This is a genomic window from Flavobacterium profundi (assembly GCF_006491645.1).
Taxonomy (GTDB): domain Bacteria; phylum Bacteroidota; class Bacteroidia; order Flavobacteriales; family Flavobacteriaceae; genus Flavobacterium; species Flavobacterium profundi.
This window is the reverse complement of sequence record NZ_VDCZ01000009.1, coordinates 1-57671: the sequence shown is the minus strand read 5'-3', so window position 1 is coordinate 57671 and position 57671 is coordinate 1. Positions and strand designations below refer to the sequence as shown.

Sequence of the window (57671 nt, the reverse complement as noted above, 5' to 3'; positions counted from 1 at the left end):
TTCATAGAAAACAACTCAATTACACATCTTACCACAAATCTCTCAGCTTCAGAAATTGAAAAACATTATGGTAACCGCTTAAGGTCTAGAATGAGAAATATGTTTAATCTGGTAAGTTTTGAAAGTCACAGTTTAGATAAAAGAAAGTAGTACTTTTATAGATTTAGTTACAAAAGAAGTGCAGATAACAACACTTTCTTTTGTAACTCAAATAAGTTTAGTAAAATTTTGACAATTTAGATTTATAACCATCAGGCTTTTTAGTGTATTTCCATTTGTCAAATATTATCTTATTTTTTTTGACTTTTAACATATAATTATTAAAGGTCCGAAAAGCAAATATATTCTGAGGGAAATCTATAGAAATAATATAATTTTCATCATTCTTAATAGTGAAGTTATCCGAATCAAAATTCTCGTTCTTAATAATCATACTTTTTTCTAGATTTTCTTTAAATGGATATAACTTGAAGTGATATTCTCCTCCAGAAATATCTAAGGTTGGCGTATCTAAATCAACTTCAATCGATTCATCACTATTTTTTTTTGCTAAAAATAAAGTATAATTTTCTTTAAATCCTTTAAAATCAATTGTAATATTTTTATTTAGATTCCGGTCACTAGTCTTTGTAATAGTAACATTAATAGGATTTGCATGAAATTCAGAGTTTAATTCAATAGAATCGTCAATTAGCTTCCAGTTTCCTTTACTCCATTCATTACAAAATATGATATTCACATCTGATCTATATATTGAATAATCATAATAAACAAATGTTCCGTCATCATTAAAGCAAAATTCTGAGTCATTGTTTACATAACAACCTAGTACAACTTCTTTTTGTGCTTTAGAAGAAGCACAAGAAAGAAATACAAAAAATATAAATACACTTATTTTCATCTTATTTTTTTTTACTATAAACCTTTCTCAAATTTTCATTAAACCATTCTGAATTTATACTCATAACGCCTCCCTTAACTGGAGCAGGTAAACTCCCTCCTAACGAATATGTTAATTTATATGCGATAATCTCACTACCCTCGTTATAAAAACCAATATTAGTTCCAGCAGCAAATGCTGTATGAGGAAATTTATTAAATACAACATCATACAAATGACTTAATTCGTGTATTAGTGTACCTACAGAACTATTAGTATTAACAGTTATATCTCTATTGGTGCTTCCCCACGTCAAATTTCCAGCTTCCTGAATATTTTCCCCCATATCTCTTCCAACATCAGACCCTATTTGAAAACTATAATTATGTTTTGATGGATCCATCAAAATGTTAATTTTGCTAATAGCAGTTTGCAAGTTGATTATCTGATTATTTTGTTCAGAAATTTTATCAGTTTTATTCGCTATTCTTGTTTTTCTACCTTCCTTAAACTTTTTATCCTGTTTATCTTTCAACTTATTAATTTTAGCATTTAATCGATCAATTCTATCATTTTTTTTGCTAATAACACCACCTATATACTCTTTTGCTTTATTAAGTTTTTCAGTATCCTTCTCATTAAACGGTGGTTTATTTTCAGTTCCTACTTCAGGATACATACCTGTCGGATCCGTTAAATTAATGGGATTCTGCATCGTATAATTGTATGGGTTCGAATTAGGCATTTTTTCGGTCAGTGGATCCACACTAAGCCAAATGCTCATTTTAGGATCATAGTAACGTGCTCCATAATAATACAACCCAGTTTCTATATCTTGCTCTTTACCATTAAATTTATAGGGGTTTACAAAGTTTTCAGTATAACTATGTTGTTCATACATGGTCTCTCCAAAAGGTAAATTTATAAAAAATTGATAAGGATTCCCACTACCATCTGTTAAAAAGGTACTACTACCTAAATGATCTGGATGAAAGAAGTAAATACCAACTGCTTGTGGTGCTCTTACTGTCTCTTTTTCATTTTCATTAATAACATCTTCTTCCTTTTTATATTCTTTAAATAACGCTTTCCCCCTTTTTGCTTTATCTAAAATGGTTTGCAAATCAGTAATCTGCTTTTGCTTAATAACTTCATAAGAAAATTGCGAATTATTACTATTATCTTTCAAGTTAGTTTTTTGTAATGAATTTGTGTCAAAAATAGTAACATCTTCTTCTCCTATCTTGCTTACAATACGTTGTACTCCAGCATAATAATGTTTACTATACTGTTGGTTTGCATCTATCACTATAAAAGCACTTGGGTAAGTGGTATAGGTACTGAATGTGATGGTACTACTGTTTACGAGTTGACCATTTTCATACACTTGTTCTAAATGGGAACTAGCTTTTAAAACTCGCTCACCTTTATCATCGTAAATATAATGCTGCATTTGATCATTTACGTCTATAACACGTAATCTATCGCTTTCATCCCAAAATAATTTTCTATTTCCTCCATCTGAATTGCTCTTATTAACCAAATTCCCATTTAAATCATACTCAAAGTTTTCTGAAAAGCCAGTATTTTGATCAATAATTTCTTTAACCTTGTGTGAGCCAACGTAGTAAGAATAGTCATTTGAATACGTATTGGTTGGATTGTTTAAGTTATTCTGAATATGTAATTGTGTTTTATTCACAATACCATGAGTATTATTATATTTCATTTTTAAATCATACGTGGATTGTTGAATAGTAGTACCAGAAGATGCTCCATCAAAACCACCTCTTGCATCTGTCAATCTATTTAAATTATCATAAGTATACGCATGAGAATAAGTACCCCCCAATAAATTATCAGGGTTATAAGGTGCCGAATTATCTAATCTAGTGATATTTCCTACTTTATCATAACGGTAATGATTATCAAACATAGCATCACCATTAGAAGTCTTAGCATTAAGATTATTTAATCGTCTTAAAGCTGGTGTATAATCATAAAATGTTTCTGTCTTATTACCATATAATAAATAAGTTCTTTGCTCAAAATAATCATAATCTATTCGCTCAATATAATTATAGTCATCTCCATTATATTGACCCGTCATTTGATTTAAATTACCTCCTAAATCATATTTATAAGCTACTTTTTCTCCGTCTGGATAAATAAGCAATTGAATCCTATTCCAAGAATCATATTCAAATTCTGTATTAAAAGTTCGTGTAGGCAAATTAGGGGCAACAATAGTTCTACTATTATAAACCATTTCACCCATAGTACCGTATTTAAATTCTTGAGTCCCCGTTGCATCTTGCTGATAAATTAATTTACCAGTTTGATTTCCAGAACCTGGCCCACCATATTTATAGGTTACATTACTAATGTTTTGATTACCATTAACATTTGGGTAAATAATTTCTTGTAATCTATTAAATTCATAAAGGTAATCAATACCTAGACCACCACTGGTAAGATTCGCTGTGGCTAAACGAATCATATTACTCGCTTTATCGTACTTAATAAATGTTTCTCCATTGTCAGGATGATTAACATAAATTTTTCTTCCTAAATAATCATATTTATAAGAAGTAGTTAATCCTTCATCATCAACATATAAAGTTAATTCATTAATCGCATTGTAATTAAATTTAGTCCATATATCTCCATTTGGTCCTACGTTTTTATTAGAAGTTACTCTTCCTCTAATATCTTTATAATTTTCAGTAATAATTTGAACACTACTATTTTGGTCTATAATAGATTTATTCATCAAAGCTAAATTACCAAAACCATCATTAGACAAAGTATAAATATAGAGACTTTCACTTCCTTCTGCATCAATCGTTTTAACAGTTCTATCTACTTCATCATACTCATATTCAGAAAAATAATTTGCCAATGGATCATTTATAGTATTTAACAAAAAATTTGTAGTGCAAGCTTTCTCTTCTTTTTTAGGATGGTATTGTTTAATTTCTCTACCAAATTCATCATAAGTTGTGATTCCCGAAACCGACATAAATTCTTTATAATTAGGACTAGAGTATGTTCCAACATTTATTTGTATATCTTTCTTAATTTGAATTGGTCGGGCTAAACCATCTATAAAAGTATACGTTTCAATAGCATTTGTAGGATGTTGCGGATCATAATGTTTAGTGACTGCTACTGGAATAAAATCAGAAGGAGTTACACAATTCTGATAACCTAATCCAGCTAAATTTCCATGATAAGGCATATACTCAAATTTAATAGTGTATGGCTGGGTATTGCTTGCCTCTTTTGGAGCGATTATTTTAGCCATTCTACCAAAAGAATCATAAGAATACTTCATTACATTTCCTGCTAAGTCTGTTGTACTTAAAATAACATCAAAATTAAAATCATAAGTAGCTTTTGAATTATAACCAAATGCATCCTTAATGCCTACCATATATTTATTTAAGGTTGTATCATAATTATATTCATAAAACATAGATTGTCCACTAGCATTTTGAGGGTAAATAATTTTTTTAAGATTACCGTAAGAATCATACAACATATTAGTTTCACTAAAATCCGAACCACTAATCCATGCTTTAATCTTAGTAATATCTCCCGTGTTAGCATTTAAAACCTCTGTTATTCGATGTCTTTTCAAAGTCGATCCCTCAAATACTTTGAATGCTTTTGGTACATTTAAAATATTATTGTTTAATACATGGTATTCTATTTCAGAATAATAATCGTCTTGTCCATTTTGTATATCTCCTAAATCATTATATTTAATAACCCTACCATATATATCATGACTAATCTGAACCTCGCTTTCAATAAAGTCTGTTGTAAACTCTTTGACAATAGTATTAGTTTTCTTCAACAATACAATCGCCTGTTTTCTACCTTCACTCCCTCCTACATCAAAATTTAAAGGCAGAGAGATTAAATTTCCTGCATTAGATAATATACTATTATTTCCATTACTTCTATCTAATTCATAAACTTCATAATCATTTAGTACTCTTGAATACAAATTTGCATCAGGAGAATTTGGATCAAAAGCACCCTTGTATATAGAAGTTTCAATTTCTAAACCATTTAAATAGTAACTTGTATTATTAAATCTCTTAAGCGTAGTTCTGTAATCATTACCTATAGTGCCGTTACTATTTATTTTTTTATCAATAATTTTTATTGTTTCAAAACCATAAAAGCTTCTCTCTCTCCTATCATATTTAGCATTATCATATTCAAAATATTTTATATAAGAATCAAACCCATCATTTATAGTACTTCCATTAACCGCCAAATCAACACCATCATTAATAGTAATGTTTTTCATTACCCATTTAGAATTAGGATTATTATAAGACTTTCCTTTAGGCTCATAATCAATCACAAAATCACCTCCAATAGGATTATAAACAGCTTTTAACATATTAGTTCTCCTAATCCTTGAATGATGAACTCTCACACTGTTTGAACTTATTTCTTCAACTAAATCAGGAAATCCATCACCATCAAAATCGACTATTGTTTTCTTTGTTCTATTGGTAGAATTACCTCCTGAAACTGTCACACTAACATCAGGTATCTTTAATGGAATAACAACAAAAACTAAGTACAAAGGCCAGATTAACGAATAGGTGGCTGTTGCATTTAAACCAGAGGTTGTAGTGGTCGCACTGTCATAAAATGAAAAATCATGAGATAAACTAGTTATATTAGAATCATATTTATTACCTAAACTAATATCGACCGCAATGTTACTTGAATTAGATACTAATTTATCAAGCATTCCATCTCCATTGATGTCAATCAATGTGGTTTCTGTATCAGAATCGGTTCTTCCTAATGATATGCCTGCTTCAATACTAGCATTAGCATAATTAAAACCTAGTCCACCTCCAAAAGTTTTACTCTTACTTTTAGATAATGTAAAACTACCCCAGCTATTATTGGTGTCATAAGTAGTATTTCCTAAGTTCAATTGAATATCTACAGTATTGTTTACTGAATTCTTGTTGATAATATCTGGTAGCCCATCACCATTAAAATCAGCCCACAACCGTGAAGTACTTGTGTCTCCTTGTCCAAAATTACCAGAAATACCTGTTGAATTATTACCACCACCAAATGAACTTGTGGCAGGTTTTCCAATCTTCATTTTTCCATTTGGTGTCGGTTTTGCACCTTCACTACCAGCATTTGGCTTACCCGATTTACCAAAGGTACCAGATGCACTAAAACCCCAATTATTACTGTTATCAATAGACATATCACCCCCATAAACACCTCTAGAAGAAGGAACTACCAACCCTCCTGTTTTTACAGTATATTGAATTTGATTATTAGTCAATATATCAGGATAACTGTCGCCATTTATATCGATGTAATCAGTAAGAGATTTTGAAACCCCTCCTAATGATGTAGTTCCAGACGCTCCAAATCCTCCAAATCCTCCTCCAGCAGAAACACTTTGACCATCTCCGTAGGTAAGTTTATCAATTCCAAAAGCTCCTGTAAAGAAAGTGCCAGAATAAATAGTATTATCTTCTTGAAAATCTATAGCTTGTGTCAGCTTAGCTGCTCTTGCTGTCCATCGACCTGCGTAATTCTCATTATGCAGCCCAATCCATTTATCGTCATAATTTGATTCACTTTCTCTGTAAGCATTTGCAAATAAGAACGGAATAGTATTCATTCCAGAATTATTTTGAATATTTACTAAAGTTGATTGAATTACTGATGCTGAATTCGGATCATTTATATTAATATTTTGCAAAAGTTGTAAATCTGAATTAATCTGATTATTACTGTTTAATAATGAATTTTGCAATGCAGTAGCTTGCGAATCGGTAATAGTTAAAGTTTCTTCTTTAATTAAATTCACTCCGAGTGAACTAATAACAGTCGCACCAGTTACTACTTCAGGATTATATAAAAATTGTCCCCATTGTCTATACATATTACCATACTGTCCAAAAGGTTTGTGCATAAGATTTACCATATCTTCCGTAAAATAAAAGGAAGACATGCCTCTAGTTAATTTAACTAGATTTGAAATATCAAGCAATCGCTTCAACAAAGAAACATCAGTCGGACTATTAATAACTCTATTACTATCGTCGGTATAAAAACCTACTTCTATGAATCCACTAGTAGTGCCTAAATTTATTGTACCTGGAGAAATACTAACATTTCCATTAACGACTGTAATAGTGCGTCTACCTACAAAAGTATTATTTTTCTTAACAACAAAATAAATAGTTCCGTTATCAGTTGATATAAAATTAGAATTTGTTATATTAGGACTTATTATCAAATTTGTGCTGCCGTCATTATAAGTACTGACGTTTATTCTATTATAACCATTTCCACACAAAAAATTCTTGTAAATACTATAGTCCACTATGGGATATTTAACTTCTGCAGTAGTAACATTGCCTTCGTTTCCTCCACTCCCAACTATTGGTTGTACTGTAGTGCAGGTCATTTTTGGAATCCATTGAGAACTAAGCCATTTTATATTAGAAGTAGCTCGTACTTTAAAAAAGAATTGTGTGATAGAATTACTAGAGGTTCCTGAAACTGCAATCGAACTTAATCCAATTGCTTGCACAGAAGTTGTTACATTAGGAAGACAAACTTTTGTAAATATTGATGTGTCTGTATAACTAGAACCATTTTGAACTCTTTTGATAATTTCATAAGTAACTTCATCTGTAGGATTTACTACATTAAATGCATTCCATTCAACTGTAGCGGTACCATTACCTGGAAAAATAACAGGAACTTTTTGAGATAGTATAAAGCTCTCACTATAACTGCTATTATAAGGCTTTATCCCATTCTGATCTGTAATAGAATTTAAGCTAGTATTGGTATATAACACCCTAGGATCCCAATAAACAGATGGATTTCCTGAAGAAATTGAATGCACTCTAAAATATATTCTGTCCCCTTTTTTAACTTCTAATGCGGTTGTTTGTGGATTACATGATGTACTAGCATCTGTTATAGAAACACTTACAGATGGTGTAATGGAGTTCAATTTAACGCCATATAACATACAAATTTCACTAGGTTCAAAACTACAATTAGTAGTATTAAAACGATTTACCACTGATAGATCTTTATCTTTTGGTAATTTTTCACCTATTGTTTCAAAAGGATAGGATGTGATTTTTTCTGAAGTAGAATTTAGAACTTTTAATTCATGAAAGGATAAAAAAGAATCTTTAATAATAATTTGGATCAAATCATTACTAATTTCGATTTTTGTATTCGGATAAATCGCAGTAAAATCTGTAACAAAGTCATCTATTGACAGTACAGAGTACAACTTCTTGTCCTTCAAAAACAAACCATCAACTTCAATATAGAAATCACTATTATTTAAATTATGTAATGGTATAGCAAGCTCATAATCATTTCTATATTCTACATCAGCAACTATATGATCTGTTTCAGGCGATTTATTAAGCCCTTGCCCAGGGCATATACTTGAAAATGACCAAGCAGTTCCTCCTAATGGTCCTGTGACAATTATTTGGGCTGTCGTAGGGTAAGCACTAGTTTTATTAAATGTTAATTGACCTACACCATTGGAAGGACTGGCAGTTTGAATTTCACTTAAGGGAACTCCCGCATTAAGCAATGCATTATTGTATGAAGAATCTCCTCTATATCCTGATGTGTATGTTTGACCATTCCAAACAATATCAAATTTATCTGGAACACTTTGGGCATTATAATTTATACCCGCAATTCCCGTAGCAGTTCCTAAATTAACTTCAAATACTTGATAACCTTGACCTCCACCAGAATTCACATTACTACCACAAGGAATAGTTGTGTCCTTTTCCATTTCAATAGTTGCAATGACTTCTTTAGTAGGGTCCTGATTAGTGATGGTATTATGAATAGTGATTGACCCATCAATTGGTGCTTCCCACATTTTAACAACATCATAATTAGGAGTAGTAACCTCAATATCAGTAGAAGGAATTGTAACAGAAACTGGCGCTGCCTGTATCAACATATTTTCTGTTTGTTTACTTTCTGGTTCAAAGTAGGGATATCCAGAACTATCTATTCGATTAAAGAATACGGTTCCATTTTTCACAATATCCATTAAGCCATCAGCATTAGCATCAGTGAAATAAACTTTTGTTTTAGACTTATTTTTAGAAGTGTCCCATCCTGCAAAACCTCCACCTCCAGAAAATCCAAAATTAACTTGTAGGTTCCAACTTGATGATTGACCGTAAGACTTATAAAAGTCCGTTATATAGTTATTTACACTAGTAATTGGTGCATAAACACCAAAATTATGGGTGATTATAGGCTCTCCGTTGGGAGCATAAGTCCGAACAACAAAATGCTGTTTCCAATATAAGTTCCCGTCAGTAGCCTTAAAAACAACATCATCTAAACCATCACCATTAATATCAATAAGTGCAGTTAAAGATTTGCTTTCATCCCAACTATGATTATAAGCACCTCCAATAGTAATATTCTTTGTTGTAGGATTCCAAGAAAAATCTACACCGAAGCCTAGATGTCCACCAATATTATAATTTTCAGAAACAGTCGAACCCAAAATGGCACCAGCACTATTAAACGAAGGAATAGCACCTGTTATTAAAAAATCAGAATTTGTAAAACTTGGACAATTTGGATCCCCGCTAACAGAGCTATTTGAATAGCTAATAGTATATTTTGAACTTAAATCAGTCAAATTGCTTAAAGCAATTTTATTAGTTTGAATATCCCCTGATCTGGCAGTACAACCTATTGGATCATTGTTAAATGGATAAGAAGCAGTATTCCCATTTATATCAACAAAACTCACATTATTATAAGCAATTGTGGGGTTAAAAATCACCATATTATGTAATTGACCAAAATAAAACCCACAATAAATCTCAGGAAAACTAGTAGTTAATGCAGTTGAAAAATCATTCCCACTATTGAAAGGTCCACCAGGAACAAGTTGATTATTTATATAGACATTCGTAGGAGTTGTAAATAATGTACTGGGTAATCCGTAAATTGAATAACATGAACTGATGGGAGCAACGAAATCATTGCAAATAGTATCTACAACTCCACTGGAAAAATATACTTCATTACCATCCTGCAGAATATCGTCATAATATTCAAAATCATGATGATAAAACTCATTTCCTGTCTTGTCAAATTCAGTAGCTCTAGTCAAAAGTGTTTTACCAAACCTACCTAATGAATAGGTAAAACCATATTCTCGAATTCTCGAAGTATTATAATTTACTCTAATTTTACTTAACAAATAGGGATCAATTCGCTTTATTCCCAAACGAGCATCAATATCCTGATTAGGTTTTAAACTAGATACATCTTTTAAAAACTTTACATTATACTTACCTTGTGTGGTGCCATATCCAGTATAATATATATTGTCAATACAAAAAAGTCTACCTCCATTTAAGTTTTGATTATTTCCAGTGAAAGTTGTTAAGATTTGATTGTCATAGGTGTAAATAATATTGTTACCTTGAACATCTATAGTTTTATAAATTCCCCAATGGACTATGTAGTTAAAGGTGTTTCTTATTACTGTATTTTCTACTACACCATTTTGATCTCCGCCATACCAGCTGATTGTTCCATCAGAATTTTGAACTTTCCACCTGTACTCAGAAGGATTGTTTCCTAAACGTTGTATTTTCGCAAAACTTCCTTGTTTCCTAAAAGTAAAGAAAGCTTCATTTTCAGCAATTCTATTTCTAGGAGTAGTATTAAAAATTGGATTTCCTGTACCATCTACCCCCTCATCATAGTGCCTATTAGGCATCCAATCCACTAGTTCACTTTGGATATTTAATAAAGGCGGATACATCAACTGTTCTCCAGACAAAGTATAGAGCTCAGTTTCAAAACTCGTGTTAATATTAGGCACTCCCCATCTTGTATCTATAGTAATTGAAGGTGTCGTTATAGACCAACCTTCACCTAACCATCCATTACCAGCTTCATTACTATATTGAATTTCTAATTGAGGTTGCATACCATTTCTACCCGCAGGTATTTTTATAGGATAACTTATATTTGCATCCCCTTTCTGAGAGACTTCCGGAGGAGAAATAATAGTCATTTCACTAGAAGGGTCTGCTGCTTTTATATCATTCATCATTGTGGGCGTGAATGCACTTGTTTGGGGACTTTCAGGTGTTTGAATTATACCATTTATATAATCTGTAAAATGTGTAGTGGCTGAAACAATTCGCTGCTGATTATAATCAATCGAATCTCTTTCTAATGCTATCCAACTTTTCTTTTTAGTGTCAAAATAAAAAGTTTTAATATCTTTAGCTGTAAACCCCAAAGGTATTAATGTAGAATCATATGGTATTTCTAAAGCAACTGGGTTTTTAAAAACTGTTCCATCAGGTAAAAAACGATAGCCTTTCCCTCCCATTGTAACATTGACCATTCCAGATTCTAATGGTGCTAAATCTATTTTTCTTAACACCTTACTTGTAATGTATTTATTTTCAAGTAACGCACTATCATTTATAGTTAATTTAGCATCGTTTATTTCTAAGAAATCCAGTTTATTACTCTCGAAGTATTTTGAAATTGATTTTTTATCGGTATTAATTGCATAACTTTCATCTGCTGATGAAGTAGTAATTTTTGAAACTTTTAATTCATCAATTATAGTATTATTTTCTTTAATCTGAAATACAATATTCTCATCTTGATTAGCTTTAATATATCCTTCAAAAAGATTTCCCTTCAACTCTAGTACTTGATTATTCGCAAAAATTTTTTTATTTGAAATTTCATTCAACTTTATAAACCCATTCAAATAAATTTTTTCTTCTTTAGTTAAAAATACATTTTGATTATTTAAAACAATTTTAGTATTCTTTTTAGTTGGTTCTTCAACAACTTTGATAACTAAGTTTCTAATTTTATACTGATAAGTAGCTCCTTCTGGAACATTGAAAAAAATGACATTTCCGTCTTCTTTTAACCATTTGAAATCTAATTCTTCTATTTTTTTTATCCATTCATTTTTGAATTTTACTAAATAACCTCCAGTTACATAATTGTCATTAATACTTTTTCCAATAACTGAGTTTTCATCTACTCCATTTACTTCATATTCAAGAATATATTTTTTATTAGCATCTAAATTTGCTTTAGATAAATTAACCTTAAATAAATTATCTTTCGGATTATCAAAACCTATTTGGTTATCAAAACCTATAGAACCTAAAACAATATCTGAATAAAATATAGTTGATTCAGTTTTAACCTTATCATATACAATATTTGATTTTTTAGACTCTATTTTTTGTTCGTTTTCAAGCTCTATATTATTAATCTTATCTTCTGCGTAAGAATCACTAACAATGGGACTTGTAAGAAGAGGAAGAAAAACATTTGGACTAGAAAACAACTCATTATATCTTTTGTAGATAGTTTGAGATGGTGCAATAAAACTTGATTGCAGCATTATAATAACAATAAAATAATGGATAGTTTTCCATATTTTATTGGAAACACCTAGGGTTTTAGTACGAGTATAATTCATGATAATTATAAAACAATTAGTTTGAAAACTTGTTTTTTCTCTTGATTAAGAACAGATATTAAATAAACTCCTGAAACAGGAAACGAATGAGTAAATTCATAATGTATAATTTCTTTAAACTGCTTTTGAAAAACAATTTTTCCACTATTATCATGAATAATTATCTCAATATTTTGACTCTTTGGATAAGTAAATACAAGACTAAACTTTTCACCAGCTTTGATAGGGTTAGGCTTTAAAACAATTTCTGAGTTAGCACTACTAGTATTTTTGTCAATTACTTTTACAGTATATTGTTTTGAGCAATCTTTATTAGTTACTTTAAAAATATAGTCCCCAGTTTGTTCAACAGTAATGTCTTTCTGATTTGAAATTACTTCATTATTAAATATCCATTCAAATTTATAATCAGATTTAGCATCTTTAATAATTACAGGAGTTATATTTTGATTGCCATTTTCAGAAAGTAAAATCTCTGTTGGCAATAAAATCTCAGTATTAGGAATCTCTTCTATAATGATTTCTTGAATGCTACTATTACCTATTTTATCAGAGACAACTATGTAAAAATTACCCGATCTGTTAAATGTTTTTGAAAATTTAGTATCATCCAAAGATTTCTTTTCAATTAAACGCTTTTGGCTATCTAAAATTTCAATACTATAAGCGGAAACACCTCCATTTAAAGTAAAATTATACACATATTCGTTTATATCACAATTCTTAACAACTTCATATTGGATAAAAATTTCAGGAAGTTTAACTATACTAAAATAATTTTCCTTTGATAAGTAAATATTTTTAAAAGTGACAAAAGTAGAATCTTCCTTTTTTAAAGGAATTAATTTAGCTTGGTGAATATTTATTAATCCTTCTTCAGTTTCAGAAAACACTAACCATAATTTTTTATTGCTTTTTTCACTAGATTCTATTTTTAATTCTTTTTTATTAATAGAAAAAGTATAGAAAAGTGAATCAAGTTGATAATCAAATTTTGAATACTGCAACTTCCAACTTCTTTCAAATGTTTCTAATTCACTCTCTGTAGAATTACTTTTAAAAAGAGTTGCTTTATCATTATCACCCCATAAGAGATAATTAGAGTGATTGTGTAAAATTTCTTTTTTAATTTTTAAAGTATCAAACGCTACATAAATGCCATCTTTTTCAGAATTTCCAGATTTTAACTGACGAAAATCAATAGTATAAGTATCAGTTATTCCTGTAACTCTTTTAGAAAAACCTTTATTTCTATTAGCATTCCAAATAGTATCTGTTTTAAAACTAATGTAGTCTTTCTCTTTATCTAAAGAAATTCCATATTTAATAGATAAGTAAGTTTCTATCTTTCTTATATTTATGTCACTCAAAACCTCTGGAAAATAAATCACTTCCAGCAATTGATTTTCCTCGATATTTTGATTTGTAAGTAAATCAATTATTAATTTATTTTTTGCTTTTATCGAGAGATTAGGATTATTAAAAGTATAGCTAATAATTTTTGCAGGGCTATCCTTAAATCTATGCTCCAAAATTAATTTTTTAAAAATTCCCTTATTAGAGATATCAATTTTGTTGGTTCCATAGTCTAACGTCAAAATTTTTGTTTCTAATTTTGGATTAGTGTTAAAAGCTATAAATAAAGTAGATTTTCCACTCAATTTGTTTTTTAAATCATCCAAATTCTCAATCTTTTTAACTGTTGGATTTTCATTAAAAAGAGCATTCTCTTTTTGATTTTTATCTGATTTAATCCAAATAGTAGATTTTTCAAATAATTTAGATTCTTGTGAAAAATTTTTCAATCCTACTATCAAAAATAGCATTAAGAATAGACACGAACTTCGAGTTAACAGCATATAAAGCAATCATTAAAAATTAAAAAACGAGCGAAATTAAGAATCAAAAAGAGTAGACATTAGACAGTGATTATTCCTCATAAAACACTAATTGTCATTAGTATAGATTTTTTTACATCTTTACTAAACCAAATTTAATTATTTAACCTATTCAAAAATCAAACAACTAAAAGTTTAACTTTTGATACATAAAAACTATAACAAGTGTTAAAAAAGCAAATTAAAACCGAATAAAAAATTGCACATTTTAGTCAAAAAAATCATTAGGAATATTTACAGGTAAACTTTACTTTTGAAAAGATTAGAAAAAGAGAAAATAACTCTCATATAATCTTCTTCAAAAAATTTACAATGAATAATTTCAAAGAAAAAGCAGACCTCATCTGGAAAGTAGCAGACTTATTAAGAGGTGACTACAAACAATCAGATTACGGAAAAGTAATATTGCCACTAACAGTACTAAGAAGATTAGATTGCGTTCTAGCTCCTACAAAAGATAAAGTACTCGACTATTTACCCAAAATAGAAAAACTAAAAGAAAGTGCTAAGGATGTAGCTTTAAATAAAATAGCGGGATTTAATTTCCATAATAAAAGTCAATTCAACTTCGATAAATTGGTAGCAGACTCTAATAATGTTGCTGTTAATTTAAGAAATTTCATAAACGGATTTTCTACAAGTGCTAGAGAAATAATTGAATACTTTAACTTCGATGACCAAATTGATAGAATGGACGATCCCAAAGCCGACATTCTATATCGAGTGGTAAAAAAATTCCAAGAAATAGATTTGTCAGATATGGAATCTATGGAAATGGGGTACGTTTTTGAAGAATTAATTAGAAAGTTTGCAGAACAATCTAATGAAACAGCTGGAGAACATTTTACACCTCGTGAGGTAATTAAACTAATGGTAAATCTTCTTTTCAATGAAGACCGTACAATACTTACACAAGAAGGGATTGTAAAAACATTATACGATCCTGCTTGTGGAACTGGTGGAATGCTTTCTATTGGAGAAACCTACATCAACGAACTAAATCCAAAAGCAGAATTAAAAGTTTTTGGTCAAGAAATCAATCCAGAATCCTATGCTATCTGTAAATCAGATATGCTAATCAAAGGACAAAACCCCTCTAATATAAAATTTGGAAATACATTTACTGTCGATGGTTTAGAAGATGAAAAATTCGACTATATGCTTTCCAACCCTCCTTTTGGTGTAGACTGGAAAAAAGCTCAAAAAATAATCACAGCCGAAGCAGAAAAAAAAGGGATGTCGGGTCGTTTTGGAGCAGGTTTACCACGTATCAATGATGGTTCACTATTGTTTTTACAACATATGATGTCTAAAATGAAACCTGATGGAACTCGCATTGCTGTAGTTTTTAATGGTTCTCCATTATTCACAGGTGCTGCTGAAAGCGGTGAAAGCAATATTCGTCGTTGGATAATTGAAAACGATTGGTTGGAAGCTGTTGTAGCATTACCGGATCAATTATTCTATAACACAGGTATTTCAACATACATTTGGATAGTGACAAATCACAAAAGTGAAGCTAGAAAAGGAAAAATCCAATTAATTAACGCTACAGGTGTTAAGGATGAAGAATTAGTTAAAGAAGGAAAATTAGATATAAATAGATTCTGGAATAAAAAAGACCGTAGTTTAGGGAATAAAAGAAAAGAAATTCCTGAAAATGGAACAACAAAAGGTATTGGATTCATTACGCAATTATACGGAAACTTTGAAGAAAACGAATTCAGTAAAATATATCCTAATGAGTTTTTTGGCTATGCAAGAATTACTATCGAACAGCCTGACTGGTTAGATGTAATGACAAAAGTAGCACATGATAAACAGGCATTTGTAGAGTTCTTAAACAATGCGTCAACAGAAGACCTCAACAAAGCAAAAGAAGATTTTATACAATTGTATAACATGCATCTCGAAGAAGGAAAATGGACACAAGAAGAAAACAAACTAACCATCGAAAACAATAAAGAAATCACAATAAAACCATCTTCTGCATTACGTGATTATGAGAATGTCGCTTTCTTAAAAAAAGACAGTACAGGTAAATTACAACCACAAAGAATTGAAGACTATTTTGAAGCTGAAGTTAAACCACATGTCTCAAACGCATGGATAGACCATAGCAAAACAAAAACAGGTTATGAAATTAACTTTACTAAGTATTTCTACGAATTCAAACCATTGAGACCATTGTCTGATATTAAAGCAGATATTTTAGCTTTGGAAGAAAAAACAGTGGAAGCAGAAAAAACAATATTAAACTAAAGGAAAGAACATGTTAAGTGCAAGCAAAGAAAAATTATTATCATTCTTAAATGGCTCTAGTCAATATATAATCCCTTTTTTTCAAAGAAGTTATGTTTGGAAAGTGGAAAACTGGTCAGAATTATGGGAAAATATTTTAGAAGAATATGAAGAATTAGTAATAAATAATAATCCTAAAAGCGAACATTTTATAGGAACAATTATTATAAAACAACTATTAACTTCTCAAGTTGGAGCCACTGAATACGAGCTTATTGATGGTCAACAGCGAATGACAACGATAAATCTTTTGCTAAAAGCATTTCATGATGCTACACCAGAAATAAGCGCTAAAACATGGATAAATAAGTTTTTAACTTTTGAAGATTCGTACGGTAACGAAAAAATTAGAATCCAACATAGCAAGGTAGATAGAGAACATTTTCAAACTATTATTCAAAATAAAGACAATAATCAAGAACTATGGGAAGAATATAAAAATTTACGAATAGATGAAGTAGAAAAGAGACTTGAAAATGAAAGTAGAATTGTAGGAGGATATATTTATTATCGTCATAAAATTGAAAACGAATGCAACATTGATGATGTAAGGAAGTATATAAATATTGTTATTGAAAAATTACCAGTTATTCACATGGCATTAAATGCTGATGATGATGTACAGCAAATTTTTGATACAATTAATTCACTAGGTGTAAAGCTTACAACAGCAGAATTACTTAAAAATTATTTATTTTCAGCAGTTGAACTCAGGGAATATTACGAGCCTTATTGGCAATCTGTTTTTGAAGCTGACGAAGATGCAATTGATTTCTGGAATAGAGAAAAAACATCGGGTAGAATTAGAAGAACTACTGTTGAATTATTTCTATATAGTTATTTAGTAATAAAAAAAGAAGCAAATGTAAAACTAGACACTTTGTTTAAAGAGTTTAAAAATCATTTAAAAGATTTATCTGTCGAAGATAAAATTGCTTTTGCGAAAGACATTAATGAATACGCAAAAGTATATGAAGAAATGCCTGATGGCGAAAACTTGGCAGAAATTAGCTTTGACCAACACGAAAAAAGATTCTTCCACTTAATACGAGAATTTGATGTAAATACTATATTCCCATTAATACTTTTAATTTATAAAGAAGTTTCAAACCTTGAAGAGAGAATCAAAATTTTGAGAGTTTTAGAATCTTACATTGCTAGAAGAACCATTTGTAAATTGACTACCAAAAACTACAACAATTTATTTATTTCCATATTAAGTGAGGTAAATGATATGGAAAACATAACAGCTAAAAACTTGTTAGAAAAACTAAACAGTTATGCTGAAGTAACTAATAAGTTTCCTGATGATGTCGAATTCAAAGAAGCATTTTTTGGTAAATACTTGATCAATAAATACAGCCGCGAAGTTTTATACTGTATTGCATTACATGATTTAAATCATGCCTATGTTGACAACCGAAAATTAAACTTTAGCGGTTTTAGTGTAGAACACATGATGCCTAAAAATTGGAACAAAAACTGGAAAACATTACCAGATGGAATAACCAAAGAAATACGCAGTGGTAAGTTACTTACATTAGGAAATCTAACGCTTATACAAGGAAAACTAAACAGCTCATTAAGAGATTCTAGTTGGAGTAATAAAAGAGCAAAATTAAAAGACTACTCTACTTTAAAACAAACTACAGACTATTTAGCAATTGAAAATTGGCAAGAATTAGAGATAGATAAAAGAGCTGAAAATCTTTATGCTGTGGCAGAATTAATCTGGAAAAAATGATGGAATTAAATTCTAATTTACTTTTTACTGATGCATTTGACGAAGAAAATTTCAACTCAACCAATGCTCGAGGTACTTATAATCCAATGCAATTCGTAATTAGATTACGAGAAGATATTCATGTGGCATTAAAAGAAGATGATTTATCACCAAATAAAATTCAGGCTTTTTCAACATTTCTGCATGAAAACATCCATTGGTGGCAACATGTAGGGTCAAATTTTGGTTTTATTTTAAGTTTAAGTTACCCAGCACTTTCTCACGCTGTACACGGAGATTTGAAAACACTTATAGAAAGAAATGAAAGGTATAAACCAATAATTAAGTATGACAATCATTATTTTAAGACCCATAAGAAATTAGATAACTATGAAGTAAATCGTATTTTAAATAATTATCACGATCTACTCTATGCAAAGTGGTTTGCTTATGACAATAAAAACATTCATAAAATAGTAAAAGATAGAAGGTTTTTCCTTTCAGTAGGACATTGTTATAGAATCTTATGGACAACATCCGTTCATACCCTTGCACATTGTTTAGATAAAGAGTATCAATTTTTACCCAATGTAACAAAATGGCTCGAAGAATTTAAGAAGTTAGAACAAAATAAAGTGGATGGTTTTTACATTGATTCAGCAATAGGGATAGCACCACTAGGCATAAAAGCCATCTACGAAGGTCAAGCAAGATTCAATCAATTACAATATTTAACTATAGCATCTGAAAACACATTAAAATACGACGACTTTAAAAAAAGTGGAATGCTTAATGGGATATATGTTGAAGCATTTGACTTGTTTTTGAAAATTACAAAAATAAATGTTCCAGCAGATTTTAATAATGCTACAATTGGATTGTTTTTATTAGTTTGTGATATTGCAATAAACCCTACTGAAGGTTTTCCGCATGACATATTTCATTTTGAAAGTTTTATCTATTCAAATGATCCAGGAATACGTTTTATTATGCTTTGCCAAGCAATAAGTAAAGATAAAACAGCATGGGAAAATTGTATTCAAGATTATTCCGCAGAAGAATACATAAAAAATAGTGAAAAATTATGTGACCTTATTTTTTGTCTGTCTCCTTATTTTGGCATAGAAGCGGTAAATAAATGGATTGAAACAGAATCCAGTATTAAAGAATTAATGGAAGAAGAAAAAAAAATGGATTTTAATTCAAATAATTTACCAATTCGTTTGTTTTTTTCTAAGTATTTAAAAATGCAACAAGACAAATTAAAATATCCAAATGTCTTTTGCTGGATTGGTAAGAGTATGACTAGCGAATGCTGTTCAGAAATAGAATTAGAAAAAGTAGTAGAACTTTTTGATAAGCATAGAGCACTTTACATAGACGATATAGATAAAGAAATTCATCCAATGCATTTTGACGAATTTCCATCAGAAAATATTGAAAAATCATTTAATGCATTTTATACATACAATACATCTTATGACATGATTCATAAATGGATTAAACAAGAGGGCGATTTTACATATGATTATGAATGGTTAACACCAAAATATACAAAAGAAGAAACAACAAAATGGATTCGAGAAAACTTTAAAGATATGTTTACTATCTATCCTGAAGATATTACTATCATATAAAATATAGAATGAAAAAATACGAAAAATACAAGCCAACTAATATAGAATGGATAGGTGATATTCCGGAACATTGGAAAATTTCAAAAGTCAAATATAATTTTTCTTTTAGAACAGGTTTTACTCCACCTTCTGGTAAAAGTGAATATTACAATGATGGTAATAATGTTTGGATAAATATTGGTGATTTAGATGGTAAATATATTTCAGATTCATCCAATAAAATTACAGATAAAGCTATTGAGGATTTAAACCCTACAATTGTTCCTAAAGGGTCTTTATTATATAGTTTTAAACTATCGGTTGGTAAAGTAGCATTTACAGAAATTGATTGTTATACAAATGAAGCAATTTTTTCTATTGACCCAGATAACGAAGATAATTTGGAGTTTTTTTATTATGCATTACCACAGCAAATTATTAAAAATGCAAATGAAAATATTTACGGTGCAAAAATTTTAAATCAAGAATTAATAAAAAATGCTGACTTAATTATTCCACCACCACACGAACAAACCTTAATAGCAAACTATCTTAATAAAAAAACACAAGAGATAGACCAACTCATCGAAGATAAAAAACAATTATATAAACTTATCAAAGAAGAAAAAACAGCATTAATTAATCAAGTAATTACTAAAGGAATAACATCAAGTCAAAATCTTAAAAATTCTAATATCGAATTTATTGGAGAAATACCTGAAAATTGGAACGTAAAAAAGATTAAACATATCGTTTCAAAAGTAGGTAGTGGTGTTACACCTTCTGGAGGAGCGAGTGTTTATGAGTTAACTGGAATTCCTCTATTACGTAGTCAAAATATCCATTTTGATGGATTAAGGTTAGATGATGTAGCATACATTAATGAAGACATACATAATTCTATGAAAAATAGTAAAGTGCATTCTGGGGATGTATTACTAAATATTACTGGTGCTTCGATAGGAAGATGTTTTTATGTTGATGAAACTTTAGGTGAAGCAAATGTAAACCAACACGTTAGTATTTTGCGTCCTAATAATAAAGTATTGACCAAATATTTGTATTATATTTTATATTCTAACATAGGTCAGGAGCAAATTAGAAAGGAACAAACAGGAAGTGGTCGTGAAGGTTTAAATTTTGAAGTTTTAAAAAACTTTCAAGTACCATTACCTGAAATTTCAGAGCAAGAGTCAATAATTAATTATATTGAATTGCATGCTAATCAAATGGAATTTAGGTTAATGAAAACAAAAAAATTAATCGATTTATTAACCGAATACCGTTCCGCTTTAATTAGTGATGTAGTAACAGGAAAAGTAAAGGTAATAGAATAAGTATGGGTGATTTATTAAACAGAGACCAGCTGACAGCATCATTTAGAGCAGTTCAATCATTTTTACAATTTGCTAAATTAAATCCTACAAAACATCATTTTAATTTAGAACTAGAGGTAAATGTGTTGCGACAAAATTTTAAAGGTTCATTTGAAATTGAATGCAGAGATATGGTAAATAATGAAAGTTTTATATTTTATTCGGATGTATTTAAAGCAAATAGATATTATCGCCCTGTTTGGAGTGCATACATTTACATGACATTTGATGAAAGCACTGGTGAACTAGAATTTGATTTAGAAGGAATACAATACACTTTAAAACATTAAATTATGACTCTTTGTACAGCATGGATACGACAAGCAAACAACACTGAAGAATTAATTTTCGCTACAGATAGTTGTTTAACTGGTGGAGAAAAGTGGAAACATGGTATCAAACTTTTTGAATTACCTCGAAAAGATTGTTTATTATGTTTTGCAGGTAGTACAATAAGAGCGTATCCACTTATATTAAACTTTATTTCGTCTATTCATCTAGATAAATATTTAGAATCTCCTTCAGCTTCAATCGAAGAGGTACTAGATTTTTTGGCAGAAATGTTTACCAAATTGGTTAAAACCATTATTTCAGAAATTCCAGGAGAAGACATTCATGAATTGCGTTCAGGTGCAAAATTCTTATTCGGTGGTTGGGATTGGCAAAAAGGACAAAACGGTGCTTTTAGAGTATGGAATCTTTTTTATTCCTCTGAAGTGGAAGGCTTTATTTTTGATGAAGTAACCAACGACGATAATAAAACAAAGTTCTATACCTTTCTTGGTGATGCTACTATAGATGTTGAAAAAGAAGCCAAAGACCGCTTTAGAAAACTACTCTATGAAGAAGACAAACAAGATGCCAAATTGGACATGGAACCTTTAAAAGTATTGCGAGACATATCGTTAGACAAAGAAATAAGAGAAGTAGATGGTAGTTTACAAATTGCCAAAATATACAAATCTAACAGAACTGAGTTTTTTGGCATTTACTGGGAATCCAGTAAAGGAAAGCCTTGTTTTCAAGGAAGAGAATATAATGAGGTCAATAAACCGTTAGTGAGGTATTTTAATCCAGATACTTTAGAGTTATTAGAATCTGATTTACCAGAAAGAATAGCTTTGATCAATGAAGATATTTATGGTTCAGATTATGAATTAGTTACAGATTGTTATCCAAATGGATATTTGTCAGAAACAATTTCTGAAAAACAAAAGCATTTGCTAAAATTGGTTTTCAAAGAAGTGGCTTACAAACAATTTATAAATAATCAAGTGGTAACTGAAGACAATGAGGATTTAGCATAATTTCCTATTGCACGATTTTTTGATTTATCGTCTTTTTAAACGATTTTTTGATTTATCGCTTTTTTTAACGATATTTGAATTATGATAGCAATTATTACAGCAGATATTATAAATTCTAGAAAACTTACAAATCAAGAAGTTTGGATAAATCCATTAAAGAACCTTTTGAGTCAATGGGGTCAAACTCCAAAAAATTGGGAAATATACAGAGGCGATTATTTTCAAGTGGAAATTGAAAAAGCAGAAGATGCTTTTTTAATGGCGCTACAAATTAAAGCATTAATAAAAAGTACAGATAGTTCAAAAGGAAAAAAAAGAATTGCAACGATAGATGTTAGAATGGCAATAGGTTTAGGAGAGAAAGAATACGAAGCTACACGTATTTCAGAGAGTAACGGTAGTGCTTTTATAAATTCAGGAGAAAAATTTGAAACGCTGAAAAAAGAAAAAACAACTTTAGCCATAAAATCAACTAATCCAAAGTTTGATGACGAAATGAATTTGTATTTTAAATTAGCAAATATTCAAATGGACTCCTGGTCTATTAATTCAGCTCAATTATGGAGTACTATTTTAGAAAATCCTGAAAAAAAACAGTTTGAAATAGGAGAAATTATAGGAATTGAACAAAATTCAGTAAGTGACAGGTATAAAAGAGCAAATGTAGAAGAAATACTAGAACTTGAAAAAATGTATAGAATCAAAGTAAAAGAACTAAGCAAATGATACTAATAGTAAAACTAATTTTAGCACATATTATAGGAGACTTTATACTACAGCCAGAAAAATGGGTAAAAGCAAAAGAAGACAAAAAACTAAAAGCATGGCAATTATATGTGCATATTCTAATACATGGTATAATTACAACACTCCTTCTAGCAAATACTAAATATACGAAGCTTATACTTTGTATAATGATAAGTCACCTAATAATAGACTTTATTAAATTACATTTTCAAAAGGAACAAACCAAAACCCTTTGGTTTATAGTAGACCAGATTGCACACATTGCAATTATAGCATTTTTGGGAATCTATTGGCTAAACAAAGAAACAGAAGTACTAGCTTGGATAATATCAGATACTTTCATACTTATTACAACAGCAGTTTTATTCTTAACTGTACCAATGTCCATTACTATAAATACACTAATAAAACCGTGGACAGAATCACTTACAAATGAAAAAAACTTAGAACTTAAAAACGCAGGAAAGTATATTGGAATCTTAGAGCGTATATTGATTTTCATATTCATAATAACAAAACACTGGGAAGCAGTAGGCTTTTTATTAGCTACAAAATCTGTATTCAGATTTGGAGATTTAAAAGAATCCTCAGAAAGAAAATTAACAGAATACATACTTATAGGCACACTATTAAGTTTTGGAGCCGCAATAATTGTAGCACTACTAGTTACATCTTTACTTTAGAACATGAGCATCACCACAGAAAATACATTCGAAACAGCTATAGTAGAATCTTTACTAGAACAAGGAGGCTATACTTTAGGCAATCCATCAGATTATAGTTCAGAATTAGGCTACTTTAGAAAAGACATTCTCCATTTCTTGATAAACTCTCAACCTAAAAAATGGGAAAAACTAACAGCAATTCATGAAAAAGAAGTTGAAAATAGAGTATTGCAACGCTTGTATAAAGAATTAGATTTAAGAGGTGCACTAGATGTCTTGCGTAATGGTTTTACAGATTATGGTGTACGCTTTCAAATGGCATATTTTAAACCAGCTTCAGGCTTAAACCCAGATGCTTTAGCATTGTATGAAAAAAATGAATTAAAAATTCATCGTCAAGTATATTTCAGCAAGCAAAATACAAATTCAGTTGATTTAGTAATAGCATTAAATGGTATTCCAGTGGCTACATTAGAACTCAAAAATCAATTTACAGGTCAAAATGTAACCAATGCTTTAAAACAATACAGCACCACTAGAGATAATAGAGAACTATTATTTGCATTTAAGAAAAGAACGCTCGTACATTTTGCGGTTGATCAAGATGAGGTATTCATGACCACTAAATTAGATGGTATAAAAACTTTTTGGCTACCGTTCAATAAAGGATGCAACAAAGGAAAAGGAAACCCAACAAATGAAGAAGGCAATTATAAAACAGCATACTTATGGGAAAATATTTTAACCCGAGACAGTTGGCTAGAAATAATTCAAAGTTTTGTGCATCTTCAAACTGAAGAAATAGAAATTGAAGGAAGAGTCTTCAAAAAAGAAAAACTAATATTTCCTAGATTTCATCAATTAGATGCGGTTAGGAAAATAGGTGCAGATGCAAGGCATAACGGAGCGGGTAAAAATTACTTAATCCAACATTCAGCCGGTTCAGGTAAAAGTAATTCAATAGCATGGTTAGCTTACAGATTATCTAGCTTACATAATACTTCAGATGAGCGAATATTTGATAGTGTTATTGTCGTTACAGACAGAAAAGTATTAGACCAGCAACTTCAAAATACAATCTATCAATTTGAACATAAAAACGGCGTAGTACAAAAAATAGATAAAGACAGCTCACAATTAGCAAGTGCCATAGGATATGGTACTAATATTATTATTACAACATTACAAAAATTCCCTTTTATAATAGATAAAGTAAAAGAATTACCCGATAGAAAATATGCAGTAATAATCGATGAAGCACACAGTTCACAAGGTGGTGAGGCAAGTAAAAAATTAAAAGAAGTCTTAGCACTAAAGTCATTAGAAGAATCCGAACAAGATGAGCAAGACGACTTTACAACAGAAGATTTAATCAGGGAAGAAATTGAAAAATCAGCAGAAGCTAGAGGAAAACAAACCAATATCTCTTTCTTTGCATTTACAGCCACTCCAAAATATAAGACACTCCAAGTTTTTGGTGATAAAGATGAAGAAGGCAAACCACAACCGTTCCATCTTTATGCCATGAGACAAGCAATTGAAGAAGGTTTTATTTTAGATGTGCTAAAAAACTATACTACCTACGAATTATACTTCAAGCTTACAAAAGCAATTGAAGATGACCCAAAACTAAATCGTAAAAAAGCAGCACAAGCCATCGGCAAATATGTATCACTACATCCCTATAACTTAGCACAAAAAACAGAAATCATTATAGAACATTTTCGTCAAATAGTATCAAAAAGGATTGGAGGAAAGGCAAAAGCAATGGTAGTTTGCGGTTCACGTTTACATGCTAAAAGATATTTTGAAGAATTTGATAATTATATAAAAGAAAAAGGGTATGAAAACGAAATTAAAGTTCTAGTTGCATTTTCCGGAAAAGTGACAGACAATAACTATCCAACTGGAGTATCAGAACCGGAACTTACTGGATACGGTGAAAAACAACTACCTGATGTCTTCGACCAAGACGAATACAAAATACTAATTGTGGCAGACAAATACCAAACAGGTTTTGACCAACCACTACTACACACCATGTATGTAGATAAAAAATTATCAGGAGTCAAAGCAGTACAAACACTATCCAGACTAAATAGAACTTGTCCGGGTAAAGAAGATACATTTGTATTAGATTTTGTAAATGACAGGCAAACAATATTAGATTCATTTCAACCCTACTACGAAGTTACAACAGTAACAGAAGAAACAGATATCAACCATTTATATGATTTAAAAAATAGATTAGATCAATTCAAAATATATTGGGAACAAGAAATTGAACTTTTTGCAAATGTCTATTTTAACCCTACAACAAAGTTAAATAACGCAAGAGAACAAAAGTACTTATATAGCTTTACAGATCCAGCAGTAGAAAGATTCAAAGAAATTAACGAAGAAGAAAAAAAAGACGAATTTAAAAAAGGCATTCGTTCTTGGACAAATTTATATGCATTTCTCTCGCAAATCATGCCATTTATAGACCAAGAGTTTGAAAAATTTTATGCCTATGCTAAATTATTGCAAATACGTTTACCAAAGAAAGACCTTAATGAAAATATAGAACTAGGAGATGAAATAGCTTTAGAATACTATAGACTTCAGAAGATAAAAGAAGGAGCAATAGATTTAGTAAAAGGAGAAACAGGAGAATTAAGTGGTATCACAGAAGCAGGTTTAAAAAGAGCCAAAGAAGAGGAAGCATTACTCTCTGAAATAATAACAATACTAAACGATAGATTTGGTACTGAATTTGAAGAAGCAGACAAATTATTTTTCGACCAAATAGAAGCCGAATTAATGCAAGATGAAACATTACAAGTACAAGCTAAAGTGAATAAAATGGATACCTTTAAATATGCATTTGAAGAATCATTTGTTTCAAAACTAATCGAAAGAATGGATCAAAATCAAGAAATATTTGAAAAAATATTAGAAGATAAATCATTTGGCGACTTAGTAAAAGAAATGATGATGAAAAAAGTGTATAGTAAAATGAATGAATAATCTTTTTGAACGAATCATTTAGGAATAACTAGTAAACCATTATCCTGCTGTCCATTATACAAGGTGTCATTACCATCAGGGTTATTGATGATTGGTATTGAATATTTGGTTATTACTATGACAGCTTTAGTTTAAATAAAAGATGAAATATTTGTTGCCACCCCTTCCCACCGCTCCTAAAAAAAGTACTGTCATGGTTTTTGTCCCACAACAAATCAAGCACTTTGCCTGTTGGCTAGAACGTTTAGTTTAAAAATGAAAATCTAATAAGCCATCAGTCAAAGAGCATGTCCACCGCACAAAACAAAAACACGTACGCTTCGCAACTCATGCCAGTACCTTTTTTTTCCCAAGCTGTTTAACATAATGCAGTCTTATAGTGCATAACAGCTACAGTATTGTATTCGGGTTTGTCAAGCACTATAAGATGACATTATGTTAAACATCCCCTCACCCTAGCACGAGGCAGTGGCTCCAGGACAACATTTTTTGTAGCTCCCATCGCATCACCCTGCTACAAAAAAAACCGTCCTTCACCACTACCCTAAACACGTTTCTTTTCTAGTAGAAACCCTCGCTACTTTTGTTTAATCATGAACTTAAGTGCTACCGGTCTTTAGCTACTTTGTGTTAAAATAGGTAAGTACTTACATTCTTTTTTGTAAATGCTTTCCAAAACCTATCAACCCTCTAGTCCCTAATCCCTAATTACTAATCCCTCAAAAGTTAGCATTCACAAAAATCAAAATACCCAGCAAAAGTGTGTTTTTCATTTGCCACAAACAAAGTAGTAAATTGCTTTCACGGTAGCTCATGCCATACAAATAAAAAAAATATCACTGCATATTGAACACTGAACACTGCAACAAGGCACCAGCTACCATAAAAGCAATCACAGCAAAAAATTAAGCAAATAAAAAAACACACCTTTGCCCGCGCTACTGCACCGTCGCACTACGTTAGTAATAATTGTTTTTTGAAGATGCTTCCCTTTTCCAGAAGAATATTTTATGCTACCTGAACACTGCTACTGCCATCTGTCTTAAAGGCATCATCAAAAATCAAATCCAATAAAGAGTATTAAATTGTAAAACAGGATAAATCATCCTTTTTGTTTTGCCTACGGTCATTTATCCTGTTTTACAATTTAATACCCTTTAAACAACTCCACCATTCTATACCAAATAATTACTCATAAAAAGGAAAAAGTTTAATAATTTTTAAATAAAGTCAGTTATCGTGCAAAATTTAGTTTTTTCTATAATACACCGTTATATTTTTGTCATATAAATTCAAATACCATTAATGGTATGAAAACTTTTTTTAATTTTAAATTTTATTTTATGAAAAACAATTCTCAAACACAGGCAGATCTAGACAATCACTCTAATCAGTTAAATCCGAATAACGATGAATATTGGCATTCTCGTGAATAGTTTTAATTTTTAGATTTAATAGCAATGTGGAACAAACATTGCTATTGTGTTTTTAAACAAAATATAACAGTGATAGATATAATTAAACTCGTAGAAAACAATAAAATTTTTGATTTAAATAATTTTGCTGTAATTACTTTTAATAACTTTTATAGTAGAAAATATGGTTCTCTTGAAGAGGCTGAAAAAGTTTTTAATCAATTACGTTTAGAATGTAAATCTGAAGAAGAATTTATTGAAAAGAAAGAAAGAAAAATTCAATCTGACATTCCAGTTGAACAGTTTGAAATGGCAATAAAATATCTCCAGAGTTTCCAATCGTTTTCATCAGTAGTAGATAGAGAAAATTTGGAAAATCAATTATTAAGTGATGTACAAAACAATCCTGCAGCTTGGAAATTGGTTTATGAGATCTTTGAAGACTATTCTTATTTAATGAATGAAAAATATGGTTTCAATAAAAAGCTAATTAAGGAGCAATTAATTTTAGAATTTAATAAAAAAATTACATTCACGATAAAAGAAACTAGAGAAGAATTAGGTTTTCAAAACCAAAGAACATTCAAAAAATGGTTAAACTATTTTTATGGAAGCAAATATGATAATAATAGAAAATTTAATTTACTTGAATATATAGATGTTATAAAAAAGTTTTTTTTAAAACCAGATGAACTTACACTTGATCTAAACAAGAACCTTGCAGAATATAAAAACCGTTTGTCAAATGGGATAGTTGTTAAAAAGTCGCACTTGATAAAACTAACAAAAAATGATTATAAACTATTGAAAAATGAAATTGATGATTTAAAAGATACACAAGTTTTAAATCTCCCGGATAATGTAGATTTTTATCCATTTTCAATTGCACAATTAATAATCCAAAATTTAGAATGATTGATTAAAAAAACATGATTTATATTTCGTTAGAAATACTAATTAACGTTAAGTATTATTGATAATTCAGTAATACTTTTTTTTTATTTAAAACTTACATTTTATATAAAATTGGAATCAAAAAAAATTAAATAAAAAAAAGGAAGCAAAGATAAGTTCCAGGTATTCAAAAAAGCAAGTTCCAGCCTTTCAGGTTTCGGATAAAATCTCCACCCACGCATTTTCAATTTGACTAATCACAATGCACTAATTACTAATGACTCATAAGGGTAGTATTTTATCCGAAAAACCTGCTTTTTTGAAACCCTCCACTAGACGAACGGCTTTCTTTTTTTTCTTTTGAAATGAATATTCTTTGCTTCCAATTTAAAATAAAATTTGGCGAAAAAAAATTTATGGGCGGAGCATAGCGAGGCACACCTGCATTTCAAATGAAAAACTGCGGAAAATGAAAATCTAACCCATTTTTAAAAGCCGATGTTATGTTAAAATTTGTTATTAAAACGTACACTAAAGGAACGATTTATAAAAATCCGCACCTATTCATTTTAAACAAAGGATTGAACAGTGGAAAGCCTTCCAGTGAGCCATTCAGAAATAGTTTTGTTATCATTTTCGAGAATAAAGAAGATTTTGATAATATCAATTTGACAGCTTATGCACTTTGGAAAACTAAATTCTGGCATCAGTTTCTTTGTGGTTCGGTAATCCCTTTTTTGCGTTTAAACGACGTTAGAAAAGAATTTACAACAAAAGTTAACCAAGAGATAAAAGACCACGAAGAACACCTTAAAAACGTGCAAACTTTAAAGCTTTTAGAACAAAGCGAAAAACGTTTCAACGAAAATTTAAATCTAATTAATGACATCAGAAAAATAATTTTATATAGGTATTGTAACAAATAAATTGAAAAACATATTAATTTCATGATATTTTTTAATTTAGTTGGAGTTATTCTTAAACATGATGAAAAATATATATGGAATAAATGAACAAGGAAAGTTGATTGATATAAAGGATGTAATCAAAAAAAGTTCAGAAAAATATTTTTGTATAAATTGTAGTGAAAATTTAGTTCCCAAAAAGGGAGAGAAAAAAGCCCATCATTTTTCTCATAAAAATGAAACAGACTGTAATTTTGAAACTTATTTACATGCTTTATCAAAAAAAATGTTTTTTGATAAGTATAATGAATGTTTGCAATTAAAAAAACCTTTTTTTTTAAAATACCCTACAAAAAGAATGTGTATATCATGCAGAGATATAAATATTGAGTGCGAATTGAAACCTGAATTAAATCTTTATGATTTAACTAAACGTTTTGATATAATTAGTATTGAAAAATATGATGAAAATTTTATCCCTGATATTAAGCTCGCATCTAGTAAATTTGGAGATGTCATTTTTATTGAATTTGCCGTTACTCATAGATCCGAGCTTAATAAATTAAAAAGTGGTGTTAGAATAATGGAATTTGATATAAATTCAGAAAGTGATTTAAATTTTTTATTGCAAGAAGAGATTCAATTTGATCAAACAAATGCTGATTTTCATAATTTTATTTTTCAAAATAAAGAAGATAATTATGTACAAAAATCTGATTGTAATAAACTATTTCAAATATTTTCTATTTACAAAGATGGAGAGGCTCTTATTCGAAAATTAAAGATGTCTGAAATTGCTTTAGAAATGGAAAATGAAAATAGCATAGTCCATGAAGTTGACATTATTAAAACTCTTTCGTTGACAGATAGCTACATAAAACTAATTAAAAAATATTCAAGAAAAGGAACTAACATAAGAAATTGTCATGCATGTATAAACAGCCAGAAAAATTTACGTTACAATCAAATTTTTCCATTCTATTGTAATAAACTAGACAAAGAAATTTCTAACACTAACGATGGTACTAAATGTATTGAATTTAGTAAAACTTTACATATGTAAAGATATAAAAAAAGCCATGTCTAGTGAGACTTGGCTTTCATTTTGTTTAACTCAACGGTCACCACAACTAGAGTTAAACTTATTTTTTGTGCTTCTTTTGCAAACTTTTAAGCAGTAACGAAATCATAAAACTTACAATCGCTCCAACAGAAGCTAAAATAATTGTTTTAACTAGATCTTCAGAATTTATATTCGGTACTATACTCAAAAACGTGCCTCCAGCAGTGCCCATCAGAGTATGGTTATTCGCTGTCATTTGTTGTAGTCAACTGACTTGCAGCTGTCAAAACTCCTCCAGCTACAGCAACATAACCACCTATGGTTACAACAATAGCAGGCAAAGCCACAGGAGCAGCCAAAATCGTTCCACCAACAGCAGCCAAAGCTAAACCAACATTTCGAAGCACTTTAAAAAAGTTTGGAGTAGGAGCTGTAGCTCTATTCAATATTTTTTTCATAATTTATATTTTTTCATTCCCATGAAAATGGGAATCTATTTAACAATCAATTCTACACTTTCTTTTCTATCTAAAGCTTCATAAACAAACGTTTTAAGTTTCTCAAATGCTTTTCTCGACATAAGACCTAATCCAGGACCAGAAAGCTTCGTCACAGGAGCAATACAACCATTCAATTCTTTCAAAGCATTATTAGCAGGATGGAACAATATAAAACTTCTATTTTTTACATCAACAACCTCTAAATGCCACTTAAATTTCTGACTATATCGCTTTCTAATAAAATATTTCCCCTCCGGAATACAAGAAACTCGCTTTTCATTTTTCTTCCAAGGCAGCTCAATTGTATTACAAATCACTTTACCCTCACATTGAATTTTTCCGTTTGTTCCTTCAGGGAAATAAGTTCTAGTTAAAAACAAAACCATTATACACCACTATCTACTTTAGCAACTGATAATGGATTATAAGCTCCATTTTTAAGCGGGTACATCTGACCATTAATTTGTTGATAAAACTCAACACCAAGAGCTAAAAACAAAGGCTTTGTTGAATTAGCAGTTACTGCATTCGTATGCGTAATTAAGGCAGTTGCAATGCCGTCCCATGGTAGAATTGCGGTCTCAGAAGTAGCCACAACATAAGTTTCAGCTTCAAAATCCACCTCAGCACCTCCAGAAATGATTTTAAAATGTGTGGTACCACTTGGACCAGCAATCATATTTGCAGGAATAAATGAAGGAATGTCAACCTTAATTTCACCAGCAACTCTGTCAATAGAAGCAACAAAAGGAGCAAACAAAGTAGTTCCTAATTTCCCTCTAATATTGAACTCAAATCCAAATAGTAACTCTGTTTCCCCATCAATAACATTACGCAATCCTCTGTCACTAGTAATATCGGCTTGAATAACTTTAACCATTGCTTGCGTCAATCGACTAACCATTCTACCATCAGCAGAATTCAATAACAATGGTCTAAAAGCAGTTCTCAAAAGCTTACCTGCCTTACCTGCCCTACCAAATTCCGAGCCATTCTCACGCGTTCTTTGAAACGCAGGATCACTAGCAATTCTACTAGCATCAATACCTCCCTTCTCACGAGCCAAGTGCCCATCTTGAGTTTTGTAAAAAGTAATATCCCCAATAGTACCTTTTAATTTAATTATGCCCTTTTGTCTAGCCATAACATCAAAAATTTTAATTAATAAATACGTGAATAAATCCCTCAATCATAATCCATGTTGCAACACCCCCGATTGATTATAAAGCAAAATTGAGGTAAAATTCGAAGCAAAAATTAAGCACCTATACTAGATGTCACCTAATGGAATAAATGTCATTAGAAGTCCTAAGAAATAATTAATAAACAAACCTATAACCACTAGAAACCAATTAAAAAAAATAGTATTTTTAGCTATATAAATGATGTATGGCAAAGCCTAGTCAAAAGTATAGATAGAGTATGAAAATGGAAGTAAAAAGAATATGCATATATCCAAAAGATATACAGCGCATTACAGGAAAGAGTTACCGACAAAGCATTAGATTGTTATGCAATCTGAGAAAAGACTTTAATAAGCCTAAAAACAGCCTTATTAGCATTATAGAATTCTGTGAGTATACCGGTTTAAAAGTAGAACATGTCGAACCGCATATAGTCTGATTACTAGTTTATTTTTTGAACCTCTTTTTGTTGTTTAATAGCAAGAATTTTAGTAAATTTGACTATACGATTTCGATACATTTTACGTCAAACGTAAAGGGACTAATTCGGTGACCATTTATAAACTAACTTATAAACCCCTTGTAAATATAAGGATTTTTAAACATAGTTCGATTCTCTCCGACTCCACAAAAAACCCTGTAAACAATTGATTTTACAGGGTTTTTTATTGTATAGCTTTTATTCCTTAAAACTGATAGACAAAGATAATTGAAGATCCATAACTGTCAATTGCTAAACTTACATCTATATTTCTTTCATATTTAGTAGTAAATAAATACGAACTCGAAATACCAATAGCAGCTCCTGCTAATACATCAATAAAATAATGATTTTTAGATTCTATTCTCGAATAGCCTGTAAAAGCGGCTAAGGCATAGACTGGAATACCGTATTCCCAACCGTATCTTTTTTGAATAAAAGCGGCACTTTGAAAAGTTATCGAAGTATGTCCGGAAGGAAAAGATTTAAAATTCGCATGATTGGGACGTTCTTTTTTAATGATTAATTTTAAAGCTTCCGTAGTGACCGCATTTACTAGAAACCCTTTTGAAAATTGTTTCAATCCTTTGTAATCTTTTATAAATATAGTGGTTGCTATAGTAGAAATTGGAAGTGCATATAATAAAGCATCACCCGTAGACTCTGCAAAAGTACTTTGTACTTGTGTATTTCCCCATTGTGAGCATAAAAATACCACTATCAATAGAATTTTTCTCATTTGTAAAGATTTAAACTGTAGTTTAAATTTAAAAAAAATAGCGACCTAATTCAAGTATTTTGATACTACATTAAAAGTCTTAATTAAATTTTAAGACAAACACAACTTTCTGTCGAATTTATTTTTAATTGTTATGCTCTTTTACTTCTAATTTTATAACTATTGACGCAAATTTTATAACTCCTTTTCTCTTTAGAAAAATTAATTTTGAGTAAACTAAAAAACATAGAACATGAAAGCACAAAATCAAAATTCGCAAAGCGTAAACAAAAAGGGAACCGATCATCGTAGTGATACTAGAAAACATCAATATAGAAATCATGATGATATTTTAACGAATGACGAAAACTATGATGTGGATACTCAAAAATTTATTGGTGAACAACCCGATTGGGATGATAAATTAAACAATGAAGAAAAAAATTAATACTTCATTCTAAATTGAGAAAGCCTGCTTTAATTAATTAAAGCAGGCTTTCTTATTCTCACTCAGTTGTATTATAACAAAACTTGCTTCAAACCATCGGCCACACTAATCCATAACAAATTGTAGAAGGATTTTTCAGGAACTCGTTCTACTTTAACAGAAACGGCTTTTAACTCTTCGCCAGAATCATCTTTTACAAATAAATTTCCTATTGCAGTTAAAAGTCCATTCTTTTTGTAGCGTTTATTATTTTGATAGATTTCAACTTTTAAGTCATCGTATTTTAAGGCAAAACCTCCTTGGTTCATTACATCATTTCCTTTGAAATTAAAATACACTTTCTCTAAATCACCTTTCACTACAACATTGAGATAAGGCTTTGTAAAATAGATTAATTTTTCAGCATTAAAATGATTTAATTTTCCTTTAATCTTAAAACCATCTGTACTATCCAACACATTAAAAGACCAATCTACGTCTAACATAGATTCTTCCATAAATCGAGATTGAATGCTTATTTCTGTATCGGGTACTTTCTTTTTATGAAAACCACTTTGAATAGAAGTTGCTTTTAGGTTAAAAGCATCAAAAATTAATTTTCCTGGACCTTCTTCAAAGGTTTTTTCTTCTTCATAAACAATTTTGGATTGTACCATTTTTATAGTATCAACCTGTAAATCAAAAGGAAGATTACGCAATAAGTTGTTATATAATTTCTTCTTACTTAAATCGTCTTCTGGCATTTTGCCTCGGTAAATAGTAGCGTCTAGTTGATTTAAAACCAATTCTGGAATTTTACAAAAGAAAACATCCTCTTGGAAACCCCAATGCATTTCTTTCAAGGAAATTTGCTTTGTATTTATAGTATACAAATCTCGTTCTTTAGGTATTTTTTGAACAAAAACTTTTCTAGAATAGGTTGGTTTTAACTGAAGATCATCAATTTGTAAACTGGTATTCGTAGTATTAAATTTTGAAGCTTTCAAGGTGTAAAATTCGTTAACCTGATACAAAAGATGGGTACAATTGATACTATAATTTTCGTAAGTGAAAGGAATTTCTTTTTGTAAAGTCTTTTCATTTAATAGTAATCCTTCGATTTTTAAATTAAGTTGCTTTAGTGAAGCTAAAAGTTTGTCGTTTTCAGCTTTTACAATTTGTACGTTCCCTTCGCTTAAATAAATGGCATTCACCACAATAATTTTTTCAAAAGGTTCGATTATTTTAGACTGAATGCTTTTAGAATGAGAAAGTACTTCATCGTTGTTTTTATGCAGTGTAATTTCTGGTGCAACAATAACGAGTTGATTTGCTTTAATTTTATCTCCAAACAAAATACTCAAGATACTAAAATGAGCTACTTTTATTTGAGGTACTTTGGCATATATTCCAATTTTTTTATTCGTATTTTCAATTTCCGTTTTAGGAGCAATTGAAACATCAACTACTCTTATTGTTGTATTCCAAAGTGAAATATCAATATCTTTATACGCAATATTGTAATCGGATTTATTTTTATCTGCGAGTAGTTGAGGTAATTTAAATTCAATCCACAAATTAAGACCGAAATTGAGTATTCCTAAGAACAGAATACCACCAATTAAAAAAATAGCTATTTTTTTTATGCGTATCATGCTTATTGTTTATAAGCACACTAAATTACACATTTTTTAAGAACAAAACGGCATTTGCATTACATAAAGGATTACTAAATTTAAAAAGTAAGATTTCCTATTTAAAGAAAAAACCTGTTTCTATTTTTGAAACAGGTTCTTAAAACTAACTCTTTACTACGCTATTTAACTTAATGAAAAGAGAATTAGAACACTATCATTTTTACCAGATCCTTCCACAAAAATCATTAATTCTTCTAATTCGTCTCTTTTGTTGGTTTTCATTAAAAAACTAGCTTCTTTACCATTAGCTGAGTATTTCATTAATTGTTCCAAACTCTTATTCTTCTTATATTTTTTAGCAACTGCCTTCATATCACTTCTAAGTGCATTATTGGAAGTGGAAAAAACTTTTACAAATTCAATTTTCTTTAAAAAATCGATAATTTTCTTTTCTTGTTGATCCTTTCCACTAGTGTTTATTTCTATGTCCGAAAATAAATCCTTATTGATTACAAAAGAAGATACCTCTTTATTGTTTTCAAATTTTTTAAAGGATTGACCAAAAAATAAATTAAAGCTACACAAGAAGACTAACGTACAAAACAAATTTTTCATAATTATCTGGTTTTATTGTTATTATAAAAGCTAGACGACACAGCAAAAGTTTTGTAACAAAAAAAGCGACAAAAAGCCGCTTTTCATTATATTTAAAATAACAGTAGTGTTATTGTACTACAATTTTCTTATGTATTTGAGAATCTTGATCCGAAACTGTAACCAAGTATATCCCTGATGGTAAATCAATTTCCAAACGCGATTCTTTGTAAAATTGATGTTTAACAACAACTTGACCCGATAAATTGGCTATTTCTACTCTTGCTTGACCTTTTACACCAGAAAAAATCAAATAATCAGTTGTAGGATTAGGGTACACTTTAACCTGATTATTTTGAAAATTTTCATTGGATAAAGCAAATGACCATGGTTGCCCAAAATTAGAACCAAATATATAATCAGCTAACTGAGGATAATCGATAAACGGATTTCTATTCAATTGCCAAGTGTAGATGTAATTATTTCGGTTCATTTCAAAATCATCAGCCGGATCTTGTGTATTCCAAGTTAATAAAGTAGCTAAATCTCCCATTTGTCCAACGATATTATCTGCTGGATTCCCATTCACTAAATTTAATCCGTTATAACGAACTGCCATATAAAATAAAGCTCTAGCCACATCTCCATGCCAACTTCCTTGACTTCCTGAAGGTCCGTTATAATCTACTCCATAATCTCGATTACTTCTGGTTGAATTTTCCGCACCGTCTTCTGCTCTTATATGATGTGCGTCTCCGTGACCAGCTACAATATCATCTGCATTCGTTGGCAACCAAACATTAATTCCATCTGCAGTAGAAGACGTTCCGTTTGAAAAACCACCTCGAGATTGCGGAAAAATATGTTCTCTATTCCAAACTCCAATATTACTAGATCCAGTTTGATAGTCTATAATTGCTTTAGGAGTTTCCACATACATTTGCCAAACCTGATTCGAATTCAAAGGATTTTTATCCGATTCTTTTAATATAAATTCGATATCGCCATAATTATGAGCATGTACCACATTAGGATCTGCAATAATGTCTTGAAGTGCTTGTTTTAAAGTATTTCCCGAAAGTCCCTCTAAACTATCATAGTAACCTGCAGGAGTTGTAGGAGAAACTAATCCAAAAGTTGGATTTAATGGTGTTCCATAAGTTTGAACTACATAATCATTATCATAAACCCTTACAATAACGTTATTATTTGCAGAAGCATACCCAAAAGGTAGTGATTGCACTTTAATTAACATTTCTTCATCTCCTTCATCAGTTGTGTCATCAAAAATGGGAACGGTACGTTGTGCTGTAGTTTCACCAATTGGGATGGAAACTGTTAAATTAACCGAACCATAATCGTTCACCATAAAGTTTCCATTCACTAATGTGTAATTAAATACTAATTGTTGGTCCTGAACAGGCGTATCTGTTGAGAAAGTAATCACAAAACTTTCCCCTTCATTATAAGACGTAGCTGGAGTTGAAATCGTAACATAATTTATTACAACACCAGAACCATCATTATTCACACCTGGTGTAGGAGGTTTTGCCTCATAAGTACCATCGTTTTTTCGTTGTACAGAAGTAGATGTAGATTCTCTTGTGCATAATGTGATTCCTAGAATAGACATCAAGTTAACGGGTTGACTCGTTGAATTGGTGTAAGCTAACGCATCTATTAGATTTGTTGTTGTTGCTAAAGTTCCTGTTGAAGTAGCAGCATCAAAAGGAAAATCGGTTGCATCACCTTGATAAAGTGCTACCACATCTGGACCATTTTGAATCGCTCCATTATAAAAAATACCCATTGGAGCAGGATTGACAGCACTATTTCCAAAATGAGCTATTCCATTAATATCGGTAGTATAACCATCTAAATCAATAGTAAAATAACTGGAAGAATTGGTTTCATTAAAAAAAACTATAACATAACCGTCTAAAGAAAAGTTTGGTGAACTTGATTTTAGTTCAACAAATTCTAATTGATCAGAACCAGGGTTATCAGCATCAATTTCATTGATAACAATTTGTGAAGAACACAATGAAATACAAAAAAGAGCTAATAATAGATGTAATTTTCGGAGCATCATATTTTCTTTTTTTTTACAAATGTAGGCATTAAGATTAACTTCCCTAATGATAAGGCATTGATTTTATTAACATTAAACTGGTTTCATAAAAATCTAAGGAGATTTTAAGGGTAAAACCTACAAAATGACGCAACTTTTCACTAAAATTGTAATCTTATTATAAAAATGCTTTGAAAATTAAAGGTTTACTTTTATTGTTCGTTACATATCTCAGTTTTTCTCAACATAATACTACCATTACTGTTCGGGTAAATCCAGAGGAAAAAACACTTTTGGTCCAACAGCAATTGCAATATGTGAACACCAGTAACGAAACCCTAACCACTATTGTTTTAAACGATTGGAACCATGCCTTTTCTTCTAAAAGTTCTAATTTAGCCAAGCGTTTCTCTGACGAGTATGTAAGAGCCTTTCATTTGGCTAAAGAGGAAGACAGAGGAGCTACTACCATTCACAATATTTCCGATGCTACTTTTAAGAATATCGATTGGGAAAGACCTAAAAATCATTTGGATTTAATTGTTGTAACGTTAGAAAATCCACTAATTCCTAATGCCAGTACAACAATAAATTTATCCTATACCGTTAAAATTCCGAATGAACGATTTACTAAATATGGGTTTGGTGATGACGGAAAATTATATTTAAAAAATTGGTTCTTAGCTCCTGCTCGATTTGAAAACAAACTATTCGTTCAATATAGTAATGAAAATTTAGATGATATTGCCAATGCTCCAACGGATTATGCAATAACTATTGAAGCTCCAAAAAAATGGAATGTAGTTTCTGATTTAAATTTGGAAAGTACTAGTTCACAATCAGATTTTGATGTCTACACACTTCTAGGTTCCAAGAGAACAGACTTTACATTATGTCTTACTCCAAAAGACGAGTTTATTAACTACAAGAATGAAATTGTAGAGGTGAGTACCAATTTAGAAAGTAAAATTGAACCTTTTCAAAAAGCTATAATTGTAGATAGAATAACCCATTTTGTATCAGAAAATATTGGTAATTCTAGTATCCAAAAAATAATTGTTTCAAAAGAAGATTACGCCAAACAACCTTTTTATGGCTTAAATCAATTGCCTTCCTTTTTAAGACCTTTTTCAGATGATTTTATATTCGAATTGCAATTTTTAAAAACGTACACCAATAATTTCCTAAAGAATAATCTTCAAATCAACCAGAGAAAAGAGCAATGGATTATTGATGGAATTCAGGTATTTGTGATGATGCGATACATTAACGAGTTTCATCCAGAGATGAAAATGACTGGAAATTTAGCCAAACTCAAATTGTTAAAATCCTATCATTTTATCAATCTTGATTTTAATCAGCAGTACAACTATTTGTATTTATTAATGGCTAGAAAAAACTTAGACCAACCATTAAGTTTTCCCAAAAACAGATTGATTAAATTTAATGAACAGATTGCTAATAAATACAAAGCTGGCTTAAGTTTGCAATACTTAGATGCTTATTTAGAAAACGACATTGTAGAAAATTCAATTCAAGAATTCATGGTGATGAATCAGGATTTTCAAACCAATGATACTGATTTTGAAATGATTTTGAAAAAAAATACTTCAAAAGACATCAATTGGTTTTTCCAAACTTTAATAGATAGTAGAGCTATCATTGATTTTAAGATTACACATTTAAAAAAAGAGTCGGATCAGGTAACCTTAAAAATAAAAAACAAAACGAAGACAAATGTTCCTATTGCATTATATCAGTTAAAAGAAGATAGTATTATTTCTAAAAAATGGTTGAAAAACATTAAAACGGATACGATTATTACTTTTCCTAAAAAGGATATTACCAAAGTAGTATTGAATTATAAGAATGAAGTTCCAGAATACAATTTAAGAAATAATTGGAAATCTTTAAAAGGTTTTTTCTTCAATCACAGACCTATAAAATTCAATTTTTACAAAGATTTAGAAGAACCCAATTACAATCAAATTTTTTACATGCCCGAATTTGATTTCAATCTTTATGATGGTTTATCGTTAGGGGTTCGCTTTAATAATCGATCTTTATTGAACAAACCCTATAACTTTACAGTAGCACCGTTTTATTCTACAAATACCAATTCCATCATAGGACATTTTGCTACATCGGTTGACGATTATGTAAGAGATGACAGTAAATTATATCGTATTATTTATGGATTAAGTGGGAACCAACTTCATTATGCTCCTGACGCTAAATACACGCGAATCATTCCTTCTGTTCAGTTTGTTTTTAGAGACAAAGATTTGAGAAGTAATAAAATGGAATACATACAAGTGAAACAATTTTTCATTAATAAAGAAGTTTCATCGACAGTTGTTCAAAACCCTTCTCAATCCAATTTTTCAGTATTTAGTGCTTCCTATACGAATTCACAATCCGAAATAACGAAAACATTCAATATTTCGAACCAAGTCCAAATTTCTAATAATTTTGGTAACATTAGCACCGAAATCAATTACAGAAAATTATTTGAAAATAATCGTCAACTCAGTTTACGCTTATTTGCAGGAAAATTTATTTATTCCAATCCTAACAATACTTCTCACCGATTTGGACTGGAAAAGCCAGTAGATCTTACCTTTCAAACCAATCTTTTAGGCAGAAGTGAATCGGTAGGTTTATTCAGCCAACAATTTATTTATTCTGAAGGAGGTTTTAAATCGAAATTAGATACGCGCTACGCTAATGATTGGATGACAACCATCAATGCTTCTTTAAATATCTGGAATTGGGTACAAGTCTATGGAGACATTGGATTGGTTAAAAACAATGGTATGTCTGCACAATTCTTATATGATTCTGGAATTCATTTGAATCTAGTTCCCGATTATTTTGAATTATTTTTACCTGTGCAATCTTCAAATGGTTTTGAATTGAATGATAAAAATTATCCTGAAAAAATTCGATTTATAATTACAATTAGCCCTAGAACATTAGTTTCTTTATTTACCAGAAAATGGTTTTAAACAATTATTTGTTGATTTATTGAATAATTATCAATAAACAATGAATAAAAACGACAATAAATACAGTATTTATATTAAATAGAATAAATTTATAATAATTATTAATATTTAGAAGCTTCTCCTATTGCTTTTTTGACCGCGTTTAACTATATTTGTGGCAATATCAAAATTAATACTATGAGTAATTCTGTCACAAAAGAAACTTTATCTTTTCAAGATTTTAAAACAGAAGTCCTAAAAGACTATAAGACTGCTATTATCAGTAGAGAATGTAGTTTATTAGGAAGACGAGAAGTATTAACAGGGAAAGCAAAGTTTGGTATTTTTGGTGATGGTAAAGAAGTACCACAATTAGCTATGGCTAAAGCTTTCAAAAATGGAGATTTTAGATCGGGTTATTATCGTGACCAAACCTTTATGATGGCAATTAACCAATTGACTATTGAACAGTTTTTTGCTGGTCTGTATGGTCATACTGATATTGATTTTGACCCAATGAGTGCTGGAAGACAAATGGGTGGTCATTTTGCTACGCATAGTTTAGATGAAAAAGGCAACTGGAAAAATCTAACCGAACAAAAAAACTCAAGCGCAGATATTTCTCCTACTGCTGGACAAATGCCTCGTTTATTAGGTTTAGCTCAGGCTTCAAAGCTATTTAGAAATGTTGCTGAATTAAAAAATCACACCCAATTTTCAATACAAGGAAATGAAGTTGCTTGGGGAACTATTGGAAATGCTTCCACTTCTGAAGGGCTATTTTTTGAAACTATAAATGCTGCTGGAGTTTTACAAGTTCCAATGGTAATGAGTGTTTGGGATGATGAATATGGAATTTCTGTTCACGCAAGACATCAAACAACAAAAGAAAACATCTCTGAAATCTTAAAAGGTTTTCAAAGAGATGATGAAAATAAAGGCTACGAAATACTTCGCGTAAAAGGTTGGGATTACCCATCATTGATTGATGTTTATGAAAAAGCAGGTAAAATAGCACGAGAAGAGCATGTACCAGTTTTAATCCACGTAAATGAATTAACACAACCTCAAGGACATTCTACCTCAGGAAGTCATGAAAGATATAAAAGCAAAGACCGCTTAGAATGGGAAAAGGAGTTTGATTGTATCGAACAAATGAAACTTTGGATGATTAGCAACAATATTGCTACTGAAGAAGAAATTGAAGAAATTAATTCGTTAGCTAAAAAACAAGTTTTGGAAGGAAAAAAAGCAGCTTGGGCAGCTTATAATAATCCTATAAAAAATGAATTAAATGAATTAGTTACTTTACTTCAATCTATTGCAAAAGAAAGCACCAATAAAGTTTTCATTGAAAAATATGCGAATGATTTAGCCTCTATTAAAGAGCCAATTCGTAAAGACATTTTAACTACCGCTAGAAAAGTACTTCGCTTAATTATTAATGAAGCTACAAGGAATACTTTAGCGAGTTGGATTACATCGTATATAGAAAAAATTCAACCTAAATTTAGTTCACACTTATATTCACAATCTGATAAAAATGTGTTTTCCGTAAATGAGGTTTTACCAACTTACGATGACAATAATGAAGAAGTAGATGCGCGTTTAATATTAAGGGATAACTTTGATGCAATTTTTGAAAAGTATCCTGAAACCGTAATTTTTGGTGAAGATAGTGGTAACATTGGTGATGTAAATCAAGGCTTAGAAGGCATGCAAGAAAAATACGGGGACTTGCGTGTTGCTGATGCTGGAATTAGAGAAGCTACAATTTTAGGACAAGGTATTGGTTTAGCCATGAGAGGTTTAAGACCTATTGCTGAAATTCAATATTTGGACTATTTATTGTATGCCATTCAAATCATGAGTGATGATTTAGCCACTTTACAATATAGAACACACGGAAAACAAAAAGCACCATTAATCATTAGAACTCGCGGACATCGATTAGAAGGTATTTGGCATGCAGGCTCTCCTATGGGAATGATTTTGAATGCTATTAGAGGTATACACGTGTTAGTTCCAAGAAACATGACTAAAGCAGCTGGCTTTTACAATACATTATTAGAAACTGACGAACCAGCATTATTAATTGAATGTTTAAATGGTTATCGTTTAAAAGAAAAGAAACCTACAAACATAGGAGAATTCAAAACACCAATTGGAGTTGTGGAAACGATTAAAGAAGGCTCAGACATAACCGTTGTTTCTTATGGCTCTACCTTACGATTAGTAGAACAAGCTGCTAAAGAACTTTTAGAAACAGGTATTGATGTTGAAATTATCGACATTCAAACGTTGTTACCTTTCGATATCAATCAGGATATTGTGAAAAGTTTAGAAAAGACAAATCGTTTATTAATCGTAGATGAAGATGTACCTGGAGGCGCAAGTGCTTATATTTTACAAGAAGTTTTAGAAAAACAAAAAGGATTTTTCCACTTAGATAGTGAACCTCAAACTTTAACAGCTCAACCGCACCGTCCTGCTTATGGAACCGATGGAGATTATTTCTCCAAACCAAGTGCAGAAGATATTTATGAAAAAATATATGGAATTATGAACGAAACCAATCCTTCTAAATATCCAAATTTATACTAATAAAAAAGGAGATTCAATTGAATCTCCTTTTTTATTTATGAATACTATTTTTAAATCGTTTTTAAAACACTAATCAAATAATCAATTTCTTCTTTTGTATTGAAATGACTCATTGAAATTCTAATATTAGGCTTTTGTTGTTCCTCAGGTGATAGAAAAGCAGCTAAAACATGAGAAGGCTTACTACTTCCACTTTGACAAGCACTTCCTCTTGAAACAGCTATACCTTTCATATCTAAAGAAAACAAAAGCATTGCTGTTTTACTTTTATCAAAAGGCAATACAACGTTGATAATATTATAAAAAGTATGTTTTCCAATGATGGCACACTCAGGAAAAGCTTCTTTGAGTTGTACTTCACAATACTCTTTTAAATCTGAAACGTATTCTTTTTCTTCTTCTAACTTAGCATATGAAATTTCTAAAGCTTTTGCCATTCCTGCAATTTGATGAACGGCTTCTGTACCGGCACGAAATCCTTTTTCTTGTTCGCCACCATAAATCATGGGTTGTAATATTGCATTTTTTTTCATGTAGGTAAAACCGATTCCTTTTGGGCCATGAAATTTATGAGCAGTTCCTACTAGAAAGTCAAGATTCAAGGCATTCAAATCAAAAGGATATTTTCCTATTGACTGTACCGCGTCACATAGAAAATAAGCTTTGTTTTCTTTACACAATTGACCCATACGTTCAATATCAATCATTTCACCCGTTTCATTGTTCACATGCATTAAAGCCACTAAAGTAACAATCTCATCTTTTAAAAGCGATTCCAAATCAGAAAACAACAAACTACCCTCTTTTTGTACTGGCAGATATTCAATGGTTACATCATATTCTTTTACTAAAACTTCAACAGTATGTAAAGTAGCATGATGTTCTAAAGGAGAAGTAATAATCCTTTTTACCCCTAAATCCTTAATAGCATTTCTTAATATCCAATTTATTCCTTCAGTAGCACTTGAAGTAAAAATAATTTCAGACGCAGAAGCTCCAAGTAGCTTCGCAATCTTTTTTCTGGAAGATTCCATGCTATTTTTTGCAGATCTACCAAAACTATGTGATGAAGAAGGATTACCAAAATGCTCTGATAAAACTGATGTTATTTCTGCTATAACCTCTTTTCTTAAAGGAGTTGTAGCTGCATTATCTAAATATATTTTTTCCATAAAATAATATTAGTACAAAGATAACAAACTCATTTGAGTTCCATAAAACATCTAAACATTTTAAGTTTTTTAGAAACCCTTAGTATATTTTTTTAACATTCAAACTTCGCTTAATTAAGATTTTGTTAACATTTTTAATGAACAAACAAGCCTTTTGTCGGTAATATCACTTTTATACATAAAGTTTAACATTTTCGGCAAAATAGTTGTAAATAAAATTGAAAAACATCATTTACTTTTACTTAAGTTTTTAAAACATTAGTTACCAATTATTTACCTACACATTGTGCAAACATGTTTACACATTAAATAACATGAGGTCGCATTAACGTTCAAGACCATATGGAACAAAAAATAGCCCAAAAATGAAAAACTTTACATTTACATTACTAGTTGCCTTATTATATAGCCTAGGAGGTTACTCACAATGCAACGACGGAACAATTACGGGTTACTTTACTGTAATTTTAGGTCAACCTACCACTTTTACAGCTACTCCTGATGCGCAATGTGACAATTGCTATGATTGGGACGTAAACAATCATTATACTTCAACTGACAATCAAACCATTGGTACCTTAAAGATTGTTGGTACTGATACTAATAAAAGTATCGTAATAGAACCAACTGCTGTTGGTGCTTTTTCCCTTCAATTATCTTATATGGATGAAAAAGGATATCACACTGCATCATTTATGGGTAATGTTGTTAGCCCTACAGAAATCCTATCTGAAAAAACTCAGGTAACTTACGTTAAGGACAAAAAAACAAATAAGTAAGACAAACAACAAACAAACACTATAAACTAATAAACAACTATAAATAAATTTTCTTGTTAGAATGACCTCTTCCTACTGAGAGGTCTTTTTTTTTTACAATATTATTACAAAAACCCTTGTTTTATTAGACTTTTAAGCTTTTTACCGATAAAAACACACACTTAATCTTTGTTTTTTAACAAAAAAACATAATTATTTAAAATTATATTCCTATATTTATAAAAACAAATTAAAGATTTATTCAAAGTATTGTGGATTTATACTAGCACTTTAAAAAGTATGAGGTCGCAAAATGTTCAAGACCAAAAGGAACACTAAAACCCCAAAAAAATGAAAAAACTTATTCTTACATTAGCAATTGCAATTGGATTTTGCGCTACGGGTTTCTCTCAATCAAACAACGGAGCTATTTCAGGTTATTTTACAGTTATTTTAGGTCAAAGCACAACCTTTTCTATAAACAGTTTACAGGATTTTGATTCTTATCAATGGGATGTAAATAACAATTTAACCAATACTAAGAACAAAAAGAGCTTAGGAAGCTTAAAAATTATTGGCAACAATAATGAAAAAACAGTTATTATTGAACCTACTACCCTTGGAATTTTTTCAATTGAAGTAGTTTATAACGATAAAGATGGTTATCATACTGCAAGTTTTATTGGAAACGTAGTTAGTCCAACTGAAATTATGACAGAAGAAAGCATAACCGTATTGGAAGAATCTAAAAAGAATAAATAAATATTAAAATAAGTAAGGTTATTATAAAAAAGAGCTCTTATAAGAGCTCTTTTTTATAATTAAAATTATATAATTGTTTATTTTTCCATATCAACTACATTTGCTTCAGCTACTTTTTTATATGTACCATTATTCAATTTCTCACGAATGGCTTCAAAAGCAGTTAAAGTTTCTTCAATATCTCTCATAGTATGTGAAGCAGTTGGAATCATACGTAATAAGATAATTCCCTTTGGTATAACCGGATACACTACAATTGAAAGGAAAATATTGTAATTTTCTCTCAAATCATTAACCATTACCATCGCTTCAGGAATTGATCCTTCTAGATACACTGGAGTAACACAAGTATTCGTATCACCTATGTTAAATCCTTTTTCTTTTAAGCCATTTTGTAAAGCATTTACGTTTTCCCATAGTTTGTCTTTTAAACTAGGATTATCTCTTAAAAGTTGCAATCTTTTTAAAGCTCCTACTGTTTGAATCATTGGTAATGATTTTGCAAACATTTGCGAACGAAGATTGTATTTTAAATAATCGATAATGTCTTTATCACCTGCTAAAAAGGCACCAATACTAGCCATAGATTTCGCAAAAGTTGAAAAATAAACATCAATTCCATCTTGACATTCTTGTTCTTCACCTGCTCCAGCACCTGTTTTACCTAAAGTACCAAAACCATGCGCATCGTCGACTAATAATCTGAAATTGTATTTTTCTTTCATGGCTACAATTTCTTTTAACTTACCTTGCTGACCACGCATTCCAAAAACTCCTTCAGTGATAAATAAAATTCCACCACCCGTTTCAGTAGCCATTTTAGTAGCACGTTGTAAGTTTTTCTCCATGCTCTCCAAGTCATTGTGCTTATAGGTAAATCTTTTTCCCATATGCAAACGTACACCATCAATGATACAAGCATGAGCATCTACATCGTATACAATAATATCGTTTTTAGTAACCAAAGCGTCAATTGCTGACATAATTCCTTGGTAACCAAAATTCAACAAATAAGCCGCTTCTTTATTAACAAATGCAGCTAATTCTCTCTCTAATTGTTCATGGATATCAGTATGACCACTCATCATTCTAGCACCCATTGGATAAGCAGCTCCATATTGCGCAGCAGCATCCGCATCCGCTTTTCTTACTTCAGGATGATTGGCTAGACCTAAATAATCATTTATACTCCAATTTAAAATCTCTTTTCCATGAAATTTCATTCTAGGACCTAACTCACCTTCTAATTTTGGAAAAACATAATATCCTTCCGCTTGTGAAGCCCATTTTCCTAAAGGTCCTTTATTATTTTGAATTCTTTCAAATAAATCTTTTACCATAATATTTTTCATTTTGAAAACTCCGCAAAAATAAGAATTAAAATGAGTTTTTTAAATATATTAAGAAAGTAATATTAAAATTCATTTTTATTCTATTTTCTCTATAATTTAAATTATAAAATAAATACTAAAACTTTAAAATTTTTTACTACATTTGTTCCCGAATGCACAGCAATGTGGTTACACATTCACCGTAAAAGCTGATCGCTCCAGGTCGGCTTTTATATTTTAAACCAAGTCTCAATCATTTTTTCTTCACTTTTACTATCATTCACGTGCGTAAATTCATTAGTATGAGAATTATAGTTATATTCTTTTTTCCAATTCAAATGATTTGCTGCTAATTCCTTTATACTATTACACACATATTCAATTTCTTCATTAGTCGTTGTAGGATGTATTGACATTCTAATCCAACCTGGTTTTTTTTCTAAATCACCCGCAGAAATTTGGCAAACTATAGAATTAGATGTTTCCTGATCCACATGCAATAAATAATGACCATAAGTACCTGCACAACTACATCCTCCTCTAGTTTGTATACCGAATCTATCATTTAAAATTTTAACACCCAAGTTATAATGTAAGTCTGTTATATAAAAAGAAATAACCCCTAACCTATCTTTATGTTGTGGAGCAAGAATATTAATATTTGGAACATCTTCTAAGGAATTAAATATAATATCTGTTAACTCATGTTCCCGATCTAAAATATTTTGAATTCCCATTTCTTCTTTTAATTGAATGGCTAGTGCAGCCTTAATAACTTGAAGAAATCCTGGAGTACCTCCGTCTTCCCTATCTTCAATATTCTCAATATACTGATGATCTCCCCAAGGGTTAGTCCATCTAACCGTTCCACCACCTGGACAATCAGGAACATTATTTTTATATAAATTTTTATTAAACACCATTACCCCACATGTTCCTGGACCTCCTAAAAATTTATGAGGCGAAAAGAAAATAGCATCTAGATAAGCTTCTTTATCATTTTCAGGATGCATATCAATTGCTACATAAGGACCAGAACAGGCAAAATCAACAAAACACACTCCGTTGTTTCGATGCATTAATTTCGCTACTTCATGATAAGGTGTTTTTATACCAGTAACATTAGAACAAGAAGTTATAGATGCAATTTTAAAGCTTCTATCTTTATATTGTTCAAGTAATGCTTTGAAATTCTCCAAACAAAACAACCCTTCTTCATTAGCAGGAACAACTACAACATCAGCAATGGTTTCTAACCATGAAGTTTGGTTAGAATGGTGTTCCATATGAGAAATAAAAACAATTGGCTTTAATGCTTCTGGAAAACGTGTATATTCTTTTAAGTTTTCTGGAATTCTTAATCCTAAAATACGTTGCAATTTATTTACAACACCTGTCATACCTGTTCCATCAGTAATCAAAATATCATTTGTATTTGCATTTACATGATGTTTTATAATATGTCTCGCTTTATGATAAGCAAGTGTCATTGCAGTTCCTGAAATGGTAGTTTCTGTGTGTGTATTTGCCACAAATGGCCCAAAATGGTTCATTATTTTCTCTTCAATAGGTCTATATAATCTTCCACTTGCTGTCCAATCCGTATAAATAATTTTTTTATCTCCATAGGGAAATGAAAAGACTTGGTCCACACCAATTATATTCTTTCTAAATTTATTAAAATAAAGTTCTAAAGTTGTATCAGATTGGGTACTTAACATAAATTTTTAGTTTTCACAAAGATACATCTTTTTATAAATTGAAATAGCATCATTTGCACCGTAAACATATCAAACAAAAAAAGCTCCGAAAAAATCGGAGCTTTAAAATAAATAGAAAATATTTTTATTCTTTAACTACTTTTAATACTTGTGTTGTTCCGTCAATTACTACTTGAACCACATAAGTACCGCTATTTAGTTCTGTCATATTAATTTTAGCAGCTGTAGCATTTACTTGTTGATTAATCACTTGTTGACCAATCATGTTGTAAACGACAACAGATGTCATATTTGATGTATATTCTAAATTAAGAACATCTTTAACTGGATTAGGATAAGCCATAAAATTAGTCAAATCAAATGCAGTAGCGCTTAAACTTGCGTCATATACTGACACTAGGAATTCACCAAAGTTATCATTTCCATATTCCCATACTCTATAATATAATGTTTCTCCAGGCGTTCTACCAGTTACAGTAATCAGAGGATGGTCATCACCAGCTGAACTCGCAGAGTCATTACAACCCAATAATACCAATGCACCACATGTTCCACTATAAACTGCAGCTGCTGAATCTGTAATTCCACCAGTTTGTGTATTATTTTCAAAAGTTAAACTTCCAGATGCAGGAACCGTTACTTGGTACCATACATCACCTCCTTGATAAAATGCGCAACCAGGAGCAGTCTCTCCACTTGAAGCTGTAGCAGCAACGTTAGTTCCTACAACAGCGTTATCAGCAAATACTCCACCAGGTGTTAAAACTTCAGCATTAACACAATCATCATTTGCTGGAGGACAAGCAATGAAGTTATATGTTCCAACACTTACATCACAAACGTTATCCGATCCGTGTAATAAAGTTAATGTAACTGATGAACCGAATGCATAAGGACCAGCTTGAACTACTCCAGTAGCAGTCACAGGCCAAGTTGCAACTCCATCAGTTAAAGATGGTGAACCACTACCTAAACCAGTTACATCTACATTAACAACATACTCTGATGCATTACAATCTTCAACTACTGTAACGGCACCAAAAGTTGGAGGTGTACAACTAGCAGCAACAATATTAATTGTAAAATCTAACGTAACACCATATGTATCACTATAACATGGATCAACTGAAGTTAAATCATCAGCTGTTACTATTCTCATTCTATGTGTACCAAGAGGTGCAGCACCAGGCATTACAAATGAAGCGTTATAAGTTGTAGGATTAGCTGATAATGATTCTCCAGTAAATACTACTTCACCTGCATCATTGAAATCAAAATCATCATTAAAATCAATCATGATATAAGTATTATATGTATATCCTGTAGCAAAAGTTATCTGCACATTATTACTAATACCTTGAGCCATATCTACACTAGTAGCAGTATGATCATAATACGTTACATCTGGAGTAACGAAGTTTGTAGTTCCTAATTGTACATTAGTAATTCCAGAATTATCATTACTTGTAGGGTTAGAAACACAGTAACATCCAGTAGCTACAGTTGTAAAACTTACTTCAGAACAACCAGTAGCATCACCAACTACATTGTAAGGAGTTATTGTAAAATAATATGCAGTATTAACATCACCTTGATAGTTATATGTTAAAGTTGACCCTAAATCAACATTATCTAAAATATCGTTTCCACCTGTTGTGGTTCCCAAAGTAATTTTATAACCATCAGCTCCAGTAACAGCATCCCAATTTAATACGGTTGCATAGTTACCACAAGTAGCATCTATCGTTGCAGCAACGTTTGTTGCACATGCTGGAGGCGTAGTAGGAAGAACTTCCCATCTTATGTCATCAATAAGTACACTATAAGCTAATGCACTACCTACTCTTAAAGCGAAAGTAACATCTCCTGAAGGCATACCACTTGGTACTGTAATAAAATCTTGAGGAACTGATGTACTATTTGTAACTATTGAAGAAATAGACACAAAAGAAGTTGCATCACCAGGAGTAGTTAAATAACCTAACTCTATTGTTTCTCCTGCCGTGAAATTACCTCTTACTTTCATATTCATTCTATGTGTACCCGCATCAGCATTACTCACAGGTCTCATTGACACTACCGCTTTAGCAGTTGCACTACCATACATATATAAGTTTCTACTTCCTGAAATACCTGTACTTCCCTGAGGGTAAGCACTTCCTGCTGTACCAACTTTAGCCCAACAAGATGGAAATGTACTTCCAGTTGTTGCTTCAAAGTCTTGTACAAAATCAGTAGTACTTACACATAATGTTCTAAAATTTAATGGCCCTATCCAAATACTTTGCTCTGTTGGAGAGCAATACGCACGAACCCAAACTTCGTAAGCAGTATCTGGTGTTAATGAACTTTCTGAGAACATTACATCTCCCACAGAGACACCTGAACCCGTTGGTTGACCAGCTCCTTGAGGTTGTAAAACATACTCATAATCAAATTGAACTCCTGAAGGGTCATTCCATGATACATCGACAGAATTAGAAGTAATATTAGACGCTACTAACATCTCAGGTTCCACACAAGGAGGAATATCTTCTACAATTACATTATCAACATACAATCTCCAACCATCTAAACCACCATTAGGAACATGCCATGCTATATAAACATTACCGGTATATGCAGATAAATCTAATTTCACTTCTTCGTAAGCAATATTACTATAACTTGTATTTGGAACTAAAACCGTTGTAAAACTAGCAGGATTATTATCAGTAGTTGATAATAACAATTCATAGTCATTTGGCTCACCATCAGATTGAACCCTATGATGATACTTTAATCTTTGATTTCCTGTTAATGTAATCGCAGGAGAAATTAACCAATCATTATTTGCCCCAGCGTTATAATCTGTATATATCATGGCAGATTGATTTCCTTCAAATGGATTCGAAGTATAATTCAAATCCCATGTATCAGCATCAGCATTTACATTTAAAACTGTCCAACAAGCTTCTGTAGTTGAATCTGAATTAAAAGTCTCCGTAAATGGTACAGCAAAAGCAGCACATCCAGTACGGAAAGCATACGGCCCACTCCATGAACTTTGAGAACCACCACAATCAGATTGAACATAAAACTGATAATTCGTATTTGGAGTCAATCCAGTAACAGTATGACCATTTAAAACACCTGTATTGGTTGTACCAGATCCTAAAGTAAACCCAGATACTCCATACTCTACATTCCAAACTGTAGCTGTTCCATTTTCTGTCCAATTTAAATTGGCAGTTGAAGAAGTTATCCCAGAAGCGTTTAAAGCATTTGGCGCAATACAACTTGGTGGAACTCCATCAATATAATTGAATTGAATATTAGGTCTGTTATTATTTGTTGAACCTGTATTCACACCACAAGCTGTTCCTCCATCAACTCTATAATATCTTGATCCATTTGTTACAGAAGTAGTGGTTCTAACTTGACCGTACGGACTTACATATGGATTAGGACCATCTGAACAAATTTCAATAACAATATTATCAATTCCGTTCCAAACAAAATTAGTATCAAAATTTATCATATCGAATACTCCTTCTGCTGTAACTGTTGGATTATAGTTGAACGCGTTTTTAACAACTTGCGTTGCATTTACGTTATGAGTAGCTGAATTTGTAGCTGAAGTATGTCCCATTTTTATGGTATATCCCAATAAATCTCCACCTGCATAATCACCAGCAATTGAAAATCCTAATGCAGTTATTTCATCATTAGGAGTTAATGATGCGCTCAATTCAGCGGCTGTATATACAACTTGATATCTAAAAGCATTATAATAACCATCAATAGGATCACTATCAGTACTTGATGTAGTGGTTGTAGCGGTTCCAATTACTAAAGTTTGGGAATTTACATTCCAAAAAGTTAGTAAAAATAAAAGCCATAAAGTAATTTTTTTCATAAGATATTAATAATTTGTTAAGTTATTGCTAATATAATTAAAATAAATACACTCTTGGTTTTATGATTGCAAATATCGATAAAATGCATAAATCATCGACAAAAAGAAAAACCTCACTTTGTAGTGAGGTTCAAAATATAATTTTAAAACAATTTATTTTAGGTTAATCAAGCTCTGTTCCAAAGTATTAATTTTAGCTAAAGCGTCTGCTTCTTTTTTACGTTCACTTTCTACAATTTCAGGTTTAGCATTGGCAACAAATTTTTCATTTGACAATTTCACCTGAACACTTTTCAAGAAACCTTGCATATACTTTAACTCCTCTTCAAGTTTATTTATTTCGGCATCTAAATCAACATTTCCACCAACTGGTATGAAGTATTCATTAGATTTTACTCGATACGATAGAGCTCCATTTACTTGTTCTGTAATATAACTTAAATCAGCCACATTCCCTAACTTCATTATGATGGTATCAAAATAGTTTGTTACTTTTTCATTATTAAGCACCTTTAAATCTATTGTTTCTTTAAAAGGTATATTTTTATCTTTACGAATGGTTCTAATACCAGAGATTACATCAGCTGTAAATTCAAAACTAGTTAGTAATTCTTCATTGTAACTTTTAATTTCTGGCCATTTTGCAATTATTAGAGCATCTTCAGGAGATCTCTTAGCAATATGCTGCCATAATTCCTCTGTTAAAAACGGCATAAATGGATGCAGCAATTTCAAATTAGTTTCAAACATTTCAATGGCTTTATTGAAAGTTATAGTATCAATTGGTTGTTGATATCCTGGCTTTATCATTTCTAAAAACCAAGAACAAAAATCATCCCAAACCAATTTATAAATGGTCATTAGTGCATCCGAAATACGGTATTTATCAAAATTGTCTTCAATTTCCACCAATGCTTTTTGCAACTTGGCTTCATACCAATCAATGGCTACTTTTGAAGATTCTGGTTGCTCAACTTCAGCAACTTCCCATCCATCAATTAATCGAAATGCATTCCAAATTTTATTTGCGAACCCTTTTCCTTGATTACATAATTCTTCATCAAATAAAATGTCATTACCTGCAGAAGAACTTAACAATAATCCAACTCTTACTCCATCAGCTCCAAAAGCTTCTATTAATCCTAAAGGTTCAGGAGAGTTTCCTAATGACTTAGACATTTTACGTCCTTGTTTGTCTCTAACCAATCCCGTTAAATATACGTTAGAAAATGGTTTTTTACCCGTATATTCATATCCTGCAAAAATCATTCGGGCTACCCAAAAGAATAAAATATCGGGACCAGTAACTAAATCATTAGTAGGATAATAATATTTAAACTCTTCATTTTCGGGATCCAACATTCCACCAAAAACAGAAATGGGCCATAACCAGGAAGAGAACCAAGTATCTAAAGCATCTGGATCTTGCTGTAAATCTGATTTTGTTAATTCAAAATTACCTGTTTTCTTTTGTGCCAATAGTAAAGCATCATCACTATTTTCTGCAACTACAAAATCTTCTTTCCCATCTCCATAATAATAAGCAGGTATTTGTTGCCCCCACCATAATTGACGTGAAATATTCCAATCTCTTATATTTTCTAACCAATGACGGTACGTGTTATTAAAACGAGACGGGTGCAATTTGATCTCATCAGACTCTAGTACCGCTTTAATAGCTGGTTTTACCAATTCGTCCATTCTTAAAAACCATTGATCTGACAACCTTGGTTCAATTACTGCTTTGGTTCTTTCAGAAGTTCCTACATTATTCACGTGATTTTCTACTTTTACTAAAGCGCCTATAGTTTCTAATTCTTTTTCAATTGCTGCACGAACATCAAATCGATCTTTACCTTCATAATGCAATCCAAAAGAGTTTAAAGTAGCATCTTCATTAAAAATATCGATAATTTCTAAGCCATGTTTTTCACCTAATGTCTTATCATTTACATCATGCGCAGGAGTTACTTTTAAGCATCCTGTACCAAATTCCATATCTACATATTCGTCGAAAATGATTGGTATTACTCGGTTACAAATAGGAACAATTGCTTTTTTCCCTTTCAAATGGAAATAGCGTTCGTCTTCTGGATGAATACAAATTGCCGTATCTCCTAAAATAGTTTCAGGACGTGTCGTTGCTATAGTTACATATTCATTGCTACCTTCAATTTGGTAACGTAAATGATATAATTTACCTTGCCTTTCTTCATAAATTACTTCTTCATCTGATAATGTAGTTTTAGCTTCAGGATCCCAATTTACCATTCGGTATCCGCGATAAATCATATCTTTATTATATAAATCAACGAAAGATTTTATTACAGAAGCACTCATATCTTCATCCATAGTAAATTTAGTTCTATCCCAATCACAAGAACAACCTAATTGTTTCAATTGCTCAAGTATGGTGCCACCATATTTATCAGTCCAATCGTAAGCATGCTTTAAAAATTCTTCTCGAGTTAAATCTGATTTATCAATACCTTCTGATTTTAATTTAGCAACAACTTTTGCTTCAGTTGCAATAGAGGCGTGATCTGTACCTGGAACCCAACATGCATTAAACCCTTTTAAACGAGCACGACGAATTAATACATCTTGAATAGTATTGTTCAACATGTGTCCCATGTGTAATACTCCTGTGACGTTTGGTGGAGGAATTACAATGGTATATGGTTCTCTATGATCTGGTGTAGAATGAAAATAATTATTTTTCATCCAGTACTCATACCATTTTTTCTCTACCTCTTTTGGATTAAACTGTGCTGGAATTGCCATTATTGTACTATTTTATATCGTTTTTAATTTATTCTATTTAAAAAATATTTATTATAAATTCAAAATTTCTAACACTATTTAGTCATAGTATTAAACCAAATTCTAAAAGAACTATAAAAACTTTAAAAAATTTAAGTTAACTAAGTTAATTTTGAGTTTGGTATTGTTTTTGTAATTAACTGATTGCAAAAGTAACGATATCAGCCAAAATAAAAAAAGGTATTTTATTTGTTCTTTGCAAGAAAACAATTATTTTTACATAAATCATTAATATTAAATATAATGAAAAAATTATTTGGATTTTTATCGTTTCTATTAATCAGTTTCATTTCCTATGGTCAAGATGGTCCTAAAATTGAATTTAAACAAGAAACGATAAATTATGGTGAAGTTGTTAAAGGAGAAGATGATGGTATTCGTGTATTTGAATTTACCAATACTGGTAATGCTCCATTAATAATAACTGATGTAAAATCGAGTTGTGGTTGTACTGTTCCTACTAAACCATCAGAACCTATTATGCCTGGAAAATCAGATAAGATTATAGTAAAATACAACATGAATCCTGGCCCTATAAGTAAAACTATAACCGTTGAAAGTAATGCTGTAAATAAATTAAATGGTGTAGTTCCCTTACGAATAAAAGGAACAGTAATTGTTAAGTAATAAAAAAA

At 30.7% G+C, this 57671-nt stretch carries 34 protein-coding genes (1 of these 34 running past the window's edge); 19 read left to right on the top strand and 15 right to left on the bottom strand.

The window, feature by feature from the left end:
• Nucleotides 1–150 carry the 3' end of a P-loop NTPase family protein gene (locus FHG05_RS12035; protein ID WP_157504247.1) on the top strand. It extends 510 nt beyond the left edge of the window, so the window shows 150 of its 660 coding nt (coding positions 511–660); its start codon lies off the left edge, out of view; it ends in the stop codon at nucleotides 148–150.
• Between the two features lie 67 nt (nucleotides 151–217).
• Here the strand turns inward: FHG05_RS12035 and FHG05_RS12030 are convergent, their stop codons facing one another.
• From FHG05_RS12030 to FHG05_RS12020, 3 genes are read right to left on the bottom strand one after another with little or no spacing between them, the layout of a single operon-like run.
• Nucleotides 218–901: a hypothetical protein gene (locus tag FHG05_RS12030; protein WP_140998278.1), complete on the bottom strand. Its 684-nt coding sequence runs from the start codon at nucleotides 899–901 to the stop codon at nucleotides 218–220.
• A 1-nt stretch (nucleotide 902) separates the two neighbouring features.
• Nucleotides 903–12449: an RHS repeat-associated core domain-containing protein gene (locus FHG05_RS12025; RefSeq protein ID WP_140998277.1), complete on the bottom strand. Its 11547-nt coding sequence runs from the start codon at nucleotides 12447–12449 to the stop codon at nucleotides 903–905.
• A 5-nt stretch (nucleotides 12450–12454) separates the two neighbouring features.
• Nucleotides 12455–14254 (bottom strand): T9SS type A sorting domain-containing protein, encoded by a 1800-nt coding sequence (locus FHG05_RS12020; RefSeq protein ID WP_181369174.1) that lies wholly within the window; start codon nucleotides 14252–14254, stop codon nucleotides 12455–12457.
• Nucleotides 14255–14659: 405 nt separating this feature from the next.
• Between FHG05_RS12020 and FHG05_RS12015 the strand changes: the two genes are divergently transcribed.
• The 12 genes from FHG05_RS12015 to FHG05_RS11960 all read left to right on the top strand — a co-directional run bounded on the left by FHG05_RS12015 (nucleotide 14660) and on the right by FHG05_RS11960 (nucleotide 31368).
• Nucleotides 14660–16609 (top strand): type I restriction-modification system subunit M, encoded by a 1950-nt coding sequence (locus tag FHG05_RS12015; protein WP_140998275.1) that lies wholly within the window; start codon nucleotides 14660–14662, stop codon nucleotides 16607–16609.
• 10 nt (nucleotides 16610–16619) lie between these two features.
• On the top strand, nucleotides 16620–18392 hold the full coding sequence (locus tag FHG05_RS12010) for a DUF262 domain-containing protein (protein ID WP_140998274.1): 1773 nt from the start codon (nucleotides 16620–16622) through the stop codon (nucleotides 18390–18392).
• Entirely contained in the window at nucleotides 18389–20008 is a 1620-nt protein-coding gene (locus FHG05_RS12005) for a hypothetical protein (RefSeq protein WP_140998273.1), read from the top strand. The genes FHG05_RS12010 and FHG05_RS12005 overlap by 4 nt, the downstream gene beginning before the upstream one ends.
• A gap of 8 nt (nucleotides 20009–20016) precedes the next feature.
• Nucleotides 20017–21324: a restriction endonuclease subunit S gene (locus FHG05_RS12000; RefSeq protein WP_140998272.1), complete on the top strand. Its 1308-nt coding sequence runs from the start codon at nucleotides 20017–20019 to the stop codon at nucleotides 21322–21324.
• Nucleotides 21325–21326: 2 nt separating this feature from the next.
• A complete protein-coding gene (locus tag FHG05_RS11995; RefSeq protein WP_140998271.1) occupies nucleotides 21327–21653 on the top strand; it encodes a hypothetical protein in 327 nt (108 codons plus the stop codon).
• 3 nt (nucleotides 21654–21656) lie between these two features.
• Nucleotides 21657–22670 (top strand): hypothetical protein, encoded by a 1014-nt coding sequence (locus tag FHG05_RS11990; RefSeq protein ID WP_140998270.1) that lies wholly within the window; start codon nucleotides 21657–21659, stop codon nucleotides 22668–22670.
• 81 nt (nucleotides 22671–22751) lie between these two features.
• Nucleotides 22752–23396 carry a hypothetical protein gene (locus tag FHG05_RS11985; RefSeq protein ID WP_140998269.1) on the top strand — a complete coding sequence of 215 codons (645 nt, stop codon included), beginning with the start codon at nucleotides 22752–22754 and terminating at the stop codon, nucleotides 23394–23396.
• Nucleotides 23393–24100 carry a DUF3307 domain-containing protein gene (locus FHG05_RS11980; RefSeq protein ID WP_140998268.1) on the top strand — a complete coding sequence of 236 codons (708 nt, stop codon included), beginning with the start codon at nucleotides 23393–23395 and terminating at the stop codon, nucleotides 24098–24100. The genes FHG05_RS11985 and FHG05_RS11980 overlap by 4 nt, the downstream gene beginning before the upstream one ends.
• 3 nt (nucleotides 24101–24103) lie before the next feature.
• The gene (locus tag FHG05_RS11975; RefSeq protein ID WP_140998267.1) at nucleotides 24104–27091 is read left to right on the top strand and encodes a type I restriction endonuclease subunit R; all 2988 of its coding nucleotides are present in this window, start codon (nucleotides 24104–24106) and stop codon (nucleotides 27089–27091) included.
• 1505 nt (nucleotides 27092–28596) lie between these two features.
• The gene (locus FHG05_RS11970; protein WP_140998266.1) at nucleotides 28597–29421 is read left to right on the top strand and encodes a hypothetical protein; all 825 of its coding nucleotides are present in this window, start codon (nucleotides 28597–28599) and stop codon (nucleotides 29419–29421) included.
• A 482-nt stretch (nucleotides 29422–29903) separates the two neighbouring features.
• Nucleotides 29904–30326, top strand: coding sequence for a DUF6943 family protein (locus FHG05_RS11965; RefSeq protein ID WP_140998265.1), 423 nt, complete (start codon nucleotides 29904–29906; stop codon nucleotides 30324–30326).
• Between the two features lie 58 nt (nucleotides 30327–30384).
• On the top strand, nucleotides 30385–31368 hold the full coding sequence (locus FHG05_RS11960; protein WP_140998264.1) for a competence protein CoiA family protein: 984 nt from the start codon (nucleotides 30385–30387) through the stop codon (nucleotides 31366–31368).
• A 242-nt stretch (nucleotides 31369–31610) separates the two neighbouring features.
• Here the strand turns inward: FHG05_RS11960 and FHG05_RS11955 are convergent, their stop codons facing one another.
• The 4 genes from FHG05_RS11955 to FHG05_RS11935 all read right to left on the bottom strand — a co-directional run bounded on the left by FHG05_RS11955 (nucleotide 31611) and on the right by FHG05_RS11935 (nucleotide 34272).
• The gene (locus FHG05_RS11955; protein WP_140998263.1) at nucleotides 31611–31826 is read right to left on the bottom strand and encodes a hypothetical protein; all 216 of its coding nucleotides are present in this window, start codon (nucleotides 31824–31826) and stop codon (nucleotides 31611–31613) included.
• Nucleotides 31827–31861: 35 nt separating this feature from the next.
• Nucleotides 31862–32254: a DUF5675 family protein gene (locus FHG05_RS11950; RefSeq protein WP_140998262.1), complete on the bottom strand. Its 393-nt coding sequence runs from the start codon at nucleotides 32252–32254 to the stop codon at nucleotides 31862–31864.
• Nucleotides 32254–33012, bottom strand: coding sequence for a hypothetical protein (locus tag FHG05_RS11945; protein WP_140998261.1), 759 nt, complete (start codon nucleotides 33010–33012; stop codon nucleotides 32254–32256). The genes FHG05_RS11950 and FHG05_RS11945 overlap by 1 nt, the downstream gene beginning before the upstream one ends.
• A 726-nt stretch (nucleotides 33013–33738) precedes the next feature.
• Nucleotides 33739–34272, bottom strand: a complete 534-nt coding sequence (locus tag FHG05_RS11935; protein ID WP_140998259.1) for a phosphatase PAP2 family protein — start codon at nucleotides 34270–34272, stop codon at nucleotides 33739–33741.
• Between the two features lie 232 nt (nucleotides 34273–34504).
• Here FHG05_RS11935 and FHG05_RS11930 point away from each other — a divergent pair, with 232 nt between their 5' ends.
• The gene (locus FHG05_RS11930) at nucleotides 34505–34699 is read left to right on the top strand and encodes a hypothetical protein (RefSeq protein ID WP_140998258.1); all 195 of its coding nucleotides are present in this window, start codon (nucleotides 34505–34507) and stop codon (nucleotides 34697–34699) included.
• 71 nt (nucleotides 34700–34770) lie between these two features.
• On the opposite strand, the gene FHG05_RS11925 is transcribed toward FHG05_RS11930, so the two are convergent.
• The 3 genes from FHG05_RS11925 to FHG05_RS11915 all read right to left on the bottom strand — a co-directional run bounded on the left by FHG05_RS11925 (nucleotide 34771) and on the right by FHG05_RS11915 (nucleotide 39001).
• Complete coding sequence (locus FHG05_RS11925) at nucleotides 34771–36333, bottom strand: AsmA family protein (RefSeq protein WP_140998257.1); 1563 nt, start codon at nucleotides 36331–36333, stop codon at nucleotides 34771–34773.
• A 165-nt stretch (nucleotides 36334–36498) separates the two neighbouring features.
• On the bottom strand, nucleotides 36499–36930 hold the full coding sequence (locus tag FHG05_RS11920; RefSeq protein WP_140998256.1) for a DUF4252 domain-containing protein: 432 nt from the start codon (nucleotides 36928–36930) through the stop codon (nucleotides 36499–36501).
• A gap of 109 nt (nucleotides 36931–37039) precedes the next feature.
• Nucleotides 37040–39001 carry an endonuclease gene (locus FHG05_RS11915; RefSeq protein WP_232338087.1) on the bottom strand — a complete coding sequence of 654 codons (1962 nt, stop codon included), beginning with the start codon at nucleotides 38999–39001 and terminating at the stop codon, nucleotides 37040–37042.
• Between the two features lie 170 nt (nucleotides 39002–39171).
• On the opposite strand from FHG05_RS11915, the gene FHG05_RS11910 reads away from it, so the two are divergent.
• A complete protein-coding gene (locus FHG05_RS11910; protein ID WP_232338086.1) occupies nucleotides 39172–41988 on the top strand; it encodes an aminopeptidase in 2817 nt (938 codons plus the stop codon).
• Between the two features lie 177 nt (nucleotides 41989–42165).
• Nucleotides 42166–44571, top strand: a complete 2406-nt coding sequence (locus FHG05_RS11905; RefSeq protein ID WP_140998255.1) for an alpha-ketoacid dehydrogenase subunit alpha/beta — start codon at nucleotides 42166–42168, stop codon at nucleotides 44569–44571.
• Between the two features lie 50 nt (nucleotides 44572–44621).
• Here FHG05_RS11905 and FHG05_RS11900 read toward each other — a convergent pair whose 3' ends face one another.
• Nucleotides 44622–45743: a cysteine desulfurase family protein gene (locus tag FHG05_RS11900; protein ID WP_140998254.1), complete on the bottom strand. Its 1122-nt coding sequence runs from the start codon at nucleotides 45741–45743 to the stop codon at nucleotides 44622–44624.
• A 365-nt stretch (nucleotides 45744–46108) separates the two neighbouring features.
• Between FHG05_RS11900 and FHG05_RS11895 the strand changes: the two genes are divergently transcribed.
• Together FHG05_RS11895 and FHG05_RS11890 are read left to right on the top strand one after the other, a co-directional pair.
• Nucleotides 46109–46522, top strand: a complete 414-nt coding sequence (locus FHG05_RS11895) for a hypothetical protein (protein ID WP_140998253.1) — start codon at nucleotides 46109–46111, stop codon at nucleotides 46520–46522.
• Between the two features lie 330 nt (nucleotides 46523–46852).
• On the top strand, nucleotides 46853–47263 hold the full coding sequence (locus FHG05_RS11890; protein WP_140998252.1) for a hypothetical protein: 411 nt from the start codon (nucleotides 46853–46855) through the stop codon (nucleotides 47261–47263).
• 77 nt (nucleotides 47264–47340) lie between these two features.
• On the opposite strand, the gene FHG05_RS11885 is transcribed toward FHG05_RS11890, so the two are convergent.
• The 4 genes from FHG05_RS11885 to FHG05_RS11870 form a co-directional block, all read right to left on the bottom strand.
• Nucleotides 47341–48603: an aminotransferase class I/II-fold pyridoxal phosphate-dependent enzyme gene (locus tag FHG05_RS11885; RefSeq protein ID WP_140998403.1), complete on the bottom strand. Its 1263-nt coding sequence runs from the start codon at nucleotides 48601–48603 to the stop codon at nucleotides 47341–47343.
• Nucleotides 48604–48824: 221 nt separating this feature from the next.
• The gene (locus FHG05_RS11880) at nucleotides 48825–50315 is read right to left on the bottom strand and encodes an aminotransferase class V-fold PLP-dependent enzyme (RefSeq protein ID WP_140998251.1); all 1491 of its coding nucleotides are present in this window, start codon (nucleotides 50313–50315) and stop codon (nucleotides 48825–48827) included.
• Between the two features lie 124 nt (nucleotides 50316–50439).
• Nucleotides 50440–54213 (bottom strand): T9SS-dependent choice-of-anchor J family protein, encoded by a 3774-nt coding sequence (locus FHG05_RS11875; protein ID WP_140998250.1) that lies wholly within the window; start codon nucleotides 54211–54213, stop codon nucleotides 50440–50442.
• 153 nt (nucleotides 54214–54366) lie between these two features.
• Nucleotides 54367–56997 (bottom strand): valine--tRNA ligase, encoded by a 2631-nt coding sequence (locus FHG05_RS11870; RefSeq protein ID WP_140998249.1) that lies wholly within the window; start codon nucleotides 56995–56997, stop codon nucleotides 54367–54369.
• 282 nt (nucleotides 56998–57279) lie between these two features.
• Here FHG05_RS11870 and FHG05_RS11865 point away from each other — a divergent pair, with 282 nt between their 5' ends.
• Nucleotides 57280–57663, top strand: coding sequence for a DUF1573 domain-containing protein (locus FHG05_RS11865; protein ID WP_140998248.1), 384 nt, complete (start codon nucleotides 57280–57282; stop codon nucleotides 57661–57663).
• Nucleotides 57664–57671: the final 8 nt, after the last annotated feature.

Excerpts from the sequence above, each read along its gene's own strand:
- FHG05_RS12010 (WP_140998274.1), top strand. The coding sequence starts at position 16,620 with ATGTTAAGTGCAAGCAAAGAAAAATTATTATCATTCTTAAATGGCTCT.
- FHG05_RS11960 (WP_140998264.1), top strand. The coding sequence starts at position 30,385 with ATGATGAAAAATATATATGGAATAAATGAACAAGGAAAGTTGATTGAT.
- FHG05_RS11990 (WP_140998270.1), top strand. The coding sequence starts at position 21,657 with ATGACTCTTTGTACAGCATGGATACGACAAGCAAACAACACTGAAGAA.
- FHG05_RS11880 (WP_140998251.1), bottom strand. The coding sequence starts at position 50,315 with ATGTTAAGTACCCAATCTGATACAACTTTAGAACTTTATTTTAATAAA.
- FHG05_RS11925 (WP_140998257.1), bottom strand. The coding sequence starts at position 36,333 with ATGATACGCATAAAAAAAATAGCTATTTTTTTAATTGGTGGTATTCTG.
- FHG05_RS11920 (WP_140998256.1), bottom strand. The coding sequence starts at position 36,930 with ATGAAAAATTTGTTTTGTACGTTAGTCTTCTTGTGTAGCTTTAATTTA.
- FHG05_RS11955 (WP_140998263.1), bottom strand. The coding sequence starts at position 31,826 with ATGAAAAAAATATTGAATAGAGCTACAGCTCCTACTCCAAACTTTTTT.
- FHG05_RS11900 (WP_140998254.1), bottom strand. The coding sequence starts at position 45,743 with ATGGAAAAAATATATTTAGATAATGCAGCTACAACTCCTTTAAGAAAA.
- FHG05_RS11945 (WP_140998261.1), bottom strand. The coding sequence starts at position 33,012 with ATGGCTAGACAAAAGGGCATAATTAAATTAAAAGGTACTATTGGGGAT.
- FHG05_RS11935 (WP_140998259.1), bottom strand. The coding sequence starts at position 34,272 with ATGAGAAAAATTCTATTGATAGTGGTATTTTTATGCTCACAATGGGGA.
- FHG05_RS11980 (WP_140998268.1), top strand. The coding sequence starts at position 23,393 with ATGATACTAATAGTAAAACTAATTTTAGCACATATTATAGGAGACTTT.
- FHG05_RS12000 (WP_140998272.1), top strand. The coding sequence starts at position 20,017 with ATGAAAAAATACGAAAAATACAAGCCAACTAATATAGAATGGATAGGT.
- FHG05_RS11895 (WP_140998253.1), top strand. The coding sequence starts at position 46,109 with ATGAAAAACTTTACATTTACATTACTAGTTGCCTTATTATATAGCCTA.
- FHG05_RS12025 (WP_140998277.1), bottom strand. The coding sequence starts at position 12,449 with ATGAATTATACTCGTACTAAAACCCTAGGTGTTTCCAATAAAATATGG.
- FHG05_RS11885 (WP_140998403.1), bottom strand. The coding sequence starts at position 48,603 with ATGGTAAAAGATTTATTTGAAAGAATTCAAAATAATAAAGGACCTTTA.
- FHG05_RS11905 (WP_140998255.1), top strand. The coding sequence starts at position 42,166 with ATGAGTAATTCTGTCACAAAAGAAACTTTATCTTTTCAAGATTTTAAA.
- FHG05_RS11930 (WP_140998258.1), top strand. The coding sequence starts at position 34,505 with ATGAAAGCACAAAATCAAAATTCGCAAAGCGTAAACAAAAAGGGAACC.
- FHG05_RS11870 (WP_140998249.1), bottom strand. The coding sequence starts at position 56,997 with ATGGCAATTCCAGCACAGTTTAATCCAAAAGAGGTAGAGAAAAAATGG.
- FHG05_RS11875 (WP_140998250.1), bottom strand. The coding sequence starts at position 54,213 with ATGAAAAAAATTACTTTATGGCTTTTATTTTTACTAACTTTTTGGAAT.
- FHG05_RS12030 (WP_140998278.1), bottom strand. The coding sequence starts at position 901 with ATGAAAATAAGTGTATTTATATTTTTTGTATTTCTTTCTTGTGCTTCT.
- FHG05_RS11890 (WP_140998252.1), top strand. The coding sequence starts at position 46,853 with ATGAAAAAACTTATTCTTACATTAGCAATTGCAATTGGATTTTGCGCT.
- FHG05_RS11975 (WP_140998267.1), top strand. The coding sequence starts at position 24,104 with ATGAGCATCACCACAGAAAATACATTCGAAACAGCTATAGTAGAATCT.
- FHG05_RS11965 (WP_140998265.1), top strand. The coding sequence starts at position 29,904 with ATGTTAAAATTTGTTATTAAAACGTACACTAAAGGAACGATTTATAAA.
- FHG05_RS11915 (WP_232338087.1), bottom strand. The coding sequence starts at position 39,001 with ATGATGCTCCGAAAATTACATCTATTATTAGCTCTTTTTTGTATTTCA.
- FHG05_RS11865 (WP_140998248.1), top strand. The coding sequence starts at position 57,280 with ATGAAAAAATTATTTGGATTTTTATCGTTTCTATTAATCAGTTTCATT.
- FHG05_RS11950 (WP_140998262.1), bottom strand. The coding sequence starts at position 32,254 with ATGGTTTTGTTTTTAACTAGAACTTATTTCCCTGAAGGAACAAACGGA.
- FHG05_RS11995 (WP_140998271.1), top strand. The coding sequence starts at position 21,327 with ATGGGTGATTTATTAAACAGAGACCAGCTGACAGCATCATTTAGAGCA.
- FHG05_RS12005 (WP_140998273.1), top strand. The coding sequence starts at position 18,389 with ATGATGGAATTAAATTCTAATTTACTTTTTACTGATGCATTTGACGAA.
- FHG05_RS12015 (WP_140998275.1), top strand. The coding sequence starts at position 14,660 with ATGAATAATTTCAAAGAAAAAGCAGACCTCATCTGGAAAGTAGCAGAC.
- FHG05_RS11985 (WP_140998269.1), top strand. The coding sequence starts at position 22,752 with ATGATAGCAATTATTACAGCAGATATTATAAATTCTAGAAAACTTACA.